The sequence below is a fragment of the Streptomyces sp. B1866 genome (assembly GCF_031932565.1).
GTDB lineage: Bacteria > Actinomycetota > Actinomycetes > Streptomycetales > Streptomycetaceae > Streptomyces.
Map to the genome: position 1 here is coordinate 1 of NZ_JAVSCF010000005.1, position 57,671 is coordinate 57,671.

Here is a 57,671-nt window from a genome sequence, read left to right on the forward strand (position 1 = left end):
GACCGTCAGCGCGCCGCCGCGGTCGCGGCGCAGCGCGTACGCCCCGGCCGAGCCGCCGCGGCGGGCGCGCAGCCCGGGCCGGGGGCCGCGGGCGTCCTCGACGGTGAAGTGCTGGACGCGCACCCGGCTGCCGCGCACCCGCAGCTCGTCCGCGAGCGCGCCGTCCCGGCGCAGTTCGAGGACCAGGCCGTCCAGCTCGCGCCCGCGGAGCCCGGCCCACACCCGTACGGCCGTCACGAGCGCGAGCAGCAGCAGCACGGCGCCGCCCGCGACCGTCGCCCACCACCAGCGGTCCCACCAGGTGGGCGGCGTGTCGACGGTGACGGCCAGGGGCGTGTCGCGGACCCGGCGGCCGCCGTCCGTGGCGTCGATGACGGTGATCTTGCCGCCGGCCCCGCCCAGCGGCACGCCGGGACCGAAGGAGACGCGGAGGCGGAAGGACTGGCTCGGGCCGGGTGCCACCCGCACCGTCCCCGGGCTGATCCGCACCGCCGCCCCGCCCGACTGGTCCTCCAGAGCCAGGCGCAGCGTGTGCGGGCGGCCGTCGCGGCTGGTGGCGTCCAGGGTGCCGGTGACCGTCCCGCCCGGGTGCACGGAGGTCTGGTCCAGCGTGACGGTGGCCGCCAGGGCCCGCGGCCCGCGGCTGAACTCGCCCAGGTACGGCCGCTCCTCGCCGGTCACGCCGGGCGCGGCCATCTCGCTGGTCAGCCGCAGGGCGCCGGTGGCGGTGCGCGGCACGGCGACCCGGCCGGTGAAGTGCCCGTCGCCAGCGCGCTCGTCGGGCGCCGCGCCGTCGTCGCGCAGGTCCACGCGGATCGGCGCGAAGCCGCCGCCCTCGAAGCGGGCCGCGGCCCGTACGCCCGCGAGCCCGCCGCCGACCGCCTGGTCGTCCCGGGTCTGCATCCACGCCTCGATCACCGCGCTCTCGCCGGGGCGCGGCGACGGCGGGTCGAGCGTGACCACCGACCGCAGCCTGCCCTGCCAGATGGCGCTGGCCGACGCCACCTGGGCGCGGTGGCCGTCGGCCGCCGCCAGGCGCACCCGCCAGGTGCCGGGCAGCGGGTCGCGCACCCGCAGCGCCTCCACCGGCCCCTGCCGGCCGCTCAGCTCGTAGCGCGAACCGTACTTCTCGCCGCTCGGCGGGACCTGGCGGCCCTTCGGGTCGTAGTAGGTGACGCGGACGGCCGGGTCGTGCTTGGCCACGGTGATCGTGCCGTCGGCCGCGACGGCGGGGATCGTCACGTGCAGGTCCGTCGGCGGCCGGCCGAAGTCGCTCTCCGACACCCCGGCGCACCGGGCCTTGCCGAACGTCTCGCGCAGCGCCTGCTCCAGATCGGCGGAGCCCGCCACGACCCGCACGCGCGGGGTGGCGTCGGGCAGGTTCGCGCAGCCGTTGCGGTAGCCGCCCGCCGCCATGGACCTCAAGGAAGCCTGGTCCAGGTCGCGGCCGAAGCCGAGCGGCCAGATCTGCACCTGCGCGTCGCGCGCCCGGCGCAGTTCGGCGGCCAGCACCCGCTCGCCCTGCCGCTGCCGCCCGGCGGGGTCCTTGTCCTTGCCGTAGTTGACGCTGTCGCCGACGTCGAGCCTGCCGTCGGTGAGCAGGAAGACCACCTTGGGCGCGCGGCTCGCGCCGTCCCCGCCGTCCCCGCCGTCGGCGGTCAGCCGGGTGACGGCCTGCCGGATGGCGGCCGGGAAGTCGGTGCCGGGGCCGATGCGGCGGCGGTCGGGGCGGGCGAGCCGCTGCACGCAGTCGCTCAGCTCCTGGCGGCCCGCGGCGTCGAGGGCGGTGAGGCCGCAGACCTCGTCGACGGCCGACTGGCCGGGCTTCTCCGCGCTGCCGAAGCCGATGACCGCCGCGCGCGACCGGTCGGATATCTCGCCCTGGGCGATCAGCGCGGCGGCCTCCACCTCGCGGGCCAGGTCCTTCGCCGTGAGGCTCGCGGACTGGTCCACGACGATCGCGAAGTCGAGCGGGGCCGGGCCCTGGTCGCCGTCGTCGGCGCGGTCCGCCACGCGCGCCAGGTCCGACCGGTCCGCCAGGTCCGACCGGTCCGCCAGGTCCGACCGGTCCGCCAGGTCCGACCGGTCCGCCAGGTCCGCGCGGCCCGCCTGGGCGGCGGCGGGGGCGGCTGCGAGCGCGCGGGGGGCGCTCGATTGCGCGTGCGCGCCGGTGTGCGCGGCCTGCGCTCCGGCGTACGAGGCCGGGGAGGCCGGAAGCGGCGCGAACGCGAGGCATCCGAGCAGGCCCGCCACGACCGCGCACCGCGCGGCGCGGCGGGCGGCGGGACGGGCGGCTGTGGCGCCGTCAGCGCCGGCCGGGTCTTTGGCTGGTAACCACATGGTCTTTCATGGGATTCGCGGAAGGGTGAAAGGCGAACAATTGCCTGGAGGCGAAGGACGGTGAAGGGCGGCGACGCAGATGGAGGCCGGTGGACGGGAGCGGAGGGCGGCGGACGGTAAGGACGGCGGAGGCGGTAAGGACTGTGCGGACCGATCGGACTGTCACGGCGGCACCGAGGCCGGGCGGGTGATGCCGCGACCAGGGCACGCGTGTCACGCTCAGGGCGTATGGCGGTGTTGTCAGGACAGGATGGCGGCGCATCCCGCCCGCCGGATGTAACCGTTTACACATACGGGCCGACCCGCCGCCCGTTCCGGCGTGCCGGTCAGGCGGTACGCCGCCGCGCCGACCGCCGTGCGGCACGGAAAGAGACGGACGGGACCGCGTGGACCAGGGCCGACGGTCGGCCTGCCAGCGGCCGTGACCACTGGAAAGAGAATTACCCGACTCGGATATGCCATTCACGCCCCGGGCCACCTTCCCTCTCCGGTGGGCAGGTCGGCTTACAGAACCGTAGGGCCGTGCCGCGGTGCCTGCAAGGCGTTGACCTTCTTGTGCCACCCTCGTGACATCGCCTGTACTTGCGAGGCTAAAGGACGGTAACGCGTACGCCGCGCCCGTGAATTCGCCGCCCGTCCGCGGCCCGCCGGAGAGTTCGCCGAAGATCATCGGCCGGCCGGTCCGCGGTGCCCCAATCGTGACCTCGCGGCGCCGCGGCCCCGGTGCGCTTCCCACGCGTTGTTGCTACTTTTACCGCCTGGTTTCCCGCGGCCCGCCTCAGGGTGCGCGGAAGAAACAGATGGGGGGCCGCATACACATGAACGAGTTACTGCGCTGGCAAACCGAGCACGGGCCGGTCGTGGTGGAGGTAGACGACCGGGACCCCGGCTACCGGTCGGTGTCGCGCCGCTCGGACGACGGCCTCACCGACGCCCGGGGCCGCTTCGAGGAGGCCCTGGACAACGTGCGCGCCGCCGCCGTGTCGGCCCTGCGCACCTTCCGCGACAAGGCCCTGGCCCCCGACGAGGTCTCGCTGGAGTTCGGCGTCAAGCTCAACGCGAGCGTGGGCGCGGTCATCGCCAAGACCTCCACCGAGGGCCACCTCGCCGTCCGGCTCACCTGGACCCGGTCCGCCGCCGACGGCGGTCCCACGGCCCCCGACGACGGCGACGGCGACCGTACGGCCCCGGACGCCACCGGCACCCCGGCGGACCCCGGCCAAGCGAACCCGGACCAAGCCGACCCGGGGCCGACAGGTCCCGGCCGAACGCCCCCTGCCTCCACCGCCCCGAACGGTGCCCGCTAGTGGCGGCCCTGCACTGGCGGGCCCGCGTCGACACCGCCACCGGCCGCACCCGCGGCGCCGCCTTCCTCGTCACCGCCACCCGCCTGCTCACCTGCGCGCACGTCGTGGCCGGACTCACCGAGGCGCGCGTGGCCTTCCCCGGCGCGGCCGAGGACCTGCCGGCCACGGTGGTGTGGCGCGGCCCGTGGCAGGCCACGGGCGACCCCGGCGACCTCGCCGTCCTCGAACTGGCCGACCCCGCGCCCGTACCCGGCCCCTGCGCCTTCGCCCCGCTCGACAGCCTGCGGCCCACCGCCGCCCGGCAGCACCACGAACTGCGCGCGCTCGGCTTCCCGTACGCCAACGAGCGCAGCGGCACGCATGTCACCCTGCACACCAGCGCCGACCGCGTGCTGGGCGGCGAGTGGCAGGAGGCCGACGTCGCACAGGCCCACCTGCGCCGCCTGGACGAGGGGTTCAGCGGCGCCGCCGTCTACCACCCGGTCACCGGCGAGGTCGCGGGCATGGTGACCGACGCGGTGCTGGACGACGAGCGCGGCGGCTACCTCGGGCGCGTCCTGCCGCTCGCCACCCTGCGCCGGCACTGGCCGGACCTGGACGACCTGCTCGACCTCGACTGGCTGCCGCGCGCGTCGCGCCGGTCGCTGCGCGTCCTGCTCGCGGACGCCGCGCCGCCCGCCGGCCGGCTGGATCTGGTCGTACGGCAGGCGCTGCGCCTCCCGCCGGGCCGCAGCCTGCCGCGGTTCGACTCGCCGTGGGAGGCCGTCCGGTACGTCGCCGAGCAGGCGGGCCCGGCCGAGGACCGGCTGCACCGCTTCCTGCGCGGCCTCGGCCCGCACCTGGGCGACGCGGACGTCAGGACGGCCCTGCGCGACTGGACCCGCCGCTGCCTGCCCGCGCCCGCCGCGCCCGAGCCGCCGCTCGCCCCGCCCGCCGCCTCCGTCGTCGTACGGCTGGAGCCGCTGACCCGCGGCGCCAGCCTCAACCTGACCGTGGACACCCTGGTCGACGGCGACCTCGTCGGCCGTACCGGGCCGGTGCGGGTGCGCCCGGACCAGGTGCAGGCGAAGGTGGAGAAGGCACTGGGCGCGCGGGTGCGCGAAATCCACGACATGGACTGGATGTTCGAGTTCGCCGTGCCGGAAAGCCTGCTCGACAAGCCCTTCGAGGACTGGTACGCGCGTGAGCCGGGCACTCGCCCGCGCGTGCTGCGATCGGTCCCCCTGGTCGTCCGGCACGTGGACCGGGCCAACCTGAGGAACGGCGTGTCCGGACTGCTGCGCAAGCGGTGGCGGGCGCTGTTCGAGGGCGGCGCCACCGCGTTCCAGGGCGTCGACTGCCGGGAGAAGTGGGGCCCCACCGAGTTCGGCAACTGGCTCGAAGGCGAGCCGTCGTACGCGCTGGTCTACGCGTCCAGCCCGCACCCCGACTGGCTGTCGGAGGCCCTGCACCTGGGCGTTCCGGTCATGCTGTGGCGGCGCGGGCCGTGCCCGGACCCCGGGCACGACCACTGCGCCCCCGAAGCGTTCTGGGACACCCTGGGCGACGCGCTGGCCGGACTGACACCGGACCAGCTGCCGGTGGGCGTGGAGCGGCTGCGCAAGGAGGCGTGGTCGCCCAGGCGGGGCGGCGAGGACCACTGCGGCCGCAGGCTGACGCTGTACTGGGACGACCCGGACCGCCACTCCGTCCCTCCGCTGGCGATGGGACGGGCCTGACATGGCAGGGGACACCCCAGGCAGGCCCGGCGGACCGGGCCGCTCACCGGACGGGGCGGGCCGCGCCCAGGGCCGGCGGCCCGGCCGGCGCGACCGGCGGGACGGCCCGCCGCCGACCCCGCCGCCTGCCCCGGCGGCGGACGCGCGTGCGGCCGACTGGCTGATCTACAACGGCGGCCGCGTCCAGCACGACGGCATCGACCACCTCCCCGACCCGCCTCCCTGGCGGCGCTTCGACGGCGGCCCCCTCCAGGACCGCCCGCCCGGCGGCTCCGGCAACGAGCACGCCGCCGCCAGCTACCGGCCCCACCCGGACGCCGTACGGCACGTCAACGCCGCGCTGTACCTGCGCCGCCCGCTGCTGGTCACCGGCCCGCCCGGCACCGGCAAGTCCACCCTCGCCTACGCGGTGGCGCACGAGCTGAAGCTGGGCCCGGTGCTGCACTGGCCGATCACCAGCCGGACCACCCTCCAGGACGGCCTCTACCAGTACGACCCGCTGACCCGGCTGTACGCCCAGGGCCGGCCCGGCGGCGGCGCGGACGGCCCTGGCCCCGGCCCCGACTCCGGCCCCGAGGACGACATCGGCCGCTACATCCGCCTCGGCCCGCTCGGCACCGCCCTGCTGCCGTACGAGCGGCCCCGCGTCCTGCTCATCGACGAGATAGACAAGAGCGACATCGACCTGCCGGGCGACCTCCTCACGGTCTTCGAGAAGGGGTCGTACGACATCGTGGAACTGGCCCGGCGCGAGGCCGGCGGCGCCACGGTGATGACCGCCGACAGCACCACCGGGCGCGCGGAGATCGCCGACGGCACGGTCACCTGCCACGCCTTCCCGCTGGTGATCATGACGAGCAACGGCGAACGGGAGTTCCCTCCAGCCTTCCTGCGCCGCTGCGTGTCGCTGAAGCTGCGCCAGCCCGCCGGCCTCCCCGAGCTCACCGCCATCGTCGCCCAGCACCTCGGCGGCGTGCTCGGCCTCCCGGACGACGGCGACGCCGCCGACGCGGAACTGCCCGAGCAGGCGCGTCAGCTGGTCGAGCGTTTCTACCGGCGCCGCGACAGCGGCCTGCTGGCCAACGACCAGCTGCTGAACGCGGTCTACCTGTGCCACCACGCGGTGCTCAGCGACCGGCCGCAGGACGCGTACCAACTCGCCGACCAGGTGATGCCGTTCCTGAGCGCGGAGACCGAACACGAGGAAGACTAGGAGGAGTCGGCGGTAGGGGAGCAGGGGGCGGGCCGGTGGGGGCGACCTTCGGAGGGGAACGGGCGGTGCGGTACGCGCGTGGCGTGCCGGTGCCGTACGGACGGGTTGCGCCGTACGCGCGTGGCGTGCCGGTGCCGTGCGCGCGTGTGGCGCCCGCGCGTGCCGTGCCGTACGAGCAGCGGACGGCCCCAGGGCGCACGCCGCTCACCAGACAGCCCGTAGCCCCCCGCCAACCCGTAGCCCCCCGCCAACCCCCGGCCTCCCGCCGGACCGTGGCACCCCCACCCGGGCGGCCGGGATGACGCTCGGGCGGCTGCGGGACGCCCTCCAGGCGCTCGGCCCGTCCGTCACCCCGCGCGAACTCGCCGAAATGCTGTGGCTCGCCCAGCACCTGCCGCCCGGCGCCGACGACGAGCCGCCCCCCGCCGAGCCCCCGCCCCCGGCGCAGCCGCCGCCCGCGCGGGCCGACATGCCAACGGAGACCGTCCCTCCGACCCCAGCCCCGCCCGACCCCGCCGCCGCCCGCCCGCCGGACACCCCGCCGCCGCCCGAGCCCGCCGCGCCGCTGCGCATGCCGCGTCCCGCGCCGGACCCCGACCTGGACGCGGGCGACGTGCGGGTGCCCACCGCGCCCATGCTGCGGCGCCCGCTGGAGATCCAGCGCGCCTTACGGCCGCTGAAGCGCCGCGTCGCCTCCCGCCGCCGCCTGGTGCTGGACGAGGCGGCCACCGCCGCGCGCGCGGCCGAACGCCCCGACGTGCGCCCCTGGGCCCCCGTACTCGTCCCCTCGCGCGAGCGGTGGCTGAGCCTGGCGCTGGTCCTCGACACCGGCCCGGCCATGCGCGTCTGGCAGCCGCTGGCCTGGGAGCTGCGCGAGGCCCTGCTGCGCACGGGCGCCTTCCAGGACGTACGGCTGTGGCACCTGGCGGACCTCGGCGGCGCGGTCGGCGTGCGCCACACCCCGCACGGCGCGGCCGTCGACCCGGCCGCCCTGCTCGACCCGGCCGGCCGCCGCGCGCTGCTGGTGCTGAGCGACTGCTCGGGTCCCCACTGGTGGGAGGGCCGGGTCGGCCCCGCCCTGCACCGGTGGGCGTCGAACGGGCCCACCGCCATCCTCCAGCCGCTGCCCGAACGCCTGTGGCGGCGCACCGCCGCGCCCACCGTCCCCGGCCGCGCCGCCGCGGGCCGCCCGGGCACCCCCAACACCGCGCTGCGCTTCACCCCGCACCACGAGCGGGCCCGTGCCCGGCCCGGTGCCGTGCCCGTGCCGGTCCTTGAGCCGTCCGCCGACTGGCTCGCCGACTGGGCGCTGCTGGTCAGCGCCTCGGGCACCGACGGCCGGGACACCGCCGTCACCTACGTCCAGGACCGGCACCGGCAGCCGTCCGAACCGCTGACGGCCGAGCGGGAGCTGCCCGTCACCGAGCGCGTGCGCCGCTTCCACGCGGTCGCCTCCCGGTACGCGGCCGAACTCGCCGGCCACCTGGCCGTGTCCGTCCCCGCCCTGCCGGTCATGCAGCTCATCCGCCGCCGCGTGCTGCCCGCGTCCCGGCCGAGCGACCTGGCCGAGGTGCTGCTCAGCGGCCTGCTGTACCCGCTCGACGCGGACCTGGGCCTGTACGACTTCGTGCCCGGCGCCCGCGCCGCACTGCTGGCGACGCTGCCACGCGCGGAGTCGCAGGCCACCGCCGAGGTGCTGACGGAGGTCTCGCGGGAGATCCAGGAACGGGCGGGCTCGGCGTCCCGCATCTTCCGGGCGCTGATGCGGGTGGCCCCGGGCACCGGGGACCGGTACTCCGGCGCGGAGGAGCGGCCGTTCGCGCTGGTCAGCCAGGAGGCGCTGAGCCTGCTGAACCGTACGGCGATCCCGGTGCTGGACCCGGAGGCGCCCGCGCGTGCGGACAGATCCCGACCGGACGAACCGCGTACGGCCGGTACGGACCGTACGGGCCCCGCGCCGGACGCGGCAGCCCCGACCGCCCCGACCGGCCTGCCGAAGCCGCTCGGCCCGGCGGCCCTGCCACGGACCGCCCGCCCCGGACCCTCGCCCGCCGAGCCCGGCATGCCCGCGCGGGTGCCGACGGTGGCGCCGGGGGAGTGGGACCAGGGCCGCCCGGCCGGACCGCCGGAGTCGGCGGCGGGGCCCGCGCCGGACGTCGGCATGATCTGCCTGCGTACGGGCCTGCCGCTGCCGGAGCGCGTGCCCGGGCCCCGGCTGCTGAACAACCTGCCGCTTCTGACCCCCTGGGAGTTCGTCGGCCGCGACAGCGAACTGGCGGCACTCGAACGAGCCATGGGCCAGCCCGACAAAGAGTTGACGGTCGCCCATGTCATATGTGGCCGGAGCGGAGTCGGCAAGACCACGCTGGCGCTGCACCACGCCCGTCGGCACCTGTCGCGCCGCCAGCTGACCTGGTGGATCGACGCGAGCAGCCCCGAGACGATCACGGAGTCCCTGGCGCGGCTCGCCACCCGGCTCAACGCGGCGACCGGCACCGCGGCGGTCCCCAGCGCGACCCTGGCCGAGTGGGCCGTCGCCTGGCTCAAGTCCCACCGGGGCTGGCTGCTGGTGTTCGACAACGCCCGCGACCCGGAGGACTTGGCCCCGCACCTGCCCTGGCTGCCCGGCGGCCACTGCCTGGTCACCTCCCAGCGCCCCGGCTGGCGCGCCCCCACCTTCCGCGCCACGGACCTGGACCCCCTGCCGAGGTCCGAGGCTGCCACGCTCCTGCACCAGCTCGCCGGTCCACGGCAGTTCGACGAGCGGTGGGCCGCCCAGCGGCTCGCCGCGGAACTGGGAGACCTGCCGCTCGCCCTCACCTACGCGGGCCGGTACTTCCGGCACCACCGGGTCCCCCACGGCGAGTTCACCGGCGACCGGCGCGCGGCGGACCCACGCGGCACCGTGGCGACCGTGGTGCGCGCCGTCCTGGACGACCTCGACCCCCCTGTGCCACCCGCCCCCAGCCTGTTGCGCGCCATGGCCTGGTTCGGCCCGGACGCCATCCCCCTCGACCTGCTGCGCCGCCTGGACGACCCCCAGACGGTGGACGCGACCCTGCGCGAATGCGCCGGATACGCCCTGACCAGCACCGTCAGGGACACAGCCGCCGTCCACCCCCTCCTTCAGGAAATCCTCCGCACCCCCGACCCCGACGACCCGTACCGCACCCCGGACGCCGTCACCCGGGCCCGCGCCGCCGCCGCCACCGCCCTGCGCGCCGCCCTGCCGCCCGGCAACCCGCCCGCGCACCCCGAGCACTGGCCGACCTGGCGCGCGCTGCTGCCGCACATCGCCGCGCTCGCCGACCACACAGACCACTCCGACCCGGCCCAGGACAGCGCGGACATCTGCCACGTCCTGCACCGGACCTCGCAGTTCCTGGTCAGCCAGGGCCACCTGAACCTGGCCGTCGCGTACGCCGAGCGCGCCGCGGACTCCTCGGCCCGCGTGCACGGCGACGTCGGCGTACCGACGCTGGCCGCGCGCAACAACCTGGCGGACGTCTACCGCGTGGCCGGGTTCCTCAACCGGGCCATCGCCGTGTACGAGCGCACGCTCGCCGCCCGCGAGACCGTCCTGGGCCAGGTCCACCCCGACACCCTCGTCTCGCGCGGCAGCCTCGCGGCGGCCTACCGGGCGGCCGGGGCGCGCGGCCCGGCGCTGGAACTGCTGCGCCGCACGCTGGCCGACCGCGAGACCACCCTCGGCGGCCAGCACCCCGACACCCTGGCCGCGCGCAACAACCTCGCCCACGCGTACGCCTCCGACAGCGACCACGACCAGGCCATTCCGCTGTACGAGAACACCCTGGCCACCAGCGAGCGCGTCCTGGGCCCCACCCACCGCAACACGCTCGTCACCCGGGACAACCTGGCCGCCTCCTACCGCGCGGCAGGCGACCTGACCCGGGCCGTCCGCCTGTACGACCGCACCCTGGCGCAGCGCGAACGCCTGCTCGGCCCCGACCACGCCGACACCCTCACCGCCCGCGACAACCTCGCCGAGGCGTACCAGGCGGCCGGTGACCCGCGGCAGGCCGTACGGCTCTACCAGCAGTCCGCCGACGACCGCGGAAGCCTCCTCGGCGAGGAGCACCCCGAGACGCTGCTCGCCCGCGGCCGCCTGGCGGGAGCCCACGCGGCGGCCGGGAGCGGGGGTCTGGCCCTGCCGCTGTACGAGCGCGCCCTGGACACCGCCGAACGCGCCCTGGGCCCGGCCCACCCGGTGACCCGCACCCTCCGCACCGGCCTGTCAGCGGCCCGCGCGCGGCACCGACGACAGCGCTGACCCGCGCGTCCCCGTGGCCCGTTACGTCCGCCCCGCCACCCTGGGGGTGAGCAGGTCCAGCGCCTCCTCCCACCGGAAGCGGTCGGCCCCGCCGCCGGCCTTGGGCTGGTGGGGTTCGTACGAGCCGATCAGGACGCCCATGCCGCGCAGCCGCGCCAGGCTGTCCCCGTAGGCGGGGTGGGCCGCCTGCGCGGCGTTCAGGTACGGCAGGACCGCTACGGGTACGCCGAGGCCGTACGCCTCGCACACGACTCCCAGAGCGAGGGTGTCGGAGATGCCCGCGGCCCACTTGTTGATCGTGTTGAACGTGGCCGGGGCGACGGCGATGGCGTCGGGCGGCGGCAGCGGGCGCGGGTCGCCGGGCAGGCGCCAGGCCGAGCGGATGGGGTAGCCGGTCTGCTCCTCGACGGCCGCCGCGTCGATGAAGCCGAGCCCCTGCGGGGTGGCGACGACGCCCACGTCCCAGCCCGCCTCCTGGGCGGCGGCGATCAGCCTGCCGACGTCGGCGGCGATCCCGGCCGCGCACACGACGACGTACAGGAAGGGCTTGCCGGGCAGCTGGTCGGACTGGTCACTCACGCGGGGACTCCCAGTTGACGGCTGAGGTGGTGCAGTCCGGGCAGGCTGCGGCGGCGGTCGCGGGCGGCCATGTCGGCGACCAGTTCCCGGACGGCTGGGCGGCGGATGTCCTGGGCCGCGCAGCTCTCGGCGATGCGCAGCGCCTGGTAGCCGTCGGCCAGGCGGCCCTGCTGGCTGTAGGCGCGGGCGGCCTCGACCCACAAGGCAGCACGGCGCTCGGGTACGGGGATGTGTCGGCGCATGAGAGGGCGGGCGGTCTCCAAGGCGACGCCCGCGTCCCCGAAGGCAACCGCCGCGCTGAGTTCGTGTAGGGCGACGTTCGTCGGGCTGAAGCTGGCCCAGGCGCCGGGGCTGTCGAGCGCGACGTGGCTGGCGACCTCCTTGGCCTCGGTGAGGAAGTCCTGGTTGGCGGAGCGGTCGCCGCCCCTGCTGGCGGCGGTGGAGCCGCGCAGGAGCAGCAGGCCGAGCGCCGCGAGGTAGTGCGGGGAGCGCTGGTCGTACGAGCCCGTGAGCCGGTCGGCGGTGTGGCGGACGAGGGTGACGGCCTGGGCGGGGTGGCCGCCGCGGACGAGGGCGTGGGCGTGTACGCGGACACTGGAGGCGAGGACTACAGGATCGCCGGAGCGCTCGGCCTCGGCCATGGCCCGGCCCACCGCGAGCCACACGCTGCCCTGGTCGCCCTGCTTGAGCAGCAGGCTCGCCGAGGTCTGGTACGCCGTAGCCAGCAGTCCGGACAGGTCGGAGGAGCCGGGCTCGTCGCCGATGGCCTGCCGTAGCTGCCCGATCAGTCCGGGCAGTGTGCGCTCCAGCCGCGCGTAGTCGCAGGTGTGGAACAGGCGGCGTACGGCCGTGACCCGGTTCCGTAGATTTCCCGGCTCGGGCACCGGACCCGCGGCGGCGAGGTCCGACCCGGGGAGGAGGGCCCGGACCAGGTCCTGGTGTGCGGCGGTGGGGGTGGCCGGTGCCGGGAGCGCGGCGAGGCCGGCGGCGAGGAAGGAACGGCGGTGCATGTCCTCTGTCTCGGAGTCGGAGGGCCTGGCGTCCGAAACGGCGGCCAGACCGAGGCGGTGCGGCGGGATGCCCAGGACCTGCGCGACCTCGCGCAGCACGCGGACGTCTTCAGTGCCTCGCCCGCCTTCCAGGCGGCTCATCTTCGACTGGTGGTACCCCAGCGCGGCGGCGACGTCCTTCTGCGAACGCCGTTGTAAGAGACGTGCCTGACGGATCACCTCGCCGATCCGTCTCGCTTCGCTTCGCTCTTCGGCCATCTGTGCCACGGCTCCTCCCGCCGTCGCCGATCCTGCCTGCCCAACCGACAGTAACGGAGACGCGATCGGCCGTGATGCAGCTCCTGCATGAATGATGCGGGCCCGGCACACGTCCTGGCCCGGCTCGCCCTGGGAGAGGTTGCGTGGAGTGGCCGCCCCGATCCAGGAGGCCACTCGTGGAAGTGCACCAGATCCGTCTGCCCGTCTCCGGCACACCCGCCGCCGCCGTGTCCGCGCGGCGCCAGCTCACGGACGTTTTACGGGTCTGGAACACCTTCGGTCCGGAACTCCTGGACAGGGCTGAGCTGGTGGCCGCGGAGCTGATCGCGAACGCCGTACTGCACGCCGGGGACGGGCCGATCTGGGTCGGCGCCCGCCTCAGTGACGACGGTCTGCGGATCGAGGTGACGGACGCCGGTTCCGTCCTCCCGCGGGTCGGCCTGCCCGACACCGAGGCGGTGAGCGGACGCGGCCTGTTCCTCGTCGCCGCACTCGCCGATCGCCACGGATTCGATCCCACACCGTCCGGTAAGCGGTGCTGGGCCGAATTCGCGATCGACGCCTCGCTCTCGCCCGCGCAGAACATCCCCTCGCAGAGGAGTTGACATTTGACCGCCGTACGGATTCCCCCAGTCGCTGCTGAAGTGGTCGCCGTCCGCCCCGGCAACCCCCTCGCCGGATCCGTGACCGTCGACGGCTCCAAGAACGCGGCCCTGCCCCTGCTGGCCGCCGCCGCGGCGCTGCACCGCCCGGTGCACCTCGCCAACGTCCCGGCCAACACGGATGTCGAGACGATGCTCACCCTGCTTCAGCAGGCTGGCTGGCACGCGACACGGTCCGTCGGGGAGCCGCACGCCACGGTGATCTCGCCGAGCGGCGCGTCACGTCCGGAGCCCGACCCCGAGGTCGCCGCACGCATCCGGGCGTCGTACTACCTCGTGCCCGCCCTGCTGGGCGCGTACGGGTGGGCCCGGCTGCCCTGGCCGGGCGGCTGCCGGATCGGGGAACGCGGGATGGAGCAGCACTTCAAGGTCTACGAGGGCTTCGGTGACCGCACGGTCGTCGACGACCACGGCTATCGCGTGGAAGCCGCCGTGGGCCGGAGCGGGCCGGTGTCGATCGTGCTGCCCTTCCGGTCCCGGGGAGCGAGCGTCGCCGCTGTCCTGCGTGCCGCCGTCGCCGGACGGCCGCTGCGGCTGGGCCAGCCCAATCTCTCACCCGAAGTGCTCAGCGTCGTGCAGGCGTTACGGGCGGCCGGGTGGCAGTGCCGGGTCAGCGAGCAGGTCCTGGCCCTCGCTCCGCCGCCGTCCGTCCTGGAGGAGCCCGTCGCCTGGCAGGTGCCGGGCGACAAGGTCGAGGCGGCCACGCTGGCCTGCGCGGTCGCGGCGACCGGCGGCGACGCGCGTATCCGCGGCGTGCGCGGCGAAGACGTCGCGCCTCTGGTCACCGCCCTGCGCTGGCTCGGCGTACCCGTCGGCACCGAGGAGGACGGGATCAGCGTCCAGGCCCGCGACACCATGCCCACCGGGCGGCCACTGCGGGCCATCGCCTCCCTGGCTCCCGGCGGCCTGGACGCCGACTTCGAGCCACCGCTGATGGCCCTCGCCCTCGGATACCCCGGCACCCACTTGTTCGCCGACGCCATCAACCCCGGTCGGCACGGCAACCTGCTGCCCCAGTTCGCCCGCCTCGGAGCCGAGATCCATACGCTCTCGCCGACCCAGTGCCGCCTCACCGGCCCGCAGCGGCTGACCGGCGCCGGAGTGGAGGCCACCGACATCCGTACGGGTTCGGCCCTGCTCGTCGCCGGACTCACCGCTCGCGGCGTCACCACCCTCGGCGGCCTCGACCAGCTCCGGCGCGGCCACGCCGACCTGCCCGTCAAGCTCCACGCCCTGGGCGCCGACATCTGCGAGGTCACCCCATGAGCCGCAGGCTCCGGCAGATCACCGCCACCACCGATGTCCACTCCGCCTTCGGCTCGTCCGCACCCATGCTCGCCCACCTCCACGCCGCCAGAGCTCACAGCCTGGTCGTGGACTGCGGCGACTTCTTCGAGGGCAGCGGCTACTACCGCATCGGCCAGGGGCGGATTGAGCGCGAGGTCCTCACGGGCCTGTACGACCTGCTCGCGCCGGGAAACCACGGCTGGCCGCACCACTTCGAGCCGGGGCTGCGCGAGATGACCGTGTGCGCCAACGCGGCCGACGACACCGGCAAGCCGCTCTTCGACCGCGTACGCGTCACGCTCGTCGGCGGCCGACGAGTCGCCGTCACGGCCGTGATCAGCCCGCGCGCGTTCCGCTCGATCCCCGTCGGGCAGCGCGTGGGACACCGTGTCACCGACCCTGTCCAGGCCCTGCGCGAAGTGCTGCTGGAACACCACCACCGCGCGGACGCCTGGGTCGTGCTGTCCCACTCCGGCTTCGCCGAGGACCTGAAGCTGGCCGCCGCCTGCCCGTTCGCGGACGTCATCTTCTCCGGGCACTGCCACGCCGACGCCTGCGGCCCCGTGCGCGTCGGCGACACGCTCGTGGTCAAGGGACGCGAACTCGGCGTCGGGTACGCCACCGCCGAGCCGGTCGGGAACGGCTGGGCCGCCCGCAGCGCGTGCTTCCCCAGCGGCAGCCGCCTCCCGGACGAACTCAGCCTCCTCGCGGAAAAGATCGACCACGTCGGCAGGACGCTCGCCGCCCGTCTCGGCCCCGTACACGAGCCCTACCGGAACGCCGAGCTGGACCGCCACCGGCTCCTCCGGGAGATCACCGACCGGCTCCACACCGAGTGCTGCACCGACGGGGTGATCCTCAACGAGACCGCCCTGCGGCCCGCACCACTCGGCGACCAGCTCACCCTCTCCGACCTACTGGCCATCGAGCCCTTCGACAACCAGCTCGTCCACGCCCGCCTCCCCGGCGCGTACGCGGCAGATCCGCACGCCTTCGTGACCCACCTGGCCAGGCAGGTCGGCCCCCTGTCCATCGCGCCCCGGCCACTGCCGAAGGAGGTCCGGTCCGTACTGACCACGGACTACCTCGCCGACACCTACCTCAGCGGAAGTGGTCGGACCCAAACTCCTGGCACCGCTCGGCCAGGGGGAACCCCACGCGCCGGGCTCGGCCAAGCCGTCCGCCGCGCCCTCACCACCCCGCCGCCCGACGAGCCCGAAGAAGGTGTCCGATGATCCTGACCGGCCCCGAGATCACCGCCGCCGCCCACGACGGACGCCTGACGATCACCCCCTTCGACCCCGAGCAGGTCAACCCCAACAGCTACAACGTCCGCCTCGGCCCCACCCTGCTGACCTACACCGCCCGGGTCATCGACGCCCACCAGCCCAACCCCACCCACACCGAAGAGATCGGCACCCACGGGTACGTGCTCCAGCCCGGCGAGCTGTACCTGGGCCACACGATCGAGCAGGTCGGCTCCGACAGCTTCGTACCGATGCTGTTCGGCCGCTCCTCCGTCGGTCGACTGGGGCTGTTCGTGGAGATCACGGCGCCCATCGGCGACCTCGGCTTCCACGGGCAGTGGACGCTGATGCTCTCCCCGGTCCGGCCGTTGCGGGTGTACGCGGGCATGCGGATCGGGCAGGTCATGTTCTTCGTCTCCACCGGCGCCGTCGAGCTTTACGCGGGCAAGTACCAAGCCTCCGCGGGCCCGCAGCCCTCCCGATACTGGCAGGACGCGGCACGTGTCCGGGCGGTCGCCTCGTGATCCTCACCGGCCCCGCCATCGCCGCGGCCATCCAGACCGGCGAGATCACCATCGACCCGTACGACCCCGCCCGCCTCTCCCCGAACGCCTACGACTGGCGGCTCGGCGACACGCTCCGCGTCTGCGAGGGCGACCTGGATGCCGCCGCCCCCACCCCGTACGCCGAACGCCCCCTCCCCGCCGACGGGTTCGTCCTCCAGCCCGGCGTGCTCTACCTCGGCGCCACGCTGGAGCAGACCTGCTCGGAGACATACGCGCAACTGCTCAACGGCGACCGCACCACCGGCTCCCTGGGCATCTGGGTCCACGTCTCCGCGCCGCTAGGGCACCAGGGCCACGCGATCCGCTGGACCCTGGAGATCCGCGCCGCCCGGCCGGTACGCGTCTATCCGGGCATGACCTTCGGCAAGCTGGTCTTCCTCACCGCCTTCGGCGCCCCGGCCAGCTACCAGCGACAGCGCGGCAAGTACGCGGCCACGGACGGCATCGGCATCTCCCGCCTCTACGAAGAGATCAGCCCCTACGAAGAGATCACAGGAGGCCGCTCGTGAGCCCCATGGTGAGCCCCGTCCCCGGGCCGCTGGCCGCCACCTTCCTGGACCTGCCCGCGGGCAGCCCCGGCGGCAGCGTCGAACTCTTCCTCGACCTCTACACCGGCGCCCCGCCCCTGATCCCCGCGCACGCCTTCATGCTCGCCCCCGCGAGGCCCCGGCCCCGCCTCCCGGCCGGGCTCGGCCTCCTCCCCGCCCGCGGGAAGTGCCTGGCGGGCCCCGCGTTCGGCCGGTACGTCACGGCCCTGCGCAGGGCCCTCGCGGCCGCCATCGACCCGGCCCGGATCGGCGTCCTGCACCTCCAGCACCTCGCCTTCGGCGCCGCCCCGGCACTGATGCGGGCCCTGCCCGCACACCCCAGGATCGCCCTGGTCCACGGCACCGACCTGCTCTTCGCCGAGGCACACCCCGACCAGCTCCAGGTCCTGCGCGAGACGGCGAGGGCAACGGACGCCATCGTGGTACCCACCGGCGCGATGGCCGACCGCCTCCTCGGGCTCGCCCCGCGCACCGACCACCGAAAGATCACCCGCATCCCCTGGGGCATCCCCGACCGCCTGCTCACCGACCCGCCGCCCCGAACCACCCGCACCTCGCCCAGCCACCTGCGGCTGCTGTACGCCGGAAGGCTGACCGCCGAGAAGGGCGCCGAGGCCCTGATCAAAAGCCTCGCCCTCGTCCAGGGCGTCGAACTGGGCGTCGCCGCCCCCGGAAACCAGTTCCACGCGCTGGCCCCGCTGCTGCGGCGCACCGGCGTACGGGCCCGCTACCTCGGCTGGCTGAGCCGCCCCCGGCTGTGGAAGGCGTTCACCGAACACGACGTACTCGTCGTGCCCTCCACCACCCTGGAAGCCATGGGCCTGGTGGCCCTGGAAGCCCAAGCCTGCGGCCTGCCCGTCCTCTACCAACCCGTACCCGGCCTCAGCGAAACCCTCGCCGCATCCGGTACGGCCACCGACTTCACCCGCCCGGCCGCCCTCGCCCGCGACCTGGACCGGTTACGCACCACCCCCGGACTGCTCGCCGCCCTACGGCAGGCGGGTCACGCGAACGCCGCCCGCTACCCGCTCTCGGCGACCGCCCAGGCCCTCACCGACCTCGGCCACCAGCTCACCCGAACAGGCCCACGAACCTGGCGCCCGTGACCGCCACCCCGGCAGACAGACCCCGCGAGACGAAGCACCCCGTCCCGCAGCCGACGTCCGACACGCCGCTGCCCACCCCACCACCGCCCGCGTCACTACGCTGACCCGGCGGGCCGCCCACAGCGAACAGGGAGACCATGACGTACCGCACCGACCGCATCCACCAGCTCCTCAGCGAAGGTGTCCGCGACAAGGTCTACCCCGGCGCCGTATGGGCCGTCGGCGACGCCACCGCAACCCGCGCCCACGGCGCCACCGGAGCCCTCGACCCCGACGAGCCGGACGTCCCGATGCGGCGCGACACCGTCTTCGACGCCGCCAGCCTCACCAAGATCCTCGCCGTATGGTCCTCCATCGGCACCCTGTGGGAGCAGGGCAAACTCGACCTCGACGCGCCGCTCGGCACCTTCTGGCCCGAGACCGAAGGCCACCCGCTGGCCGCGGTGACCGCCCGCCGCCTGCTGACCCACACCGCCGGCGTCCCGCTGCGCGCCCAACTCAAAAACCTGTACGGCACCGACCCGCGGGACATCCGCGACGGCGTCCTCCACGAAGCCCTGCACCGACCGCCCGGCCAGGCCGTCGAGTACACCGACCGCGCCGCCCTCATCCTCGGCTACCTCGCCGAACACCTCTCCGGCCAGAGCCTCGACCGACTCTCCACGGAACGCACCTGGCAGCCCCTGGGCATGAACACCACCCGCTACGGACCACTGCCGCCCGAGATCGCCGCACGCTGCGCCCCGACCGAACTGGACCAGGACACCGACACCCACCTCAAGGGCACCGCCCACGACTTCTCCGCCCGGCTCCTGGGCGGAGTGTGCGGCATCGCCGGAGCCTTCACCGTCCTCGACGACCTCGCCGCCTTCCTGCGCCACATGCTGAACACCACCACCGCCCCGGAGCGGGCCGGATTCGGCCCCGCCTGGACCAGGGAGTCGCTGACCGTCCAGACCGGCACCCTGGAACCCGCACGCGGCCTGTTCTGGCATCCCGCCCCCGGCACCGCCCCGGCCGACGACATCTGGGTCCACTACGGCTTCACCGGCACCGGCATGTGGATCTCACCCCGACGGGGACGCTGGGCCGTGCTCCTGACCAACAAGCTCTACTACACCCGCGACCGCCAACCCCTGACCGACATCCGCAACACCTTCCGCGCCGTCGCGTTTGGCTGAGGCGGCCCCACCCCGCGCCGACGCCCGAGCCCGGACGGTCAGCGGAAGGCGCCCTCCCCGGTGAGGGCCTTGCCGATGACCAGGGTGTGCACCTCGCTGGTGCCCTCGTACGTCAGCACCGACTCCAGGTTGTTGGCGTGCCGCAGCACCGGGTACTCCAGCGTGACGCCGTTCGCGCCCAGGATGGTGCGGCACTGGCGGGCGATGTCGATGGCCTCCCGCACGTTGTTGAGCTTGCCCACGCTGACCTGCTCGGGCGCGAGGTGGCCGGCGTCCTTCAGGCGGCCCAGGTGCAGGGCGAGGAGCATGCCCTTGCCGAGTTCGAGGGCCATGTCGGCGAGCTTCGCCTGGGTGAGCTGGTACGAGGCGAGGGAGCGGGCGAAGACCGTGCGGTCCCGGGCGTACGCGATGGCGGTCTCCAGGCAGTCCCGGGCGGCGCCGATCGCGCCGAAGACGATGCCGAACCGGGCCTCGTTGAGGCAGCCGAGCGGGCCGGACAGGCCGCGGGCCTGGGGGAGTTGCGCGTCGGCGGGCAGCCGGACGTCGTCGAGGACCAGTTCGCTGGTGACGCTGGCCCGCAGGGAGAGCTTGCGCTTGATCTCGGGGGCGGTGAAGCCGGGGGTGCCCGCGGGGACCAGGAAGCCGCGGACGCCCTCGTCGGTGCGGGCCCACACGACGGCGATGTCGGCCACCGAGCCGTTGGTGATCCACATCTTGGTGCCGTTGAGCACCCAGTCGGAGCCGTCGCGCCGGGCGGTGGTGCGCATGGAGCCGGGGTCGGAGCCCGCGTCGGGCTCGGTGAGGCCGAAGCAGCCGATCTTCTCGCCGGCCGCCATGCCCGGCAGCCACTCCTGCTTCTGCTCCTCGGAGCCGTACTTCCAGATCGCGTACATCGCGAGGGAGCCCTGGACGGACACCAGGCTGCGCAGGCCGGAGTCGACGGCTTCCAACTCCAGGCAGGCCAGGCCGTAGGACACGGCGCTGGTGCCCGCGCAGCCGTAGCCCGTCAGGTGCATGCCGAGCACGCCGGTCTTGCCGAGGCGGCGGGCGAGGTCGCGGGCGGGGATGGCGCCCTGCTCGAACCACTCGGCGACGTGCGGGCGCAGCTCGCGGTCGCCCACGGCCCGCACGGTGTCGCGGATCGCGCGCTCCTCGTCGGTGAGCAGGCCGTCGATGGCGAGCAGGTCGAAGGGGTGGACGGGCGACGACGTCATTCCGGGCCTCCGGGCTGGGCCGGCCTCGCGCGGGTGGCGGGCGGTGGGGGTGGCGGGCGGTCGGGGTGAGTGGTGAGGGGGTGCGTAGACGGCCCCTCGGGTGGATGATGGATATTGGATCCAAAATCCAGTATCCAGTATTGATTATCCGCCGCCCTCCTGCATAGGTTCCCAGCAGAGCCAGCGAAGATCCCCGGGGGCGGTGTCCGAGGGGCGGCGGAGGGAGAAGCCGGATGCGACCCGACCAGCCGGACCCGGACGGCACCGGCCTGACCCCCGGCGCCCTGTCCGGCGTCGTCGTCGCCGACTTCAGCCGGGTGCTGGCGGGCCCGTACATGACCATGCTGCTGGCCGACCTCGGCGCCGACGTCATCAAGATAGAGCGGCCCGGGACCGGCGACGACACCCGCTCCTGGGGCCCGCCCTTCGTCTCCGGCGAGGCCACGTACTTCCTCGGCGTCAACCGCAACAAGCGCTCCATCGCCCTCGACCTGCGCGACGAGCGCGACCGGGCCACCGCCCGCGCGATCGTCGCCCGCGCCGACGTGCTGGTGGAGAACTTCCGGCCCGGCACCATGGACCGCCTCGGGTTCGGGTACGAGGAGCTGCGCGCGGACCACCCCGGCCTGGTCTACTGCTCGATCACCGGCTTCGGCGCCGTCGAGGGCGCCCGCCTGCCCGGCTACGACCTGCTCGCCCAGGCCACGGGCGGGCTGATGAGCATGACCGGCGAGCCGGGCGGCCAGGGCACCAAGACCGGGGTCGCGGTGGTCGACGTGATCACCGGCCTGCACGCGGGCCTCGGCGTGCTCGCCGCGCTGCGCCACCGCGAGCGCACCGGTGAGGGCCAGCGGGTGGAGGTCGCGCTGCTGACCTCGCTGCTGTCCGCGCTCACCAACCAGTCGGCGGGCTACCTGGGCGCCGGGATGGTGCCGCGCGCGATGGGCAACGGGCACCCCAGCATCGTTCCGTACGAGGTGCTGGACGCCGCCGACCGGCCGCTGGCGCTCGCGGTGGGCAACGACCGGCAGTTCCGGGCGCTGGCCGGACAGCTGGGCCGCCCGGAGCTGGCCGACGACCCCCGCTACGCCACCAACGCCGCCCGCGTCGCCCACCGCGCCGAACTCCTGGAGGTGCTGTCCGCACTGCTGGCGGAGCGGACCGCCGACGAGTGGTTCCACGAGCTGTCCGCGGCCGGGGTGCCCTGCGGCCCGATCAACGACATCGCCGGGGCCTTCGACTTCGCCGACCGGCTCGGCCTCGACCCCCGGGTCACCGTCCACGACCCCCGCCGCCCGGCGCCGTCCGAGCAGGTCGCCCACCCCGTCCGGCTGAGCGCCACCCCGCCCGCCTACCGCACCGCGCCGCCGCGGCTCGGCGAGGACACCGAGGCCGTACTCGCCGAACTCGGCCTGCCCGCCGCCGATCCGTCCGGATTCCCCTATCCGACTGAAGGCGCCGGACCGCGGGAACGCGCCGAACCGGCCGAACGTGACGACGGTACGGGCCGGGCCGGTGCGTCCGACGCCCCCACGTAGGAAGATGACCCAGTCGGCCCCGCACGCCGGGCCCGGCCGAGGCAAGACAAGAGAGGTGGCAGGAGATGGGCAGCGCTGCGGCGAGGCGGCGGCCACCGACCGCTCAGCAGTTCGTCCTGGGCGAGCTGCGGCGCGCCATCACCAGCGGGGAGCTGCGGCCGGGCGCGCCGATCCGGCAGGTGGCGCTGGCCGAGCGGCTGACCGTCAGCCGGGTGCCGTTGCGCGAGGCGCTGAAGATGCTGGAGGCCGAGGGTTTGGTCGCCCACCACGCGCACCGCGGCTACTTCGTCACCGAGCTGTCCCTGGCCGACCTGCGGGAGATCTACCGCATCCGGCAGCTGCTGGAGGAGGAGGCGGTGCGCGCGGCGTTCGCCCGTATGGCCGACGACGCCGGGCTCCGCGCCACGCTGCTGCGCGCGATGGAGGCGGCCCAGGCGGAGGTCGAACAGGCCGCCCGTGCGGAGGACATCCCGGCCATGACCGCCGCCAACCGCCGCTTCCACTTCTCGCTCATCGAGGCGTCCGGGCTGCCCCGGCTGGTCCGGCTGATCGGCACGCTGTGGGACACCACGGACGCCTACCGGTCGCTGTACTACGTCGAGTCCGACAACCGCGAGCGCGTCGTCCACGAACACCGCGAGGTGATCGACGCGCTGGAGTTCGGCGTCGCGGACGCCGCCGTGCGCTGGCTCGACCGGCACCGCGACCACGCGGTGGACCGGCTGCGCGAGATCATCGGCCCCGAACCCCCGGCATGACCGCCCCGGGGCCCACTCCCGCCCCCTTCGCCGCCCCCGCCTCCTTCGCCGCTCCCGCTCCCGGCCGCCGCGCCGCGCTCCGCCTGGCCGCCGCCCTCCCGCCGCTGGCCGCGCTGGCCGCCGCCCAGGGCTGCGCGGACGGCTCCGGGCCGGACGGCGAGCGGCGGCTCACGCTGGCGAGCGGGCCGGCGGGCGGGCCGTTCGCGCGGTTCGGCGAGCGGCTGGCGCGGGAGGTGGACCGGCGCGCGAACGGCCTGTCCGTACGGGTCCTGCACACCTCCGCGAGTGTGGCGAACCTGCGCCTGCTCGGCACCGGTGCCGCCCACCTCGGCCTCTCCCTCGGCGACAGCGCCGCGGACGCGGCCGCGGGCCGCGGCGGCTTCCCCGCCCCGCTGCCGGTCACGGCGCTGGCGCGGATCTACCTCAACTACACCCTCCTGGTGGTGCTCGCGGCCTCCCGCGTCCGCCGGGTGACGGACCTGGCGGGCCGCCGGGTCGCGGTCGGGGCGGAGGGCTCGGGGACCGCGGTCGTCGCCGGCCGGGTGCTGGCCGAGGCGGGCCTGGCGCGGCCGGTACGGGCCCTGCGGCTGGGCCTGGACGAGTCCGCGGAGGCGCTGCGGCGCGGCGAGGTGGACGCCATTTTCTGGTGCGGCACCATCCCCACGGCCGCCATCTCCCGGCTGGCCGCGCGCACGCCGGTGCGCCTGGTGCCGCTGGAGGGCTTCGCCCGCGCGCTGCGCAGACGGTACGGGCCGCCGTACGTCGCGGTGTCGGTGGCCGCGCGCACCTACCGGCTGCCCAGCGAGGTGCCCACGGTCGGCGTGCCCAGCTACCTGGTGGCGCGCCGCGACCTGCCCGCGCGGGTGGCGTACACGGTCACGCGCGTGATGTTCGACGCCCGCGACCGGCTGCCCGGGCCGGAGGTGCCGGGCGGCTACCTGGACCAGCGGTACGCGATCGGCACCGGCACGGTCCCGCTGCACCCGGGCGCGGTCCGCTACTACCGGGCCACGTACGGCTGACCGGCGGCCCGTACGGCGCCACCCCGTACGGCGGCCGCGCCCCGACCGGGACGCCCCGGAACGCCCGGAGGCCCGGCACGCCGGAAAGCTCAGCGCCCACCGTCCGCCGAATCCCCCAGCGGCAGGCGGAGTTCGACGACGAGGCCGTGCGGCTCGGCGGGCAGCAGGGCGAGGGTGCCGCCGGCGGCCCGGGCCAGCTCGTCGGCGATGGCCAGGCCGAGTCCGCTGCCCTCGGTGTTGGAGTGGCGAGGAGAGCGCCAGAACCGGCCGCGGGCGGCGGCGCGCTCGTCCGGCGCCAGGCCGGGGCCGTCGTCGGCCACGCGTAGCACGGCCTCGCCGCCCGCGCGGGACAGCGTGACGCCCACGTGCCCGCCGCGCGGCACGAACTTGACGGCGTTGTCGAGCGCGATATCCGCTATCCGGCCGACTGTATCCAATATACAAAATACCGTCAGCCGCTCCGGCAGCCCCGCCGCCAGCTCCACCCCGCCCGCCGCCGCCACCTCCGCCCACGCCTCCAGCCGAGGCCGCAACTCCCCCACCACGTCCACCGGTCCGGCCGCGACCTGCGCCGCCGACTCGATCCGGGCCAGCGCCAGCAGGTCGTCCAGCAGGGCGCCGAGCCGGTCGATCTCCTCCAGTGCCCGTGCGTACTCCTCGGAGTCGGGGGACCTCAGTTCCGGTTGCAGGTTTTCCAGCCGAAGCGACAGGACCGCGAGCGGCGTGCGCAGTTCGTGGGAGGCGTCGGCGACGAAGGCGCGCTGCCGGTCGAGGGCGGCGGCGACCACGTCGGCCATGGCGTTGAACCGCTGCTCCAGGCGGCGCAGTTCGGACGGCCCGCGCCCGCTGACCGGCGCCCGCGCGTGCAATTGCCCGGCGGCCAGCGCCTCGGTCGCCGCGTCCAGTTCGGCGACGGGCCGCAGCGTCCAGCGGGCGAGGGCGCGCGCGGCGAACGCCGCACCGGCGAACGCGGCCGCCGCGCCCGCCCCCAGCGCGAGCCAGACCAGGGCGATGTCCCGGCGGGCCGCGCGGGTCGGGGCCACCAGCAGCACCGTGCCGATCACCTGGGCGTCCCGCCCGGCGGGTTCGGCCACCACCGCGTGCCGCGGCCCGAACGGCGTGACCAGCGGCAGGCGCGCGGTGGTGCGCCCCGCCAGCGCCCGGCGCACCTCGGCCGCCGCCCGCCGCCCGCCGAGGTGGCCGCCGGCCGTGACCAGCACGGACCCGGCGCCGTCGCGGACCTGGAGACCGGCGCCGTAGAGCGTGGCGTAGCGCAGGGCCTCGGCGGCGAGGTCGGAGGTCCCGGCGGCCGCCGACGCACCGAGCCCCGGCGGATCAGCGCCCCCGCCCGCCCCCGCGCCCCCGTCCCCGTCCCCGCCCTCCGCCGGCTCCCCCTCCCGCACCGCCTGGTCCGTCAGCTCGGCGAACCGGGTGGCGTCCGCGCGCCGGTCGAGCAGCAGCTCGTTCGTGCGCTTCTGGGCGTACGCGAGGCCCAGCGGCACGGCGAGCGCGAGCAGCAGGGCGCCGATCAGGACCAGGTACGTCAGGTACAGGCGGCGGCGCATCAGCGCCCGTCGCCCAGCCGGTAGCCGGTGCCGCGCAGGGTCAGGACCAGCCCCGGCCGACCGGTCTTGGCGCGGATCTGCGCGATATGCACGTCCAGCGAGCGGGAGACGGCCAGGTAGGCGTCGCCCCACACCGCGTCCAGGATCTCCTCCCGGCCGCGCACCGCGCCCGGGTCGCGGGCCAGCAGCGCCAGCACGTCGAACTCGCGCCGGGTCAGCGCCACCGGCCGCCCGGCGACGGTCACCTCGCGCGTGCGCAGATCGATCGCCACGTCCCCGACCCGTACGGCGTCGGCCGCGCCCGTACCGGCGTCGGGCCGGGCACGCGCGCGGCGGGCGACGGCGTCCATACGGGCCAGCAGTTCGGCGATCCGGAAGGGTTTGACGAGGTAGTCGTCGGCGCCGGACCGCAGGCCCTGGAGGACGGTCCCCTCGTCCGCGCGGGCGGTCACCACGATGACCGGCAGGTCGGACACCCGCCGCAGCCGCCGCAGCAGTTCCAGGCCGTCGAGGTCGGGCAGGCCGAGGTCGAGGAGCACGAAGTCGACGCCGGTCTTCAGCCGCAGCGCGTCGTCGGCGCGGGTGGCGCGCCGCACCGGGTGGCCGCGCAGGGCCAGGGCCCTGGCCAGGACGTCGGCCAGCCGGTCGTCGTCCTCGACCAGCAGCACCCGCATGCGCCCTCCCCGCCCTCCCCGGTCCTGCCCGGCCCTGCCCGGCGCGCGCCCGCACCGACCCCGGCTCCCGGCCCCGGCCACCGACCCCCGGCCCCCGGCCACCGGGGACAGGGGCTCACGTCCGCGCGGCCCGCTCCCGCTCCTGTGCCCCGGCCGCCGGGCCCGCGGCGGCCTCGCCCGGCTCCCGCGCACCGGGCGTCTCCGGCGCGGCGGTCCGCGAGAGGGCCACGTGCCGAGTCTCCCGCATGGTCAGGTAGACGACCAGGGACACGGCGGCGCAGCCGGACACGTACCAGTAGTAGCCCGACTCGATGCCGCCCTTCTTGAACCACAGGGCGACGTACTCCGCCGTACCGCCGAACACGGCCAGCGCGCACGCGTACGGCAGCGCGACGCCCAGCCCGCGTACGTGGGTGGGGAACAGCTCGGCCTTCACGACGGCGTTGATCGAGGTGTAGCCGGTGACGACGACAAGACCGGTCAGCATCAGCAGGAACGCGGCCCCGAAGCCGGACACGTGCCCGAGCGCGGTCATCAGCGGCACGCTGCCGAACGTCGCGCCGAAGCCGAAGGCGATCAGCAGCGGGCGGCGGCCGATGCGGTCCGACAGCAGCCCGCCGAGCGGTTGCAGCAGCATGAAGACCGCCAGCGCGCAGAAGCTGACCAGGGTGGCGTCCTCCTTGCTCATCCCCGCCGTGTTGTGAAGATATTTGGTCAGATAGGTTGTGTACGTGTAATAGGCGACAGTCCCGCCCATGGTCAGGGCGAGCACCAGCACCAGCTCCCGGCGGTACGGGGCCAGGGCGCGCAGCGTGCCCCGCTCGGCCGCGGGCGTACCCGAAGCGGCGGTCTCCGCCTCGTACACCTCGGTCTCCAGCAGGTTGCGCCGCAGGTAGAACACGCAGGCGGCGCCCGCCGCGCCCACCAGGAACGGGATCCGCCAGCCCCAGGAGTCCAGCGCGTGCTCCGACATCGTGTGCTGGAGGATCAGCTGGAGGCCCAGCCCGCACAGCTGGCCGAGCGTCATCGACACGTACTGGAAGCTGGAGGAGAACCCGCGGCGGCCCGGGGCCGAGGCCTCGGTGAGGTAGGTGGCGCTGGCCGCGTACTCGCCGCCCACGGAGACGCCCTGGAGCATCCGGGCGAGCAGCAGCACGACCGCGCCGAAGTAGCCGACCTGCCCGTACGTCGGGGCGACGGCGATCATCAGGGCGCTGCCGGACATGAGGGTGACGGTCGTGGTGAGCGCCGCCTTGCGGCCCTTACGGTCGCTCAGCCGCCCCAGCAGCCAGCCGCCGACCGGGCGCATGAGGAAGCCGACGGCGAAGATGCCCATGGTGTTGAGCAGCTGGGCGGTGGGGTTGCCCTTGGGGAAGAAGGCGGAGGCGAAGTAGACGGCGAAGCTGGAGTAGACGAACCAGTCGTACCACTCGACCAGATTGCCGATCGAACCCCCGATCAGCGCCTTCCAGGGGTTGCGCGCGGGCGCCGCCTGGGCGGGCGCCGCCTGGGTGGGCGCGCCGGGCGCGGGGCCGGAGTGCGGCGTGGAGGTCACCGGGCGTCTCCTCGGGGATCGGGGACGGGAGCGGGGCGGACACGGAGCCGGACGGAAGGCTCCGTGTCACTCCCTGTTATCGCAGACTCACCGTGGCGGGAGTTCCCGACAAGCGGGAGGTTTGAGATCTAACCTCCGCTTAACGTTGACGCGCTGTGGCCCCCGTCGGCGAACCGCGCCGTGCCCCGCCCGCTCAGCCCCCGTCCCCTCGCCCGCCCAGCCGCCGCAGGGCGAGCAGCCCGCCGACTCCCGGGACGGCGGCGCGCCGGCGGGCGGCCGTGGAGGCGGTGGCGGACGCGGTGGCCGCGATGGTGGCGAGGTAGGCGGCGCCGTGCAGCGGCCCGACGAGCGTGCTGACGGCCCGCGCGTGCACGGTGGCGAGGTTGAGCAGCAGGACAATGAGGGAGACGGCCTCGACGGCGGCGGCGATCCGCAGCGTACGCACCGGGTTCACGCTCCCGTGGTCGAGCCGGGCCGGACGATCATCAGGACCACGACGACCGCCCACAGCAGGTTGAAGACGCCGGTGAGCATGCTGAGCCGGGCCGCCGCCCGGCCGGGCTGCCCGTCCCCGGCGAGCAGCAGCCGCTGCCGGGGCAGGATCGCCAGCGCGAGGACGCCCGCGGCGGCCGCGGTCAGCGCGACGGACGCCACCAGCCACGCGTCGGTGAGCACGCCGAGCTGCGCCCCGGTGGCGACGCCGAAGGCGGGGACGGCCACGCCGACGACGGCGTAGCCGCGGCATATCCGGTGCAGCAGCGCGGCCGTGGCGTCCGCCGCCTCCCCGCCGGGGGCCCGCTCGCGCGTGGCGCAGCGGGGGAAGAGCGAGGCGGCCACGGCGATCGGCCTGGCCGCCCTCACCCTCACCGCGACCTCGGCCCTGGCCACCCAGTGGCCCCTGACGGCCCTGGCGGCCGCGCTGGCGGCGATGTCGCACGTGGCGGTGGCGTCGTCGGCCCGCGCGTGCCGCCAGTGCGCGCGGCTGCCGGTCGGGTAGCCGCCGCCGGGCCCGTCCGGAAGGCCCCGGGCCGTCACTCGCAGGCGACGCCGTCGCTGTCGCGGTCGAGGTGCCCGGCGTAGCCCGGTTCGCCGCGGTAGAGGGGTGCCGCGCCCGCCGCGCGGGCCTCCGAGCAGTTGGAGTAGTACGCGGAGCCGCCGCCCGAGCCGGAGCCGCCGCTGTCCGATCCGCTGTCGTCGCTGACGTCGGCGTCGCTCTCGGCGGGAGCCGGGGCCGGGGCGGTGACGGTCACGGTCTTCGTGGCCGTCACGGTCACGGTCGGCGCCGGCTTCGGCGCGGCGGTGACGGTCGCGGTCGCGGTCACCGTGACGGTCGGGGCGGGCCGGGGAGCCGCCGACGTCTTCGAGTCGTCGGAGCCGTCGGCCGCGCCGGCGCCGATGCCCAGGCCGAAGGCGAGGGCGACGACGGGCAGGACGTAGCGCTTGCGCGCCCACTTGGGGGCGGGGCGGGGTATGACCGGCGGATTGTTCGGTACGTTCATAATCAACTCTTTGATGACGATGTGCGGATGAGACGACCGTAGTGTTCTTGTGAACTCCGTGAAGGTCGCGCGCGATTGATGTGACAGATTCGTGACCACGTGATCGACTCCAGCCCGATCCACCCCGCCGCCCGCGCGCCCCGAGTCCTTACGGGTCCGTGACGTGCCCGCCGGAAGCGGCGTCCGCCGCCCGCGCGGGGCCCTAGCGTCGGCCGCATGCGGGTACTGGTCACCGGAGGCGCGGGCTTCATCGGCTCGCACGTCGTCAACGCCCTGCGCACGCGCGGGCACGAGCCGGTCGTGCTGGACGCCCTGCTCCCCAGCGCGCACCACGAGCCGCCACCGCCGCCGGACGCGGAGTGCATCCACGCGGACGTGCGGGACGCGGACGCGGTGCGGCGGGCGCTGCGCGGCGTGGACGCGGTCAGCCACCAGGCCGCCATGGTCGGGCTCGGCAAGGGCTTCGCCGACGCCTCCGCGTACGTGAGCTGCAACGACCTGGGGACGGCCGTCCTGCTCGCCGCCATGGCCGAGGCCCGGATCGGGCGGCTGGTGCTCGCCGGGTCGATGGTCGTGTACGGGGAGGGGCGCTACGACTGCCCGCGCCACGGCACCGTACGGCCCGGCCCGCGCGCGGTCGGCGACCTGCGGGCAGGCCGGTTCGAGCCGCGCTGCCCGCGCTGCGGCGCGGCGCTGACGCCGGGCCTGGTCGGCGAGGACGCCCCGGCCGACCCGCGCAACGTGTACGCGACGACCAAGCTCGCCCAGGAGCACCTGGCCGCCGCCTGGGCGCGCGCCACCGGCGGCCGGGCCCTCTCGCTGCGCTACCACAACGTGTACGGGCCCGGGATGCCGCGCGACACCCCGTACGCGGGCGTGGCCGCGCTGTTCCGCTCGGCGCTGGCCCGGGGCGAGGCGCCGCGCGTCTTCGAGGACGGCGGCCAGCGGCGGGACTTCGTGCACGTACGCGACGTGGCCGCCGCCAACGCCGTAGCCCTGGAGGCCCTGGAGGCCCTGGAGGCCGCGGCGGCCGGGACGGCGACGGAGCCCGGGCCGAACGCGGGCCCCACGGCGTCCGGTAAGCCCGAAGCGCCCGCCGAGCGCGCGGAGTCGGCGGAGCGCCCGGCACTCGGCGGGTCCCCGCGCCCGCCCGCGCCGCCCGGCACCCTCACCGCCTACAACACCGGCAGCGGCCAGGCGCACACCGTCGGCGAGATGGCGGCCGCCCTCGCCGCGGCCCACGGCGGCCCGCCCCCGCTGGTCACCGGCGAGTACCGGCTCGGGGACGTACGGCACGTCACCGCCGACTCCGGCCGGCTGCGGGCGGAGCTGGGCTGGAAGCCGGAGACGGGTTTCGCGGAGGGGATGGCCGAGTTCGCGGTCAGCGGGCTGCGGGGAGCGTGACCTGGAAGCGGCAGCCGCCCGCCACGTTCGCCACGTCCGTGCGGCCCGCGTGGGCCTCCACGATGCCGCGCACGATGGCCAGGCCCAGCCCCGCGCCCGCGGCGAGGCCCTGGCCGGCGCCGGCCGGCGGGGTACGGGCCCGGGTGCCGCGCCAGCCGGTGTCGAACACGCGCGGCAGGTCGTCCTCGGGGATGCCGCCGCAGCCGTCGGTGACCGACAGCACGACGGTGTCCGCGCGGCGTTCGGCGGCGACGGCGACCGTGCCGTCGGCGGGCGTGTGCCGGATCGCGTTCACCAGGAGGTTCGCCAGGACGCGCGTCATCTCCTTGCCGTCCACCTCGACCGGCACGGCCTCGACCCGCCCGTCCACCAGCCGCACACCGTGCTCCCGCGCGAGCGGGCGGGCGCCGGCCAGCGCGTCCCCCACCAGGTCGTACACCGACACCCGCGCCGGGCTCAGCGTCAGGGCGCCGGCGTGGATGCGGGACAGCTCGAAGAGGTCGCCGACCATGGCGTTGAGCCGGTCCACCTCGGTGCGCATCTGCCGGTGGTAGCGGGCCGGGTCGCCCACGACCCCGTCCTCCAGCGCCTCGGACATGGCCCGCAGCCCGGCGAGCGGCGTGCGCAGGTCGTGCGAGATCCAGGCGACGAGCTCGCGGCGGGAGTCCTCCAGGGCCCGCTCCCGCTCCCGGGACGCGGCCAGCCGCGCGCCCGCGGCGGCCAGCTCGCGGCTGAGGGCGGCCAGTTCGGCGGGGGCCGGTCGGCCGGGCGGACGGAACGCGCCGCCGTCGCCGAAGTCGCGGGCGGCGAGTGCGAGTTCGCGGCAGTTCAGCACGACGCGGCGGGCGAGCAGCAGCGCGGTGGGCAGCGACACGACCGCGGCCATCGCGACCACGGTCGTGACCACGGTCAGGTCGTGGGAGGACAGGAACATCGCCCACGCCACGGCGAGCGTGCCCGCGAGCATCGCCCCGACCGCCACGGCGGCCACCACGGCCAGCGAGGCCGCGACCGACCGCCGCCTGAGCATCCGCAGCGCGCCCGCCCCCAGCAGCCCGGCGGCGGCCGCGCCCGCGAACGCGTACCCGGCGATCAGCAGCGGGTCGCGCACGCTCACACCGCCTCGCCGGCCACGGGGCCGAAGCGGTAGCCCGCGCCCCACACGGTCTCGATGAGCCGGGGGCGCGCGGGGTCGTCCTCGATCTTGCCGCGCAGCCGCCGCACGTGGACGGTCACGGTCGACAGGTCGCCGAACTCCCAGCCCCACACCTCCCGCATCAGCCGCTCCCGGTCCCAGACCCGCCCGGGGTGGCGCAGGAAGAACGCCAGCAGGTCGAACTCCCGCAGGGTCAGCGCCACCTCCCGCCCGTCCTTGGTGGCCCGCCGGGCCGCCGGGTCCACCTCCAGGCCGGCGGCGCGCAGCACCGGCCCCGGCCGCGGGGCGGGCACCGCGCGGCGCAGCACGGACTCCACGCGCAGCACCAGCTCGCGCGGGCTGAACGGCTTGGTCACGTAGTCGTCCGCGCCCAGCTCCAAGCCGAGGACGCGGTCCTCCTCGTCGCTGCGCGCGGTCAGCATGATCACGGGTACGGGGCCGATTCCGCGCAGCTCGCGGCACACCTGGAGGCCGTCCATGCCGGGCAGCATGAGGTCGAGCACGACCAGGTCGGGGCGCCGGTCCCGGGCCGCGGCGAGGGCGGCCGGGCCGTCGGCGGCCCGGCGCACCGCGAAGCCGCCGCGCTCCAGGTATCCGGCGACCACCTCGGAGACGGTCGGGTCGTCGTCGACGATGAGGACGTGTCGCATGCGTCCAGCGTCGCACCGGGGCGGCGCCCGGGGCGCGGCCCGGGGCGGGACGGGCGGCGATGTCCGCGTTTCGTAAGGAGTTCGCAGGCCCGTACGGCCGGTCCGGCTTCGTACGGTGAGGGCCGTGACCGACTCGACAACGCGCACGGCTCAGACGGCCCGGACGGCTCAGACGGCCCGGACGGCACCGGCGACGGACCGGAAGGGGTCCCCGGGCGCCCCGGGGCCCGATCGAGGAACGGCGCCCGGAACCCCGCCCCCGGCAGCCTCGCCCCCGTCCCCCGCACCACGCGCGTGCCCCTCCTCCGCCTCCCCGTCCCCGGTGGACGTCGTCCTGCCCTGCCTGGACGAGGCCGGGGCGCTGCCCTGGGTGCTGGCGCGGATTCCGGCCGGCTGGCGGGCGATCGTCGTGGACAACGGCTCGGCCGACGGCTCCCCGGACCTCGCCCGCGCCCTCGGCGCCACCGTGGTGACCGAGCCGCGGCGCGGGTTCGGCGCCGCCTGCCACGCGGGGCTGCTGGCGGCCACGGCGGAGATCGTCTGCTTCTGCGACTGCGACGCCTCGCTCGACCCCGGGCTGCTGGTCCCGTTCGCCGCCCAGGTGGCCGCGGGCGAGGCGGACCTGGTGCTCGGCCGCCGACGCCCGCGGGCGCGCGGCGCCTGGCCCCCGCACGCCCGCGCGGGGAACGCGGCCCTGACCCGGATGCTGCGCCGCCGCACCGGCCTGCGCCTGCGCGACCTGGGCCCGATGCGGGCCGCCCGCCGCGAGGCGCTGCTCTCGCTCGGCCTCACCGACCGGCGCAGCGGCTACCCCCTCCAGATGGTGGTACGGGCGGCCGACGCCGGCTGGCGGGTGGCCGAGCGGGACGTTCCGTACCTGCCGCGTACGGGCCGGTCGAAGGTCACCGGCACCTGGCGGGGCACCTGGCAGGCGGTGCGGGACATGCGCGGGGTGCTCGCGGAGCCGCCGCGGGCGGTGGTGCCGCGCGCGGACGGGCCGCGCGTGTCGGCACAGCGGGTGGACGGGCAGCGCGTGGCGGCGGACGACGGCGCGCGCGGCCCGTCCGCACCCGACCGGAAGCCGGCACCGGGCGCCGAGCCGGCACCGGGCGCCGAGCCCGCACCGGCCCGAAAGCCCGCACCCGCCCCCGGCCAGGAGCCGGCCCCCAGCGACCGGCCCGCCTCCAGCCACCGGCCCGCGACCGTACGCCCTCCCGTACCCGACCGCCGCCCCGCGCGGGACGGCGATTCCGCCCCCGGAGGCCGGGCCCGGTGAGCACCCTGCTGGTCATCGCCAAGGAACCGGTGCCGGGCCGGGTCAAGACCCGGCTGTGCCCGCCGTTCACGCCGTGGGAGGCCGCCCGGCTGGCGGAGGCGGCGCTCGCCGACACCCTGCGGGCCGTCCTCGACACCCCGGCCGACCACCGGGTCCTGGCCCTCGCGGGCGCTCCCGGCCCCTGGCTGCCGCCCGGTTTCACGGTGCTGCCGCAGGGCCCGGGCGGGCTGGACGAGCGGCTGGCCGCGGCGTTCGCGGAGTGCGCCGGGCCGACGCTGCTGATCGGCATGGACACCCCGCAGGTGACCCCCGCACTGCTCGCCTCCGGGCTGGACTTCGGCGGCTGCGACGCGTGGTTCGGCCCGGCCGCCGACGGCGGGTTCTGGGCTCTGGGGCTCAAGGCCCCCGACCCGGAACTGCTGCGCGGCGTGCCCATGTCCGTACCCGAGACAGGGGCGGTGCAGCGGCGCCGGCTGCTGGACGCCGGTCTCGCCGTGCGGGACCTGCCGGTGCTGCGGGACGTCGACACCGCCGCCGACGCGCGGGAGGTGGCCGGCCTGGCGCGCGGCGGCCGTTTCGCCGCCGCGCACGCCGCGCTGGCCCGGGTCGCCGCCAGATGAGCGCGCCGAGGACCGCCGGACCGGCGGAGCGGCCGGACCGCCGGTTGGCTGGAGATGCCGCACGGGCCTGGCGGGGAGCCGACCCGTACGCCGCCGCCCTGCGCACCGGCCGCGGCCCGCTCTTCCTGCGGCGCGGCGACGGCTGGCTGCTGCCGCTGGAGGTGGAGCGCTGGTGCGCGGCGCCCGACAGCGCCGACGCCACGGTGCTCGCCCGCTGCCAGGGGCCGGTGCTCGACGTGGGCTGCGGGCCCGGGCGCCTGGTGGCGGCCCTGGCGGCGCTCGGCCGCCCCGCGCTGGGCGTCGACGTGAGCCAGGAGGCGGTCGACCGCACGCTGCGGGAGGGCGGAGCCGCCCTGTGCCGCTCGGTGTTCGACCCGCTGCCGGGCGAGGGCCGGTGGGGCGCCGTCCTGCTGGTCGACGGGAACATCGGCATCGGCGGTGACCCGGCGGCCCTGCTGGCGCGCGCGGCCCGACTCGCCGCCCCCGGCGGCACGGCCATCGTGGAGACCGCGGTCACGGAGGTCGACGAGCGCGTCGAGGTGCGGGTGGTCGACGGCCGGGGCGCGCGCGGCGCCGCCTTCCCCTGGGCCCGGGTCGGCACCCGCGCCCTGCTCGGGTACGCGGCGGCAGCGGGCTGGGCGGCGGCCGACCGGTGGCGGGCGGGGGAGCGCCGGTTCGTTCAGCTGCGCCGCCGCTGACGGACCGCCCGTACCGCCGCGCGCGTGACGCCGAGAAGAACGGCCAGAACCGCCACGGCCGCGAGCGCCAGCAGCCAATTGGATACATAATCCAAAGGCAGCACCGAGGAGTTGGCGCGGGCGCCGGGCCGCAGCAGCACCGGCAGCGCCACCAGCGTCAGCGACCCCCCGACGACCAGCGCCCCCCGCACCAGCCCCCGCCCGCCGCCCAGGCCGCCCGCCAGGCCGCCGCCCTGACCGCCCGCTTCACCGCCGCCCAGGCCGCCCGTCCGGCCCAGCAGCAGCCCCAGCCCCAGCACCAGCGGGGCGAGCACCGCGTCGTGCAGCACCACGGCCCCGCCCAGCCACACCGCCACGTCCCGCACGCTGCCCGTACCGGCGACCAGCCACGCACCGACCCCCATCGACACGGCGCCGAGCGCGCCGACCCCGAACCGGACCATCACAGCACCTCCAGCCGACTGACCCACTTGGTCTGGAGCACCCCGGGCCGGTTCGGCGCGATGATCCGCGCCGGATAGCCGTGGTCGGGGGACAGGACGTGCCCGTTCAGCCGCAGCGCGAGCAGCGTCAGCGGGTCACGCGCGTACGAACGGCCCAGCTCCGTCACCCGGTAGGCGCCGCGCCGCTCCAGCGACACCACCCGCACCCGCGCCCCGGGCGGCGCCCCGGCCCGCTCCAGCAGGTCCCGGATCCGTACGCCCGACCAGTGGGCCGACACGCTCCACCCCTCCACGCACGCGATCGGCAGCCGCGCCTCGTGCTGCGGCCACCCGCCCAGCTCGGCCAGGCTCAGCTCGTACGGCACCGGGCCGTCGACCGTCAGCCGCCAGTCCCCCTCCCGCACGGACGCCACGCCCGCGGCCGCCGCCGTCCGGTTGACCGGCACGCCCAGCGCGCCGTGGTCCGGGTGGCGCGGGGCCAGCAGGTCCAGGCGCCGCAGCGGGGTGAACGACTGGCCCGCGGTGGCCAGCGTGACCGCCCCGGCCGCCGCCGCGACCCCGGCCAGCAGCGAGCGCCGGTCCGGCTCGTCGGCGGCCGGAAGCCGGACCGTCCCCGCCGACCGCCGCCCCCAGTGCGCCCGTATCTCCGGCCACTTGACGGCCAGGTGCAGCAGCAGCGCCCCGACCAACAGCCAGCCGACGGCGTAGTGCACGGGCACGAAGGCGAACGGCCACGGATACCACTGCACGATGTTCAGCAGCCCGCTGAACAGCTCGAACACCGCGCCCCCGACCAGCACCGCCACCGAGACACGCTCCCACGCGTGCGCCACGGACCGCACCGGCGGCCACGCGAACAGCCGCGGGTAGACGGCCCACAGCTTCGCCAGCAGCAGCGGCACGGCGGCCGTGCCGCTGGCGACGTGCAGGCCCTGGGTGAACCGGTAGCCCCACACCGGCCGCGTCGGCAGCGCGTCCGCGACCGGGTGCGGCGGGTGCTGGAGCACGTGGCTGACCAGCCCGGTGACGAAGCAGACCACGACGGCCAGGCCCAGCCACCGGCCGATGGACGTCGCGGTCCGGGCGTCGTGCAGACGGCCGCGGAACGGAAGCAGCGAGGTCGGACCAGGAGATTCCATGCGCCCCATGACACCGCGCGGAACCCCGCCGCAGGGCCCGCGAAGTCCTTACGAAACGCGGACGCCGGGCCCCGGCGCGGCCCGCCCGGAGGCGGCGGCTGCGAGGCTGGCACGGTGCTCAGGCCCTTCCCGCTACTGCCCGCCGCCCTGCTGGCGGCCCTCACCGCCGCACTGGCGCACACCATCCGCCACCACGACTACCGCACCGACCCGGGACGGCTGTCGGTCTGGTACGCGGTCTGCTGGCTGCTGTTCGCGGCCGCGGCCTGGTCGCTGCGGAAGGTGCCGGCGCGGCAGGCGGCGGCGCTGATCCTCGCCGGGTCGGCGGCGGTGGCGGCGACCGGCCTGGTCGCGCAGCCGCGCACCAGCACGGACGCCTACCGGTACGCCTGGGACGGCAGGGTGCAGGCGGCGGGCATCTCCCCGTACGACCACGCGCCGGCCGACCGCGAGCTGGCGCGCCTGCGGGACGACTGGCTCTTCCCGCACGGCGCCGCCTGCCAGGGCCCGGACCGCGCCCCGGTCCCGTCCTATTCCACCGTCCCCGGCCCGCACTGCACCCGCCTGAACCGCCCCAGGGTGCACACCATCTACCCGCCGGTCGCGGAGGCGTACTTCTACGGCGTGCACGCGCTGTCCCCGCCCGGCGCCCGGCTGAAACCGTTCCAAGTGGGCGGCGCACTGCTGTCGGTCGCCGTCACCGCCGTCCTGCTCGCCACCCTGCGCCGCCGCGGCGACCCGCGCACCGCCGCGTACTGGGCCTGGTGCCCGGCCGTCCCGGTCGAGGCGGTGAACAACGCCCACGCCGACGTGCTCGGCGTCCTGCTGGCGGTGGCGGGCCTGGCGGCCGTGGCACGGACCCTGAGACCCGCCGGAGGAGCCGCGCTCGGCGCGGCCATCGCCGCGAAACTCCTCCCGGCCGTGGTCCTGCCGGGAGCCCTCGCGGGCGTACGGCGCACGCGCGACGCGGCGGCGGTACTGCTGCCCGCGGCGGCGGTGGTGGCGGTGACCTACCTCCCGTACGTCCTCGTCTCGAAGGGCTCGGTCCTCGGCTACCTGGGCGGCTACGTCGAGGAAGAGGGCTACGGCGAGGCGTCCGCCGGCAACCGCTACGCGCTGCTGCGCCTGCTCCTCCCCGACGCGTGGGCCGTCCCTGTCGTGGCCGCCGTCATGCTGGCGGTGTGCGTACGGGTGCTGTGGCGCGGCGACCCGGAACGCCCCTGGACCGGCGCCCTGCTGGTCACCGGCACGGCCTTCCTGCTGCTCACCCCGGGCTACTCCTGGTACGCGCTGTTGTTGGTGGCGTTGGTGGCGCTGGACGGCCGCTGGGAGTGGCTCGGCGTCGCGGTGGCCGGCGCCGCGTCGTACGTCACGGCCCTGGCCTTCACCGACCGGGCGTCGGTCGGCACGCTCGCTTACGCGGGTGCGGCGGGGGCGGTCGCGGCGGGGTGGGGGCTGCGGCGGGTACGGGGCCGGGGGCTCGGGCGGACGTCGGCGAGCAGCGGGGCGAGGGACCGGGCGCGGGTCGGGGTGGGGTGAGGGGGCCTGTAGGTGAGCGGGCGTTGACGAGGGCGATCCCCGCGCTCGCGGGGCCGACACGATCGTCCGCCAGATCGGGGGAAGGGTGATCGGACCATCCTCGCGCTCGCGAGGACGACACTTCCTGACCTGCGGCTTCACATGCGCACCAGGGCGTTTTCATTCGGTTGCATTCGCGGGTACCTGGCGACGACGTCCCCGAGAGAGTGATGCCCCTTCAGCCAACGTCCAGCTTACGCCGCCCTGGCGGACCGGACTGTGGCCGCGACTTTCTCCGCAGAGTGACCAAGCCCGTCACTGCGCCGCCGCCCTCCCGGCACGGAGCCGTAGCCTGCGTTCGTGAACCGTGCAATCGTGCTCGACATCGGCGAGACCCTGGTTCGTGACGACAACTTCTGGGCTGTCTGGGCGGACTGGCTCAAGGTTCCTCGGCACACCCTGTCCGCCTTGGTCGGCGCGGTGGTCGCCGAGGGCCGCGACAATGCCGACGCCCTCCGTCTGCTCCGCCCCGGAGTGACGCGGTGAACGGAGTGCCAGTAGACCGGGGCGGTGATCCTGGACCCGGCCGGGCAGTTGATGTACTGGCTCGTCGCGGTTGGGGCCGCCGACGCGTGGGACTGGGCCGCGCTGTGCCCGGCCCGGCTGCTGGGGGCGCGCGGCTTCGTCACTGGTTATTCGTACAGTGTTAGGTATGAAGCGATCGACAACAGGCAGGGCCAGCGGGGCAGTCAGCGGGGACGCGGCGGTCTACTGCCGGATCTCGCAGGCCGGAGACGACGACCAGACGGGCGTGGACCGTCAGGAGCGGATCTGCCGGGAGGTGGCGGAGCGCCTGGCGTTACGGGTGGCGGATGTGTTCGTGGACAACAACCGTTCCGCGTGGAAGCGCAACCGCAAGCGGCCCGGGTGGGATGAGCTGCTGGCGCGGATGGGCGAGGGCGCGTACGGGCATGTGATCGTCTACCACCCGGACCGGCTCATGCGGCAGCCGAAGGACCTGGAGGAGCTGCTGACCGTCGCCGATGACCGGCACGTCGTGCTGCACGGCCAGGCCAACCGCAAGGACCTGTCCGACCCGGACGACCGGTTCATCCTGCGGATCGAGGTGGCCCACGCGTGCCGGTCCTCGGACGACACCTCACGCCGGGTGCGCACAGCCTTGGAGGAGCGCGCCCGGGCGGGCAAGCCGCACGGCGGGCACCGCCGGTACGGCTACACCAGGGACCAGACCATCGTGGAGGCCGAGGCGGAGATCATCCGGGAGGTCTACCGCCGCTTCCTGAACGGGGAATCGGCCCGCGCGATCGCCAAGGACCTGCACGATCACCAGATCACCACGTGCGGCGGGAAGACCTGGCACCCCAACCTGGTCAGGCGGTTGCTGTCCCAGCCCTACGTGGCGGGCATCCAGACGCACAACGGGCAGCGCGTTGCCATGGGCACCTGGACGCCGATCATCGACCTGGGGCAGTGGGAAGAGGTTCAGCAGATGCGCGGCTACCGGACCGCGCACAGCGGGAAGAGCACCCCGGCGCACTACTACTACCTGCTGCGGGGCGTGGTGACGTGCACGTGCGGTCGGCGGATGTCCGGCAACAGCGGCAGCACTACTCCCTACTACCGGTGCAACCGGGCCGTCCTGCACGGTGAGGAGAAGTGCACGCGCGTGATCAGTGCCCCGGCGCTGGAGCGCTTCGCGCGGGATGTGGCGTTGGAGGTGCTGGAGAAGCTGGACATCACCGGCCGCCAGCCCGCCGTCACCAGCCGCCCGCAGGGCGACGAGCAGGCCGACCAGGACGACGCCGCCCAGCTCGCGGAGCTGAACGGGATGTGGCTGGCCAAGGAGATCCCGACAGCGGAGTACCGGGCGATGCGCCGCGCCATCGAGGACCGGATCAGGCAGCGGCAGCGCCGCGTGGTGCAGCGGCCGGTAGCGGTCTTGAAGGGTGTCGCCGGGCCGGACGCGCGCGCCTCATGGGCGGCGCTGGAGAAGGCACAGGACTACGAGCGGATGAACGCGGTCTTCCGGTTCCTGTTCGCCGCTGTGATCATCCACCCCGTGACCAGGCAGCGGAGCAGGGGGCTGGACTTCGACCGGATCGAGGTCGTGCCCAACCCCCTCGACTAGGCAGCCTTACCTGTCGGTGCGGGGGCCGAGGAGCCGGGCCAGCCGGGCGGCGCTCCTCGGCCCCAGCCGTACCGGGAACTTCGCCGCCTCACGCCGCACCGCCCGCACACGCGCCGACGTATCACCTCCGCTCACCCGGCCACCCCTTCCCGGGGAGCCGGACAGCTCCCGCGCACAGGGCCGGTCACCGGCACGGACCCCGGGGGCCGGGCCGCCAGGACAGCGGCACCAGGAGCACCGCCCGTACGGCAGGGGCAGGAACACCCCGCGAACGGGGAGCATGGGACGAACAGGGCCGAAGGGAGGGGGGAACCGGCGGGCAGCCGACGCGGCGTACAAGCGGCACCAGCACGGCAGCGACAGGAGAAGCGCACGTCACAGGGGACGGCAGACACAGGCGACTCCGGTGTCAGAAGGAACGGGAAGCTCACGAGCGCGCAGAGCGCGGACGAACTCCGTACAGGGCTGACAGAACGTCAGCCGTGCTCCTTCTGACTGGTCACCGGGCCGCTATCCCAGCGGCCATCACTCGTACCCCACATGGTCGCACGCAGCACTGACAACCGCCACAGCCGTGCACGACCAGCCCCGCCAGGCCAGCCACGGCATACGGGCGCACAGCCCGCCGAGGCAGCGGCAGCACACGGACGGGCCTACGCCCCCCGCACCTCGCGACCTTCACGCCCCCGAAGCCCGCAGGGCCCGCGTCTAACCTTTCTCTACTTACTCAAGCGGCGCGCCTCACGGCGCGCCGGGCGGCCAGGCCGCCCCGGCCGGGCATGCGGCCTGACGGCCGGTCCCGGCCGGACGGCCCACCGCCCACGCCCAACCTCCCGAGACGTACACAGGCCCACCGGCCCCGCTCACCGGTGGCCCTCAGAGCGCTGTGGCTGGGGGTCGGCGGCCTTCGAGGCTTTAGCCACCTCCCCGGGCGGGGACCCCTCGCCGGGCACGCCCAAGGGGGCCGATCGGGCACTACAGCGGGCAGGCCAGGGCTGCCCGATCCGCCAGCCAGCGTAAGGCCCCCTTGAACATGCCCGGCCCCCGCCCGGGCAGGACACCGGCCAAACCCTCGAAGACCACCGACGTGCCCACACCGCACCACCCACCCCAACCGCCACCACCCCACACCCCCACCCCAGCACCACGTTCCAACACGTGACGAAACGATCCACGGACGGCCCCAGCCCGCCGACCACCACCGTTGCCACCCCAGGGAAACCCGGGTTTCATCACGTGACGCAACTACTCACCTCGCCCGCACCAGGCCCCCGGCCGCCGCCCACCGCCGAACCGAGCCACCCCACACACCAAACGTCACGTGACGGAACCCGGCCAAGCGCCCTTCCCCTCCAAGCGCCTACCGCGACCCTGTCCGGCTGCGTGTCCGTCACAGCGCGTTGGCGCACTTTGAGGCACGCAGAATTACAACGCGGATGTAGTAAACGCAGGTCAGGTGCCTCCGTAGTGGGTACACGAAACCAGAGCGGCATGCGGCCCGACCGTACGATGACAAGGAGACACACCAGGCAAGCGCAGGTGAGGAGACCGGCGTTGGCGCACAGCAAGCACTACCGGAGGCGCAAGGCCGCGCTGGCCGCGGGGTTACGGGCTCAGGGCTGTACGTGGGGCGCCATCGCGGCCCGCATCCAGCGTGAGGAGAAGGTCAACGCCCGGCAGGCCATGCGGATTGCCCGGCAGTGGACTCAACAACAGGTCGCCGACCGGTGGAACGAGCTGTTCCCGGACAGCGAACACCCGATGACGCAAAAGAAGTTGTCATTCTGGGAGTCGTGGCCGCAATCCGGCCGTGAGCCGAGCCTGACCACCTTGGAACGCTTGGCCAAGGTCTACGAATGCGAGACCAGAGACCTCATTGACAGCGGCCAGTCGGGCGAGGGTCGGGAAGGATTTACCCCGCCCACCGTGGGCAGCGGATCGGAATCACAACTAAGCATCGAAGCCTTCAGCGGGTACCAGTCACCGGCGTTGCTGCCGTCAACAGAACCAAAAAAACTGGTGCAGCAAATCGAGGCTATAAGCCTCACGGAACTCGCACAAGCGGTGCTTGCGTGGACACAGCGAGGATACCCTGAAATGCTCCGTCGTGACTTGCTGCAAAAACTCAGCGCGGCCCTCACGGTGGCCGCCGCGGCGCCAATCTTCGACATTACGAGGATCGATCACCTCGACAGGGTGGAGGGTGTATTGCAGAGCCCGCGCCGCCTTGATGACGCCACCGTGACTCACGTCGAAGAAATTCTTCGACAATACAGGATGCAAGGCGACGTGCTAGGGCCACAGGTGGCCCTGCAAATGGCCTTTGCTCAGCGAGAGGTTGTTGGTGGATTTCTCGCGGATTCTCCGGGTAGTCTAAAGTCCCGCGTCCTCTCGGTATACGCGGAACTATGCCGGATCATTGGGTGGCAGTTCTTCGACCTGGGGGACTACCGAACGGCGCAACACTACTACGACGACGCCAGGGAAGCCGCTCATGAGGCACAAAATGCCGAATTGGTTTCTCATATTCTCGGCAACATGTCCCGAATGGCCACCTGGCGGGGGCGGCCTCGAATTGGAATTGACCACGCCGTTGCCGCTCAGCTCTGGGCAAGCCAGAGTGAAAGTTGGGCGGCGCGCGGATTCGCTGCCGCGGTTGCTGCACGCGCGTACGCCGCAGATGGTAACGCTGCGAAGACTCGCCAGGCTCTAGAGGAAGAACGCAACGCAAATGACGCCATGAACGCGGCGGAACGGTCGCCAGATTCCCGATGGTACTTCTATGGCGACGCCTTCTACTGGGGCATTCGCGCAGAATGCGGGTTGCGCCTAGGGGCCCCAGAGGACGCCCTTTTCGCCATGCAGCAAGGACTTTCGCTGATCGATCAGACAAACATTCATGACTACGTGCATGCCCTAGTATGGCAATCTTCGGCACATGTCCAACAAGGCAATATTGATCAGGCGACAGACACAATTCTCAGGGCCGCCAAGATCACGACAGTCAGCAAGTCCCCCCGGGTAGCCGGGCGCATTCGAGACCTTCGCTCCGAACTCCAACCGTGGAAACAGACACAAGCCGTCCGGGACCTTGATAGCGCGCTGAGGGATTACGGCCTACGTACGGTCTGAGCTTCGTTCCGTCGCCGAGTGCGGCAGGTCGGAGGCTCAGCCATTCTGAATACGGCCCTGAGCGGCTTACATGACGGGCCGTCTGCCTACCGAGCTTACTCGATAGCCCCTCTGACCAGCAGCGAAAGGACTGTATGAACACCCCTTGACCTTCCTGGTCGTACCGCCCGCGCACCGGGCGACCGGTCCGGGGGTGCACTGGCGGGTGCCGCCCACGGCGAAGCGGCGGCTGACCGAGGCGCCGCGTCTCCACGCCGCCCTGCGTCTGGCGGTCGAGCACACGCCCGGCGCGGTACGGCCCGAGGGGGCGCCACGGTGATCGGCTTCCTGCGGCGACGGCTGGCCCGCGCGTTCGCCCGCTGTCAGCCCGTACGGCCCAACCAGCCCGGCCGGGGCCAGACCCCGCCCATGTACCTGGAGCGGCTGCTGCGCCCGCCGGACGCCGAGCTGTCCTACGCGCTGCTCCGCCACGCGGTCGCCCCCGGGGACGACCTCGGCTGACCCGAAGGCTCGCCGGCAAGGCTCCCCGGCGGAGTGGCCGGCCGACGCGGACAGCTCTCCGCTCGGCAGGCCGCCCGCTGGGGTGTGGCGGTAGTCGATCCCCCGGGCGGCCGCCACCGGCCCGGCCCGCGGACCCGGGCCCCGTCCAGGGTCCGCGGCCGGGCCACCCGAAGGCCGGGGCGGGCCGCGACGGCCCGGGGCCCGTTTCACGCGGCCCCGGACAAAGAGTCTGGGCAGCCGCTGCGGCCCGCCCCACCCGCCCCCGGCCAACGGGAGGCACCGCCCGTGGCCGGGGGCGCCCCGACCCGTACCCGCCGAAAGACTCCGCGCTCGCGGGGAACGACGTTCTCCGCCGGACGCGCCCACGGCCGCCGACCGCCGCCACTGGCGAAAGACAGCAAAAGGCGGGAAGGCGGGTGAAAGGCGGCAGTCGGTGGCGCGTGGGGGGCTGCCCTCACGGCATTCCTGTTACCGTTCCACGCCGCCCGCCCGGCCGTACAGGGCGTACAACGCAGCGGTCTGCTCTATCCAGAACGCTTCTTTCTCCGTTTTGGACGCACCCGTCCGCAGAAGACCGAGCTGCTGGGCCAGTGCGTAGAATCCGGAGCCCGCGTCGTTCGCTCCGCTGTAGATCACCAGGGCCGAGAGCATGAGGCCCGTCTCGGGATGGTCGCGCTCGACGATCAGCCCCAGCAGGTGCCCCATCGCGGCACGCTGGTCCGGGCGCTCGAAATCGAACCCCGGCAGCCCGGTGCGTTCTTCCAGGGCCTCGTTCAGCTTGGCGTAGGTCGTCAATTCCCCGAGTCGGGCCCGTTCGACCAGAAAAGCCGTCCCCGCCTCGACCAGCTCATCCCATTCCAGGTCGTCACGGCCGTACTTGGACATCGTCCCCCCTGACATACCGTCAATCCTACTTGATGTATAGGGAAAATATCGTACGGCCGCGGAGCCTGGAGTCAGCCGATGGGCCGCCAGCCGGCAGACGGCCCCGGCCGTTCACCCCGCCGCAGCCGCGGCCCGTACCTCCGGAAGGCTGTCCGTGACCAGCCGCGCGTACGCGGCGAGGCGGGCCGTCAGGCCGTCCACCTGCTCGCACAGGGCCTCGAACTCGCGGGACTCCTCCGGCGTCCACCTGTCGGCCGTCTCGCCCAGCTCCGTGATCCGGGCCTCGGCCGCCACGGCCGCGACCACCGTCCGGGCGGCGGCGCGCAGGCGTTCGACGGTGGCGTTGGACGCGCCGGTGAGCAGGGCCGTCAGCTCGGCGTTGCCCGGCAGCCGCGGAATGTGGTGCTTGATCCAGTGGTCACCCCACATGCGGCGGCGGCGGCCCTCCGGCCACGGGTCCGCCGAGACGGTCAGCTCCCCGTCGGAGTGCTGGCGGACGAGCAGCCCGCCGCGGGAGGCGAGCGCCAGCGTGTCGGCCAGCAGGTCGTCGCCGGGCTCGCCGCGCAGGTGCCGCCGCGGAGCGGGGCCGAGCCGGGCGGAGAACTCCACCAGCTGGCGCGTCTGCTTGTCGACCTCCGGCAGCTCGTCCACCTCGTGGTCGTCCATGGGGAACTGCGGGTTCGCCGCCCCCATGCGCACGGCGCTCACCGGGGTGCCGGTGGCCGCGGCGGTGAGCGCGGCCACCGCCGCGTCCGCCCACCAGGCGGCGAGTTCCCGCGCGATACGGCGATGGCGCGTGGCCCAGTCGACCGCGATGCTCACCTGGATGGACGAGACCGTCATCTCGCAGTCGACGTGCGGGGGCCGGGCCTTGTCGCTCCGTTCGATGTACGCGTCACCGGCGTCCGTCAGCTCGTCCCGGCGCCGCTCGGCGGCCTCGGACGCGCGTACGGACTCGTCGACCGCCGCTCCCAGGGCGAGCAGGAACCGGTCGATCTCCTGGTCCGGCATGCCCGGTTGCGCTACGGGCGGCTGCGTACCGGAGCCCGGGACCGGCGTGGCTGCGTGCATGGGGGTTCCTTCCGTCGAAGACGGCCCTGGTCCGCGGCCTGCCGGGTGCCGGACCACCCGGGCGCGGCGTCAGGGTGCTTGGAAGGCTGCACGCTAGTCCGACGAGATGCCCGCAGGCGGCGTGAAGGGGGTCGTATCACCCGGACCGGGGAACCACCGGTCACCAGCGCGAAGCGGGGTGGACGGCGGCGGGCTCGGTGCGGGCCGGGCGGCACCGTTACCGTCGGCGGGGTGCGCCGCGGTCGGCGAGACGAGTGGAGGCGGCGGCGGGCCGGTTCCGCGCCAGGCGGCGGCGCCGGCCGGTTCCCCGCCGCGCCGGGACCTCAGCGGCCCGCGCCCCGGCCGGGCCTCGGCCCCCCGCGGGACCCGGGGCCGGGCACCGCCCCCCTGGGGTTCCGTCCGCCGGAGCCTCCTTCGCCGCGTCCGGCGACGTACCGCTCGTGCTCGGGGAAGACCGCCGACTTCGTACCGCACCCCTTCGTAGGGCAGGCCCAGTACCAGTAGTAACCCTTCCGCTCCGACCGGGAACGGCGCAGCTCCGCGGGGACCGCGCAGGCCGGGCACTCGGGTGGGCGGCGCAGGGGCAGTGCCACCCGGGGGTCGGCGGCCACCGAGGGCAGGTGCGGCGCGCCCACCCGCAGCAGCTCGCCCGGCTGCGGATTCCGCAGCCTGACGGCGCCTTGCAGGGCGTTGTCGACCGCGACGTTGGTGCCCGAGACGAGCAGGACGCGCTTGCCGCGCGTCACGTGCTGGTCGATGACGCGGCTGAGCACGGTGGTCTTGCCCGCACCCGGAGGGCCCCAGACCAGCGCGGTGCCCGGCCGGGTGCAGGCCCGGAAGGCGTCGGCCTGCGCGCCGTCGAGCGGGCCCTCGGCGGCGCCCGTGGCCTCGATCGCGCCCAGCCGGTTCTCGACGAACCGCGCGGCCAGGCCCGGGTCGCCCAGCGCGCGCAGCGCGTCCAGCAGGCTCTGGTCCAGGAACCCGGCCGGGCGCTGCGTCGCGAAGAGGTGCAGCCCGTCGCGCGGGGCGTGCGCCCCGACCCGCACCCGGAGCCGCTCGGCCTCCGCGACCCAGTCGATGACCTGGTACGAGGTGCCCTCGGCGGCGTCGGCGGGCGACGCGGCGAGCCGCAGATCGGTCAGGTTGTCCGGGTCCACCGGCCGGTTGGCGGTGGGCAGGGCGTACCAGCCGGGCTCCAGGTATCGACCGCGCCGAGCCTGCTCTGCTGCCCCCGCGCCTGCGCCGCACCGGGCCGTACGAGCCGTGAGACGGCCTCCGTCATCTCGTCGAGCCAGCGCGGCATGAGCCCCCCAATGCCTCAGTCGTCGCTCCTGCGTACCGTATCCCGCCCGTACCGTCACCAGAGGTGACCGATACTGCTCGCTCCTGCGCCGTGTCGTGCGACAAAGCGCCGTTTCCCGGGCGCCGCGTGGTGCGGAATGATAGGTACGGGTATGCGGGGCCCGGCCGGGGAGCGCGGGGGCGCCCCTTGTGGACCGCTCATCACCCGGAGGTGGGGCCCTTGACGTCCGATCGGTACGCGACCGGCCCCGACCGCACCGACCGGAGCGACGGCCCCGGCCGCGGTGCCGGTGCTCAGGGGTCCGCCAAGCTGCACAGCGTGCTGACCGAGTGGCGCAACTCGCTGCTCGACATGGGCGGCCGCAACCGCCTGCTGAACTTCCGCCACACCAGGACGTCCTCCCTGGAGATCACCGCGCCCGGCCTCGGCGCGGTGCTGGCCGGGCTGGGCAGGGGCTGGCGGTTCGCGCCCGTACGGGAGGCCGGCGGCGCCGTCGTACCGCAGGACACCGCTCCGGTCCCCGAACGGCAGACCCCGTCTCCCGGCCCGGAGCCGGGCTCCGAGGGCCTGGTGACCCAGAAGACGACGCAGGCGTCGCTGGACGCGGCGCTGCGCGTGCTGCGCGGCCGCTCGGCACAGACGTTCAACGACTACGGGCTGTGGGTGCTGTGGCTCGGCGTCGGCATGCTGAACTGGCGGGAGCCCGGCGCGCAGGAGACCAGCGCGGCCCCGCTGCTGCTCGTACCCGTGGAGCTGCGCCTGGGCGACGGCGGCCGTCCGCGGCTGCACGCGGCCGAGCACCAGGACCGCTTCCTGAACGCCGCGCTGGCGGTGAAGGCGACCCGGCTGGGCCTGGACTGGGAGCCGGTCGCCGAGGCCGACCCGGCCGATCCGCAGGCGGTGCTGGCGGCGGCCCGGCAGCTGGCCGCGGGCCAGGACGGCTGGTCGGCCGAGGACCGTGCGGTGCTCGGAATGTTCGCCTCTTACAAGGAGGCGATGTACCAGGACCTGCTCCAGAATGCGGACCGGATAACGGCCCACCCGCTGGTACGGGCCGTGGCGCTCGGCCCCGAGGCCCGGGGGCTCGGGTCAGAGGCGGGGCCGCCCGGCGACACCCTCGCCTTCGAGCCGCCGCCGCTGGACCGGATCGACGACGTCCAGCCGCCCGAGCGCACTCCGCTGGTGCTCGACGCCGACGCCTCCCAGCGCCAGTGCGTGGCCGCGGCGCTGGAGGGCCGCTCGTTCGTCATGAGCGGACCGCCCGGTACGGGCAAGAGCCAGACGATCACCAACATGATCGCCGCGCTGATGCACGCCGGGCGCACGGTGCTGTTCGTCAGCGAGAAGGCGGCCGCGCTCGATGTCGTGCGCAACCGGCTCGCCGCCGTGGGCCTCGCGGACTTCGCTCTCGCCCTGCACAGCGGGGACACCACCAAGCGCGCCGTGGCCACCGAACTGCACCGGGTGCTCACCACCGAGGTGCGGACCACCGGTGCGGCAGGCCACGAGCTGGACCGCGCCCGCGCCCTGCGCGCGGAGCTGAGCGGGTACGCCGCGGCCATGAACCAGCCGCGCGAGCCTTTCGGCCGCACCGTACACGACGTGCTGGGCCGTCTCGTACGGCTCGAACAGGCCGGGACGGCGCGGCTGACGATCCGCGGCGAGCACGCCGAGCGCGTCCAGGGCCTCACCGAGAGCCTGTTACAGGACCTGCTGACCGCGGCGGGCGTCGTCGCACGCGCCTGGCGGCCGGTCGCGGAGGGCGAGGCGTTCGCCTGGCGCGGCCTGGAGGGCGACGCGCCGCTCGCCGCGCTGGGGGAGGCCGCCGACGCCCTCCACGCCGTACACACCGCCGCGGTCCGGCGGCCCTTCGCCGACACCGCCGAACCGCGCACGCCCGCCGAACTGCACCGCCTGGCGGCCGTGCTGCGCGAGGGCCTGCCGGCCGACGGCCCCGCCGCTGGCCCGGCCACCCTGCCCGAGGACATGACCACGGCGTTCGCCCAGCTCGCCGACCTGCTGGGGATGCCCAAGCCGACCACGCCGGAGACCGCCCGGGCGCTGCTGGCGCTCACCGACCTGAGCGGCGCGCCGAACCGGCCGCTCACCGGCTGGTTCGACCCCGGGGGCCTGCGGCGGGCGCACAGCGCGGTGCGGGAGCTGCGGGAGCTGCGGGAGCTGCTGGACGAGGAGGTACGGGCACGGGCCGGCCCGGCCGCCCTGTTCGGCGAGCAGGTGCTCGCCGCCGCCGGCCTGCCGGAGCTGGTCCAGCGGTTCGCCGAGCAGCACCGAGGTGCCTTCGCGCACTGGTCCAAGCAGTACAAGGCCGACCGCCAGGCCGCCGCCGCGCTCACCCGGGACGGCCGGTGGCACCGCTCCCACGCCGCGCGCCTCGCCGACGCCCTCGCCTGGCAGCAGGCCGCGGCCGCGGTCGCCGAGGCCGCCGACAGCCGGTCGGAGCTGCTGGGCCGCTACACGCCGCGTACCCAGGACGACCTGGCCGCACTCGCCGAGGCCCTGCACACCGCCGACCGCGTGGCCGCGCTGTCCGCCGAAATCGAAGCCGCGGCCACGAAGGAGAGCGAGACGGAGACCGGATCCGGGTCCGAGCGCCGCGACATCCAGGCGGCCCTCCTGGCCGACGGCACCGAACCAGAGCCGCAGCTCGCCCTGCTGGCCGCGAACGCCCGGACGGCCCTCGCCGCCTGGTGCCGCGCCGCCGAGCAGCGGGCCGACCGCTGGGCCGCGTCGGCGGACGGCCTGCTCGCCCTCTTCGGCCCCGCGCGCCGGGACCGGCTGGCGGCGGCGCTCCGGGGCCCCTTCGCGCAGGCCCAGCAGACCGTCGAGCAGCTGTCGGCCGACCCGCTCGGCCCGGAGGAGTGGCGCGCCCACCAGGACGGGATGGCGGTCTTCGCCCGGTACGGCCTGGCGGACCTGGTGCCGCTCGCCGCCGAGCGCGGCGTCGAGCCCGCACGGCTGCCCGACGCGGTGGAGTACGCGCTGCTGCGCACCTGGGCGGACCGGGTGCTCTCCTCCGACGCGCGGCTGCGCGTCACCCGCTCCGCCGAACTCGACATCCGGGTCGCGGACTTCCAGGAGGCGGACCGCCGCCTGGTGGCCGCGGCCGGCGGGGCCGTGATCGAGGCGTGCAACAGCCGCCGGCCCCGCGCCCTCGGCGGCGGCGCCCCTGCCGTGATCAAGCGGCAGGCGGAGCTGAAGCGGCCCCGCATGCCGGTGCGCGACCTCCTCGCCCGTACCAAGGAGGTCGTGCACGCCATCAAGCCGTGCTTCATGATGAGCCCGCTCACGGTGAGCCAGTTCCTGCCGCCGGACTTCGGCTTCGACGTGGTCATCTTCGACGAGGCGTCCCAGGTGCGGCCCGCCGACGCCGTGAACTGCGTCTACCGCGGCCGCACTCTGGTCGTGGCCGGCGACGGCAAGCAGCTGCCGCCCACCTCGTTCTTCGACGCCTCGGTGGAGGACGACACCGAGGAGTACGACGAGGACGCGCCGGACTCCTTCGAGTCGCTGCTCCAGGCATGCAAGGCCGGAGCGCTGCGGGAGCTGCCGCTGCGCTGGCACTACCGCAGCCGCCACGAGAACCTGATCACCTTCAGCAACCGCTCGTTCTACGGCAACTCCATGGTGACCTTCCCCGGCGCCACGGACGCGGGCGACGGCGTGGGCGTCGCGTTCTTCCGCGCCGACGGCACGTACGACCGCGGCGGCCGCCGCGACAACCGCGTCGAGGCCCGACTGGTCGCCCAGCGCGTCATCCACCACTTCGACACCCGGCCCGGCCGCACGCTCGGCGTGGTGGCACTCTCCCAGGCCCAGGCCACGGCCATCGAGGAGGAGGTCCAGCAGGCCCGGCTCAGCCGCCCCGACCTCGACGAGCGCTTCACCGAGGACCGGCTCGGCGGCTTCTTCGTCAAGAACCTGGAGTCGGTGCAGGGCGACGAGCGCGACGTCATGATCCTCTCGATCGGCTACGGCCCCGACGAGCACGGCCGGCTCGGCCTCCATTTCGGCCCCGTCAACAAGGACGGCGGCTGGCGCCGCCTGAACGTCGCGGTCACCCGCGCCCGCTACCGCATGGAGGTCGTGGCCTCCTTCCACGGCGCCGACCTGGCGGACAGCCCCAACCCGAGCGTCCGGCACCTCAAGCGTTACCTGGAGTACGCCGAGCAGGGCCCCGCCGCGCTGGCCGCCGACGGCATCCGGCCGGACGCCGAACCGGAGAGCCCCTTCGAGGAGTCGGTCCTGCGCGTGCTGCGCGACTGGGGCTACGACGTGCAGCCGCAGGTCGGCGTCGCCGGCTACCGCATCGACCTCGGCCTGCGCCACCCCGCCGCCCCGGGCGCGTACGCCCTCGGCATCGAGTGCGACGGCGCCATGTACCACTCCTCACGCGCGGCCCGCGACCGCGACCGGCTGCGCGAGGAGGTGCTGACCGGGCTCGGCTGGACGCTGCACCGCATCTGGGGTACGGACTGGTACCGCGACCGGACGGCCGCCGAGCAGCGGCTGCGCCAGGCGGTCGAACGCGCGGTGGCCGAAGACCCGCGCCGGGCCCGTACGGCCCCCAGCCCGGCGCCGCCGCCCCCGCAGGAACAGCCGGCACCGACCGGGCCCGCCATCCAGCGGACGCCGCCACATCCTGACCACCACCCACACCCTGCCCACCCGGCTGAACCCCGGACGCCCGGACAGCCCCCGGAAGCACTTCCCCGCGTCCCGGTCCCCACCGCACCGGACCGCCCGTGGAGCGCTCCCTACGAGGTGTGCGCGCTGTACGTGCCGCCGACGCACGAGCCGCACACCCCCGAGGCCCGCCCGGCGCTGCGCAAGCTGCTGACGCGCGTGATCGAGATGGAGGGCCCGATCCACGAGGACCTCCTCATCCAGCGGGCCCGCGAGGCGTGGGGCGTGAAACGGGCCGGCGCCCGGATCCGCGACAACATCCGCCAGGTCGTCGCCGCTCTGGTCCGCGAACGCCGGGCGGTCGCGAAGGCCGGTTTCCTCGACCTCCCGTCCCGCCCCGACCTCCGCGCCCGCCACCCCGCCGCGGGCGTCCCCCGCAAGTGCGCCCACGTCCCCCCACCGGAACGGCACCTGGCGCTGCGCGAACTGGCCGCGGAGTGCCCGGGCATGTCCCGCGACGAACTGATCCGCCAGACCTGCGACTTCTTCGGCTGGAAGCGCCTGGGGCCGGACATCCGCACCACCCTGGCCGCGGACCTCGACGCTCTCCTCGCCCAGGGCACGCTGACGCAGACGCCCAGCGGCATCACGGCCGCGCGGTAGGCAGCGGTAGGCACAAGCCTGCCGCTGCCGGTCGACGGTCGGAGCCGGAAAGCGTGCCGTGTGCCTGACGCGCCGTCTGGGAGCCGGCCTCCGAATGATCTACGGTGGACGACGAGTAACGGTGCGCGTACGGAAGTTCCATGACGGCAGACGGGAATGGGGGGCTGCGGTGCGGACGGATTTCGTCGACCGTATGGAGCACATGGCCGAGTTGCGCTCGCTGCTGGCGGCGCTGGCCGAGGGGCGCGGCGGTCGGGCGATCGTGGTCGACAGCCCCTCGGGGATGGGGAAGTCGGCGCTGCTGAGGGCGTTCGAGGCAGACGCTGCCACCGCTGTCGAGCCCGGCACCTGCCGGGTCGTGTCGGCCCGCTGCCATCCGGGGATCGGGCCGAAACTGCGGTACGGGCCAGTCGTCGACCTTCTCCTGCGGCTGGCGCAGGACCAGGGCGCCAAGCAGTCCGGCATCGTCCGCAGGCTGCTGAACCTCACCGGCCAGGGCGTTGCCCGATCCGCGCCGGAGGTGCTCTCCGCGATCGTGCCCGGATTGGGTGCGCTGTTCACCCTGGGCAAGGAGGTCACGGAAGCCTCACTCGCCTCCGGGTCGACGCCTTTCGACAGCCTGCTGCCCTTCCAGCAGGGGGCGGCCGTACAGATCGTCGAAGCGCTGGTGGGCCTGGTCAGGCAGGGCCCGCCCACCGTGCTGCTCATCGATGACATCCAGCACAGCGACCCCAGCAGTCTGCTCGTTCTCGACCAACTGCTGCGCGGGCTGCCCGGGGAACCACTCGCTGTCGTCCTCAGCCACACCACCGACGGGGCGTACGCCGACGGCTCCGGTTCCATGGTCGAGGAACTGCTCCACCGCTGGGCGACGGAGGGGCTCCTGCGGCGGCGGGCGTTGTCGGGTCTGCCTCACGAGGCGGTGGCCGAGCTGGTCCACTCCCGGCATCCCGACGCTCCGCCTGGTCTTTCGGCGCGGCTGAGTCAGCTGACCTCCGGCCACGCCATCTTCGTCACACTCTGCCTGGACGCGTGGAGCCCCGAGGACGGCACCCGGATCGAGTTGCCCGCCAGCCTCTCGCGTGTGGTGGAAGACCGCCTGAGGGTGCTGACCGAGCAGGACCGTGAACTGCTCGTCATCGGTGCGACCCAGGGGGAGACGTTCTTCGCGCGCACGGTCGCCGCGGTCAAGGGGGCACCGCACGACGAGGTGATGGAGCGGCTGCGGCGCATCGCGACCGACCACCGGCTGATCCGGACGGAGGCGCTTCCCGAGTGGGCGCGGTGGGAGGCGTCGGACTGCTACCGGTTCGAGCACCGCGCCCTGTGGGGCGTGGTGTACGCCCAGCAGAGCCGGCAGCAGATGCGCTCCCGGCACGCCCGTATCGCGACCGAGCTCACCTCCGGTCCACTGGAGGACGCGCCGCTGGAACGCCGGCTGGAGATCGCCCGCCATCTCCGGCTCGGTGGACCGGAGTGCCTGGGCGCCTCGGCCGACGTCCAGTACGGGCTGGCGCGTGACGCCGCCATGGAGGGGCTGTCCTTCACCGAGGCCGAGCAGCACTGCGAGGAAGTGATCAACGCGGTCCGGCACCTGCCGGAGTCCGACGAACACCGGGACCGGCGGTTCGTGCAGGCCGTGGAACTGCTGCTGGCCTTGACGGAGGTACGGTGGCGGGGCCAGCACCAGCAGACCGGCGGACTGGACATCGACGCCCTGGCCGCCGAGGCCGAAGCGGCGGCAACCCGGTACGGAACCCCCGAGCTGGTGATCCGCACCACGCTGCTGCGCGGCAAGACCCTGCTCGCGACCCAGGGACTGGAGCCGTCCCTGGACAAGCTCCGCGCCGCGGTGGAACTGGCCGAGCGGCACGACGACCCGGTCCCGCTCTTCGTGGCCCGGGTCGAGTACGGGCGCCAGGTCTCCAAGCGGCGGCTGGCCGACGGGCTGACCCAGCTCCGCGAGGCGGAACGGATGTACGCCTCCGACCCGCGCCTCGGCGACCGACAGGACCCGGTCCTCCAGCATGCCCGCAACCTGGGAGAGATGCAGCTCGGCATCTCTCTCTACGACAGCGGACACCTGAGCGAGGCGCTTGACCGACTGCGCCGCTGCGCCGAGCGGCTGCGCGGCGAAGCGTTGAAGGCCGAGCTGCCGATAGCGCTCAACTACCTGGCGCAGGTGTACACCGGGCTCGGTGGCTACCGAGAGGCCGAGGAAGTCCTGCGCGAAGCCCTCGACTTCGAGGCGGAACGCGGCGGCGACAGCGGCTGGCACGCCTACAACACCGCCCTCCTCGCCCACCTTCTCGTCCAGCAGCCGGAACGACGCGGCCAGGCCCGGGAACTGGTCGCCGACGCGTGGGCGGAGACCGAGCGGACCTGGCTGGCCAACCTTGTCCCGATCGTCCGCAACCTCTACGCCGATATCCTGCTCCTCGCTTCGGACGGCCCCGGAGCACTGCTGGACCAGGCAGACCGGCTGGCCGTCGCCACGTGCGCCGAGACCCGACGCAGCGGCATGGTCCGCAGCCAGATCGCTGCGCACTCCCTGCGCAGCCGCATCCTGCTGCGGCAAGGCGCCCTGGCCGCAGCGGAGGACCAGGCCCGCGAGGCGGTGCGCATCCTGGACGAGGTCGGGGACATGCCGGCCCTGCGGACGGAGGAGGTCCTGTACCACTCGGCGGTCGTCCTGGCCGCGGGGGGCGTGCAGGAGGAAGCCCAGGCACTCCTCGAACGGGCACGACATGAGGTCTCCCGCAAAGCGGACCTGGTCACGGAGGACGAGCTGCGGGATCGCTTCCTCACCGAGGTCCCCCTCAACCACGCCATCCGTGAGGGCGCGGGGATCAGCCGGTGACCAGGGCGGACAGCCCGCGATGGGCACAGCGGACGGGTGGCAGACTGGGGCTGCCATGTTGAGGATCACCAAGGAGTTCCACTTCTCGGCCAGCCACGTCCTCGACCGGCTGCCGAGTTGGCACCCCTGCGCGCGGATGCACGGCCACAACTACATCGTCGTGCTGGAGCTGTCCGCGCGTCGCGAGGACCTCAATGAGGCGGGTTTCGTCCGTGACTACCGGGACCTCGACGCGTTCAAGAAATGGATGGATGACACCCTCGACCACCGTCACTTGAATGAGGCAATGGGGGGGGGTGTTTCCCCGTCCGCGGAGAACCTCGCCGCGTGGATCTTCGACCTCTGGACCGAGCACTTTCCGGAATTGACATCGGTCAGGATCTCCGAGACGCCCAAGACCTGGGCCGAATACCGACCTGAGCGGTGAACGGCGGCGGCTGATACCGCGGACGGGCCTGGGTCTTGATCCGCCCGTCCTTCGAGAGCGGGACCCAGGACCGGTCGAGACCGTAAGTGATCCACTCCTCGTCCGGGACGTTCTGCCCGTCGTCGGGGAAGACGTCTCCGATGCGGTGAACCGTCCATCCGCAGGCCCTCAGCCCCTCAGCCCCTCGGCGACACGACGACCGAGGTTCCGGTCGAGGAAGAACTCAGGCGGCAAGGTGCACCACTGCCTGGCAGAGGGCATCCACCTGCTCAGGCGTCATGTCGTAGTCGTACGCGATGTCCTCCACGGACTCCCCGGCCTCCCACAGGTCGGTGATGGCCTTGACCGTGACCCGGTTGGCGGCCACCACAGGGAGACCGTGGCCGAACCTCGGATCGATCACGACAGGGACGGAGTCCGGGTACTGCCGCAGTCGCAGGCTGGAGGGGAAGTCGTCGCCCGGTTCCCAGGTCAGGTAGCGGAGGTATTCGGAGACCACTTCCTGGATGGGAACCTGGCCGTCGCGGGCTCTGCGCAGATCCCCCAACCCGTGTTCGACAAAGATGTCCACGCCGTCCGTGGCGATCCGCCGGGAAACGAGGCCGTACGGGGTTTCTAAGGCATCCCGTACGGCGGCGGCCGCTTCCCGGATCTCGCTCATGCGCAGTCCCAGGGAGCGCAGAGAACGAAGGACGTGCGCCTCGGCCACCGCGATGAAGGGCACCGAAGGCTGCCCCTTCCGGACCGGCTGCACCTGGTGCACCAGAGGCGCTCCCGCGGCCTCGCGCTTGAGCCACGAGGCGAGAGTCGACTGCGGAATCTCAAGGTAGGAGGCCGTCTCCGTGGGCGTGAGAAGTCCGTCCTTGAACCTGTCGACCATGCTCCACCTCCCTCTTGACCCCGGGTTTCGCATCGTCCCACGTCAAGCCTCCCGCCTGCGGGCCGACCGCTCATCCGGCCAACGGTTCAGCCGGCCGCCCGGAGCGGATCCGCGGTCCGGCAGTCCCGGCAGTGGCCTGGTTCCGATGCGCGGAACGCCCGGTCGCAGCCGTCGCAGGTCTGGAGGGGCGGGACGGTCGGGCACTTTCCAGGGGGCGTCGGCTGGTGCGGGGCGGGCAGGGGCGTCTCGCGTAGGCGAAAAGCGAGGATGCCGGCCGGACGGGCACGGAGACGGTCGGGGAGCCTCGCGGTCAGCAACTCGGTGATCTGGGGTACTCCGACGCCTGCCGCGAGCCACTGGCCGACGGCCGGTGCGAGTCGGGCGGCCTCCTGCTGGGAGATGACCAGACGCGGATCGACTCGGCGCAGCGCGGCGAGTACGGCCACGGCCTGCGGATCGGCGTCTGCCAGCGGGCTCGGCGTCTGCGCCGCGGCCTGTCCGGGCGCGTCGTCCCGCCCGGTCGTGTAGGTGGGCGCGGCCTGTGCGGCTGCGGGCCGGTCCCGGGGCCGGCGCCGCCTCGGAGGCCAGGGCGGCCCGTCCGGGTCCGGATCACCGCCGGGGGCGTCGTAGAAGTACGTCCGGGTGCGGATCTGACCGGAGGGCAGTCGCTCGCGGCGGCGCTCCAGGTACCCGGCCGCCTCCAGCTCCCGGAGCGCTCGCGAGATTAAAATCTCGCCCTCGGTGAAGTGCTCGCACAGAGCGGCGATGCTCACGGGGGAGCCGTCAGGCAGGGAGAGGATGTACGCCGCGACGCCGACCGTGACCGCGCTGCCGCGCCGTTGGATGAGGGCGTTGGCGATCACGGTGAAGTCGGCCGTGAGGCGGGTGCGTACGTGGATCACGCCGGAGGCCGGAGCTACGGCGTCGGGGCGCAGGGGCACGTTAGACTGCGGGTCAGCCATCGGGAAGTCGCTTCTTCCTGATCGGTCAGGCCCTCGCTCGGGATGCCAGTCCCGGCCGGGGGCCGTGTCTGTCTGCGGTTGTCGCGGCGAACGTAACCCTCCGTATCTCGACTGTGCAAGCCGGTCACCCGGACGGGTGACGCGGACGGGTG

At 74.5% G+C, this 57,671-nt stretch carries 45 protein-coding genes and 2 pseudogenes; 27 read left to right on the forward strand and 20 right to left on the reverse strand.

What is annotated here, in order from left to right; genetic code table 11:
- Positions 1-2,253 (reverse strand): VWA domain-containing protein (locus tag RKE29_RS01580; protein WP_312003151.1); only part of this gene is annotated, 2,253 nt, incomplete at its 3' end.
- A gap of 905 nt (positions 2,254-3,158) precedes the next feature.
- On the opposite strand from RKE29_RS01580, the gene RKE29_RS01585 reads away from it, so the two are divergent.
- From RKE29_RS01585 to fxsT, 4 genes are all read left to right on the forward strand, one after another.
- Entirely contained in the window at positions 3,159-3,647 is a 489-nt protein-coding gene (locus tag RKE29_RS01585; RefSeq protein ID WP_312003152.1) for a CU044_2847 family protein, read from the forward strand.
- Positions 3,647-5,365, forward strand: a complete 1,719-nt coding sequence (locus tag RKE29_RS01590) for a trypsin-like peptidase domain-containing protein (RefSeq protein ID WP_312003153.1) — start codon at positions 3,647-3,649, stop codon at positions 5,363-5,365. The genes RKE29_RS01585 and RKE29_RS01590 overlap by 1 nt, the downstream gene beginning before the upstream one ends.
- A gap of 1 nt (position 5,366) precedes the next feature.
- On the forward strand, positions 5,367-6,578 hold the full coding sequence (locus RKE29_RS01595; RefSeq protein ID WP_312003154.1) for a MoxR family ATPase: 1,212 nt from the start codon (positions 5,367-5,369) through the stop codon (positions 6,576-6,578).
- 298 nt (positions 6,579-6,876) lie between these two features.
- A complete protein-coding gene (gene fxsT / locus RKE29_RS01600; RefSeq protein WP_312003155.1) occupies positions 6,877-10,869 on the forward strand; it encodes an FxSxx-COOH system tetratricopeptide repeat protein in 3,993 nt (1,330 codons plus the stop codon).
- Between the two features lie 21 nt (positions 10,870-10,890).
- On the opposite strand, the gene RKE29_RS01605 is transcribed toward fxsT, so the two are convergent.
- Complete coding sequence (locus tag RKE29_RS01605) at positions 10,891-11,448, reverse strand: flavoprotein (protein ID WP_312003156.1); 558 nt, start codon at positions 11,446-11,448, stop codon at positions 10,891-10,893.
- Entirely contained in the window at positions 11,445-12,716 is a 1,272-nt protein-coding gene (locus RKE29_RS01610; protein ID WP_312003157.1) for a helix-turn-helix transcriptional regulator, read from the reverse strand. Before RKE29_RS01610 ends, RKE29_RS01605 begins: the two co-directional genes overlap by 4 nt.
- Positions 12,717-12,892: 176 nt before the next feature.
- On the opposite strand from RKE29_RS01610, the gene RKE29_RS01615 reads away from it, so the two are divergent.
- From RKE29_RS01615 to RKE29_RS01645, 7 genes are all read left to right on the forward strand, one after another.
- Complete coding sequence (locus RKE29_RS01615; protein ID WP_312003158.1) at positions 12,893-13,321, forward strand: ATP-binding protein; 429 nt, start codon at positions 12,893-12,895, stop codon at positions 13,319-13,321.
- Between the two features lie 39 nt (positions 13,322-13,360).
- A complete protein-coding gene (locus tag RKE29_RS01620; RefSeq protein ID WP_312003197.1) occupies positions 13,361-14,644 on the forward strand; it encodes a UDP-N-acetylglucosamine 1-carboxyvinyltransferase in 1,284 nt (427 codons plus the stop codon).
- A complete protein-coding gene (locus RKE29_RS01625; RefSeq protein WP_312003159.1) occupies positions 14,641-15,900 on the forward strand; it encodes a metallophosphoesterase in 1,260 nt (419 codons plus the stop codon). Before RKE29_RS01620 ends, RKE29_RS01625 begins: the two co-directional genes overlap by 4 nt.
- Complete coding sequence (dcd, locus tag RKE29_RS01630; RefSeq protein WP_312003160.1) at positions 15,897-16,436, forward strand: dCTP deaminase; 540 nt, start codon at positions 15,897-15,899, stop codon at positions 16,434-16,436. The genes RKE29_RS01625 and dcd overlap by 4 nt, the downstream gene beginning before the upstream one ends.
- Positions 16,433-16,987, forward strand: coding sequence for a deoxycytidine triphosphate deaminase (locus RKE29_RS01635; protein WP_312003161.1), 555 nt, complete (start codon positions 16,433-16,435; stop codon positions 16,985-16,987). The genes dcd and RKE29_RS01635 overlap by 4 nt, the downstream gene beginning before the upstream one ends.
- Positions 16,988-16,992: 5 nt before the next feature.
- A complete protein-coding gene (locus RKE29_RS01640; RefSeq protein ID WP_312003198.1) occupies positions 16,993-18,132 on the forward strand; it encodes a glycosyltransferase family 4 protein in 1,140 nt (379 codons plus the stop codon).
- 137 nt (positions 18,133-18,269) lie between these two features.
- On the forward strand, positions 18,270-19,313 hold the full coding sequence (locus RKE29_RS01645) for a serine hydrolase domain-containing protein (protein ID WP_312003162.1): 1,044 nt from the start codon (positions 18,270-18,272) through the stop codon (positions 19,311-19,313).
- A 38-nt stretch (positions 19,314-19,351) separates the two neighbouring features.
- On the opposite strand, the gene RKE29_RS01650 is transcribed toward RKE29_RS01645, so the two are convergent.
- Positions 19,352-20,527, reverse strand: a complete 1,176-nt coding sequence (locus RKE29_RS01650) for an acyl-CoA dehydrogenase family protein (protein WP_312003163.1) — start codon at positions 20,525-20,527, stop codon at positions 19,352-19,354.
- A 233-nt stretch (positions 20,528-20,760) separates the two neighbouring features.
- Between RKE29_RS01650 and RKE29_RS01655 the strand changes: the two genes are divergently transcribed.
- The 3 genes from RKE29_RS01655 to RKE29_RS01665 all read left to right on the forward strand — a co-directional run bounded on the left by RKE29_RS01655 (position 20,761) and on the right by RKE29_RS01665 (position 23,845).
- Positions 20,761-22,065 carry a CoA transferase gene (locus RKE29_RS01655; RefSeq protein ID WP_312003164.1) on the forward strand — a complete coding sequence of 435 codons (1,305 nt, stop codon included), beginning with the start codon at positions 20,761-20,763 and terminating at the stop codon, positions 22,063-22,065.
- 65 nt (positions 22,066-22,130) lie between these two features.
- Positions 22,131-22,823: a GntR family transcriptional regulator gene (locus RKE29_RS01660; RefSeq protein WP_312003165.1), complete on the forward strand. Its 693-nt coding sequence runs from the start codon at positions 22,131-22,133 to the stop codon at positions 22,821-22,823.
- A complete protein-coding gene (locus RKE29_RS01665) occupies positions 22,820-23,845 on the forward strand; it encodes a TAXI family TRAP transporter solute-binding subunit (protein WP_312003166.1) in 1,026 nt (341 codons plus the stop codon). Before RKE29_RS01660 ends, RKE29_RS01665 begins: the two co-directional genes overlap by 4 nt.
- An 89-nt stretch (positions 23,846-23,934) precedes the next feature.
- Here RKE29_RS01665 and RKE29_RS01670 read toward each other — a convergent pair whose 3' ends face one another.
- The 6 genes from RKE29_RS01670 to RKE29_RS01695 all read right to left on the reverse strand — a co-directional run bounded on the left by RKE29_RS01670 (position 23,935) and on the right by RKE29_RS01695 (position 29,138).
- Positions 23,935-25,410: a HAMP domain-containing sensor histidine kinase gene (locus RKE29_RS01670; protein WP_312003167.1), complete on the reverse strand. Its 1,476-nt coding sequence runs from the start codon at positions 25,408-25,410 to the stop codon at positions 23,935-23,937.
- Positions 25,410-26,084 carry a response regulator transcription factor gene (locus RKE29_RS01675; protein ID WP_312003168.1) on the reverse strand — a complete coding sequence of 225 codons (675 nt, stop codon included), beginning with the start codon at positions 26,082-26,084 and terminating at the stop codon, positions 25,410-25,412. The genes RKE29_RS01670 and RKE29_RS01675 overlap by 1 nt, the downstream gene beginning before the upstream one ends.
- 115 nt (positions 26,085-26,199) lie before the next feature.
- On the reverse strand, positions 26,200-27,546 hold the full coding sequence (locus tag RKE29_RS01680) for an MFS transporter (protein WP_312003199.1): 1,347 nt from the start codon (positions 27,544-27,546) through the stop codon (positions 26,200-26,202).
- Between the two features lie 286 nt (positions 27,547-27,832).
- Positions 27,833-28,084 (reverse strand): DUF3817 domain-containing protein, encoded by a 252-nt coding sequence (locus tag RKE29_RS01685; RefSeq protein WP_312003200.1) that lies wholly within the window; start codon positions 28,082-28,084, stop codon positions 27,833-27,835.
- Positions 28,085-28,089: 5 nt separating this feature from the next.
- Positions 28,090-28,527, reverse strand: coding sequence for a hypothetical protein (locus RKE29_RS01690; RefSeq protein WP_312003201.1), 438 nt, complete (start codon positions 28,525-28,527; stop codon positions 28,090-28,092).
- 143 nt (positions 28,528-28,670) lie between these two features.
- Complete coding sequence (locus tag RKE29_RS01695) at positions 28,671-29,138, reverse strand: excalibur calcium-binding domain-containing protein (protein WP_312003169.1); 468 nt, start codon at positions 29,136-29,138, stop codon at positions 28,671-28,673.
- 216 nt (positions 29,139-29,354) lie between these two features.
- Between RKE29_RS01695 and RKE29_RS01700 the strand changes: the two genes are divergently transcribed.
- Positions 29,355-30,542 (forward strand): NAD-dependent epimerase/dehydratase family protein, encoded by a 1,188-nt coding sequence (locus RKE29_RS01700; RefSeq protein ID WP_312003170.1) that lies wholly within the window; start codon positions 29,355-29,357, stop codon positions 30,540-30,542.
- Here the strand turns inward: RKE29_RS01700 and RKE29_RS01705 are convergent.
- Both RKE29_RS01705 and RKE29_RS01710 read right to left on the reverse strand, forming a co-directional pair.
- On the reverse strand, positions 30,520-31,653 hold the full coding sequence (locus tag RKE29_RS01705) for a HAMP domain-containing sensor histidine kinase (protein WP_312003202.1): 1,134 nt from the start codon (positions 31,651-31,653) through the stop codon (positions 30,520-30,522). The two genes, RKE29_RS01700 and RKE29_RS01705, sit on opposite strands and share 23 nt — an antisense overlap.
- 2 nt (positions 31,654-31,655) lie before the next feature.
- Complete coding sequence (locus RKE29_RS01710) at positions 31,656-32,348, reverse strand: response regulator transcription factor (protein ID WP_312003171.1); 693 nt, start codon at positions 32,346-32,348, stop codon at positions 31,656-31,658.
- Positions 32,349-32,670: 322 nt separating this feature from the next.
- On the opposite strand from RKE29_RS01710, the pseudogene RKE29_RS01715 reads away from it, so the two are divergent.
- The 3 genes and pseudogenes from RKE29_RS01715 to RKE29_RS01725 form a co-directional block, all read left to right on the forward strand.
- Positions 32,671-33,318: pseudogene (locus tag RKE29_RS01715) on the forward strand (glycosyltransferase family 2 protein); the annotation flags it as partial.
- A 302-nt stretch (positions 33,319-33,620) separates the two neighbouring features.
- Complete coding sequence (locus RKE29_RS01720; RefSeq protein WP_312003172.1) at positions 33,621-34,244, forward strand: DUF2064 domain-containing protein; 624 nt, start codon at positions 33,621-33,623, stop codon at positions 34,242-34,244.
- Positions 34,241-34,942 (forward strand): class I SAM-dependent methyltransferase, encoded by a 702-nt coding sequence (locus RKE29_RS01725; RefSeq protein WP_312003173.1) that lies wholly within the window; start codon positions 34,241-34,243, stop codon positions 34,940-34,942. The genes RKE29_RS01720 and RKE29_RS01725 overlap by 4 nt, the downstream gene beginning before the upstream one ends.
- On the opposite strand, the gene RKE29_RS01730 is transcribed toward RKE29_RS01725, so the two are convergent.
- On the reverse strand, positions 34,924-35,385 hold the full coding sequence (locus RKE29_RS01730) for a hypothetical protein (protein WP_312003174.1): 462 nt from the start codon (positions 35,383-35,385) through the stop codon (positions 34,924-34,926). The two genes, RKE29_RS01725 and RKE29_RS01730, sit on opposite strands and share 19 nt — an antisense overlap.
- Positions 35,385-36,524, reverse strand: coding sequence for a molybdopterin-dependent oxidoreductase (locus RKE29_RS01735; RefSeq protein WP_312003175.1), 1,140 nt, complete (start codon positions 36,522-36,524; stop codon positions 35,385-35,387). The genes RKE29_RS01730 and RKE29_RS01735 overlap by 1 nt, the downstream gene beginning before the upstream one ends.
- Before the next feature lie 114 nt (positions 36,525-36,638).
- On the opposite strand from RKE29_RS01735, the gene RKE29_RS01740 reads away from it, so the two are divergent.
- The 6 genes and pseudogenes from RKE29_RS01740 to RKE29_RS01765 all read left to right on the forward strand — a co-directional run bounded on the left by RKE29_RS01740 (position 36,639) and on the right by RKE29_RS01765 (position 43,824).
- Positions 36,639-38,063 (forward strand): glycosyltransferase 87 family protein, encoded by a 1,425-nt coding sequence (locus RKE29_RS01740; RefSeq protein ID WP_312003176.1) that lies wholly within the window; start codon positions 36,639-36,641, stop codon positions 38,061-38,063.
- A 339-nt stretch (positions 38,064-38,402) separates the two neighbouring features.
- A pseudogene (locus tag RKE29_RS01745) lies at positions 38,403-38,579 on the forward strand (HAD family hydrolase); the annotation flags it as partial.
- Between the two features lie 175 nt (positions 38,580-38,754).
- Entirely contained in the window at positions 38,755-40,191 is a 1,437-nt protein-coding gene (locus RKE29_RS01750) for a recombinase family protein (protein ID WP_312003177.1), read from the forward strand.
- 1,554 nt (positions 40,192-41,745) lie between these two features.
- A complete protein-coding gene (locus RKE29_RS01755; protein ID WP_312003178.1) occupies positions 41,746-43,323 on the forward strand; it encodes a helix-turn-helix transcriptional regulator in 1,578 nt (525 codons plus the stop codon).
- Positions 43,324-43,468: 145 nt separating this feature from the next.
- Positions 43,469-43,642: a hypothetical protein gene (locus tag RKE29_RS01760; protein WP_312003179.1), complete on the forward strand. Its 174-nt coding sequence runs from the start codon at positions 43,469-43,471 to the stop codon at positions 43,640-43,642.
- Complete coding sequence (locus RKE29_RS01765; RefSeq protein ID WP_312003180.1) at positions 43,639-43,824, forward strand: hypothetical protein; 186 nt, start codon at positions 43,639-43,641, stop codon at positions 43,822-43,824. Before RKE29_RS01760 ends, RKE29_RS01765 begins: the two co-directional genes overlap by 4 nt.
- Positions 43,825-44,292: 468 nt before the next feature.
- Here the strand turns inward: RKE29_RS01765 and RKE29_RS01770 are convergent, their stop codons facing one another.
- The 3 genes from RKE29_RS01770 to RKE29_RS01780 all read right to left on the reverse strand — a co-directional run bounded on the left by RKE29_RS01770 (position 44,293) and on the right by RKE29_RS01780 (position 46,937).
- Entirely contained in the window at positions 44,293-44,709 is a 417-nt protein-coding gene (locus RKE29_RS01770) for a hypothetical protein (protein WP_312003181.1), read from the reverse strand.
- Positions 44,710-44,820: 111 nt separating this feature from the next.
- Positions 44,821-45,780: a hypothetical protein gene (locus RKE29_RS01775; protein ID WP_312003182.1), complete on the reverse strand. Its 960-nt coding sequence runs from the start codon at positions 45,778-45,780 to the stop codon at positions 44,821-44,823.
- A gap of 323 nt (positions 45,781-46,103) precedes the next feature.
- Positions 46,104-46,937, reverse strand: a complete 834-nt coding sequence (locus RKE29_RS01780) for an AAA domain-containing protein (RefSeq protein ID WP_312003183.1) — start codon at positions 46,935-46,937, stop codon at positions 46,104-46,106.
- A 365-nt stretch (positions 46,938-47,302) separates the two neighbouring features.
- On the opposite strand from RKE29_RS01780, the gene RKE29_RS01785 reads away from it, so the two are divergent.
- The 3 genes from RKE29_RS01785 (at position 47,303) to RKE29_RS01795 (ending at position 55,677) form a co-directional block, all read left to right on the forward strand.
- Positions 47,303-52,390, forward strand: coding sequence for a DUF3320 domain-containing protein (locus RKE29_RS01785; RefSeq protein WP_312003184.1), 5,088 nt, complete (start codon positions 47,303-47,305; stop codon positions 52,388-52,390).
- Positions 52,391-52,583: 193 nt separating this feature from the next.
- Positions 52,584-55,250 carry an AAA family ATPase gene (locus RKE29_RS01790; protein ID WP_312003185.1) on the forward strand — a complete coding sequence of 889 codons (2,667 nt, stop codon included), beginning with the start codon at positions 52,584-52,586 and terminating at the stop codon, positions 55,248-55,250.
- Between the two features lie 55 nt (positions 55,251-55,305).
- Positions 55,306-55,677, forward strand: coding sequence for a 6-carboxytetrahydropterin synthase (locus RKE29_RS01795; RefSeq protein ID WP_312003186.1), 372 nt, complete (start codon positions 55,306-55,308; stop codon positions 55,675-55,677).
- On the opposite strand, the gene RKE29_RS01800 is transcribed toward RKE29_RS01795, so the two are convergent.
- The 3 genes from RKE29_RS01800 to RKE29_RS01810 form a co-directional block, all read right to left on the reverse strand.
- A complete protein-coding gene (locus RKE29_RS01800; protein ID WP_312003203.1) occupies positions 55,625-55,849 on the reverse strand; it encodes a hypothetical protein in 225 nt (74 codons plus the stop codon). The genes RKE29_RS01795 and RKE29_RS01800 overlap by 53 nt on opposite strands.
- A 51-nt stretch (positions 55,850-55,900) precedes the next feature.
- Positions 55,901-56,557: a DUF433 domain-containing protein gene (locus RKE29_RS01805; RefSeq protein ID WP_312003187.1), complete on the reverse strand. Its 657-nt coding sequence runs from the start codon at positions 56,555-56,557 to the stop codon at positions 55,901-55,903.
- A gap of 86 nt (positions 56,558-56,643) precedes the next feature.
- Positions 56,644-57,519, reverse strand: a complete 876-nt coding sequence (locus RKE29_RS01810; protein WP_312003188.1) for a hypothetical protein — start codon at positions 57,517-57,519, stop codon at positions 56,644-56,646.
- Positions 57,520-57,671 lie beyond the last annotated feature (152 nt).

What these genes read in the sequence shown, in the direction of transcription:
- RKE29_RS01700 (WP_312003170.1), top strand. Translation starts at nt 29,355, where the DNA reads ATGCGGGTACTGGTCACCGGAGGCGCGGGCTTCATCGGCTCGCACGTC.
- RKE29_RS01610 (WP_312003157.1), bottom strand. Translation starts at nt 12,716, where the DNA reads ATGGCCGAAGAGCGAAGCGAAGCGAGACGGATCGGCGAGGTGATCCGT.
- RKE29_RS01675 (WP_312003168.1), bottom strand. Translation starts at nt 26,084, where the DNA reads ATGCGGGTGCTGCTGGTCGAGGACGACGACCGGCTGGCCGACGTCCTG.
- RKE29_RS01645 (WP_312003162.1), top strand. Translation starts at nt 18,270, where the DNA reads ATGACGTACCGCACCGACCGCATCCACCAGCTCCTCAGCGAAGGTGTC.
- RKE29_RS01730 (WP_312003174.1), bottom strand. Translation starts at nt 35,385, where the DNA reads ATGGTCCGGTTCGGGGTCGGCGCGCTCGGCGCCGTGTCGATGGGGGTC.
- RKE29_RS01625 (WP_312003159.1), top strand. Translation starts at nt 14,641, where the DNA reads ATGAGCCGCAGGCTCCGGCAGATCACCGCCACCACCGATGTCCACTCC.
- RKE29_RS01670 (WP_312003167.1), bottom strand. Translation starts at nt 25,410, where the DNA reads ATGCGCCGCCGCCTGTACCTGACGTACCTGGTCCTGATCGGCGCCCTG.
- RKE29_RS01735 (WP_312003175.1), bottom strand. Translation starts at nt 36,524, where the DNA reads ATGGAATCTCCTGGTCCGACCTCGCTGCTTCCGTTCCGCGGCCGTCTG.
- RKE29_RS01795 (WP_312003186.1), top strand. Translation starts at nt 55,306, where the DNA reads ATGTTGAGGATCACCAAGGAGTTCCACTTCTCGGCCAGCCACGTCCTC.
- RKE29_RS01810 (WP_312003188.1), bottom strand. Translation starts at nt 57,519, where the DNA reads ATGGCTGACCCGCAGTCTAACGTGCCCCTGCGCCCCGACGCCGTAGCT.
- RKE29_RS01640 (WP_312003198.1), top strand. Translation starts at nt 16,993, where the DNA reads ATGGTGAGCCCCGTCCCCGGGCCGCTGGCCGCCACCTTCCTGGACCTG.
- RKE29_RS01595 (WP_312003154.1), top strand. Translation starts at nt 5,367, where the DNA reads ATGGCAGGGGACACCCCAGGCAGGCCCGGCGGACCGGGCCGCTCACCG.
- RKE29_RS01710 (WP_312003171.1), bottom strand. Translation starts at nt 32,348, where the DNA reads ATGCGACACGTCCTCATCGTCGACGACGACCCGACCGTCTCCGAGGTG.
- RKE29_RS01805 (WP_312003187.1), bottom strand. Translation starts at nt 56,557, where the DNA reads ATGGTCGACAGGTTCAAGGACGGACTTCTCACGCCCACGGAGACGGCC.
- RKE29_RS01790 (WP_312003185.1), top strand. Translation starts at nt 52,584, where the DNA reads ATGGAGCACATGGCCGAGTTGCGCTCGCTGCTGGCGGCGCTGGCCGAG.
- RKE29_RS01775 (WP_312003182.1), bottom strand. Translation starts at nt 45,780, where the DNA reads ATGCACGCAGCCACGCCGGTCCCGGGCTCCGGTACGCAGCCGCCCGTA.
- RKE29_RS01650 (WP_312003163.1), bottom strand. Translation starts at nt 20,527, where the DNA reads ATGACGTCGTCGCCCGTCCACCCCTTCGACCTGCTCGCCATCGACGGC.
- RKE29_RS01725 (WP_312003173.1), top strand. Translation starts at nt 34,241, where the DNA reads ATGAGCGCGCCGAGGACCGCCGGACCGGCGGAGCGGCCGGACCGCCGG.
- dcd (WP_312003160.1), top strand. Translation starts at nt 15,897, where the DNA reads ATGATCCTGACCGGCCCCGAGATCACCGCCGCCGCCCACGACGGACGC.
- RKE29_RS01585 (WP_312003152.1), top strand. Translation starts at nt 3,159, where the DNA reads ATGAACGAGTTACTGCGCTGGCAAACCGAGCACGGGCCGGTCGTGGTG.
- RKE29_RS01665 (WP_312003166.1), top strand. Translation starts at nt 22,820, where the DNA reads ATGACCGCCCCGGGGCCCACTCCCGCCCCCTTCGCCGCCCCCGCCTCC.
- RKE29_RS01655 (WP_312003164.1), top strand. Translation starts at nt 20,761, where the DNA reads ATGCGACCCGACCAGCCGGACCCGGACGGCACCGGCCTGACCCCCGGC.
- RKE29_RS01770 (WP_312003181.1), bottom strand. Translation starts at nt 44,709, where the DNA reads ATGTCCAAGTACGGCCGTGACGACCTGGAATGGGATGAGCTGGTCGAG.
- RKE29_RS01695 (WP_312003169.1), bottom strand. Translation starts at nt 29,138, where the DNA reads ATGAACGTACCGAACAATCCGCCGGTCATACCCCGCCCCGCCCCCAAG.
- RKE29_RS01660 (WP_312003165.1), top strand. Translation starts at nt 22,131, where the DNA reads ATGGGCAGCGCTGCGGCGAGGCGGCGGCCACCGACCGCTCAGCAGTTC.
- fxsT (WP_312003155.1), top strand. Translation starts at nt 6,877, where the DNA reads ATGACGCTCGGGCGGCTGCGGGACGCCCTCCAGGCGCTCGGCCCGTCC.
- RKE29_RS01750 (WP_312003177.1), top strand. Translation starts at nt 38,755, where the DNA reads ATGAAGCGATCGACAACAGGCAGGGCCAGCGGGGCAGTCAGCGGGGAC.